Annotated in this window: 55 protein-coding genes and 1 pseudogene (1 of these 56 running past the window's edge); 37 read left to right on the forward strand and 19 right to left on the reverse strand. The window is 62.7% G+C overall.

What is annotated here, in order from left to right; all coding sequences use genetic code 11:
- The 3 genes from M1L53_RS08045 to M1L53_RS08055 form a co-directional block, all read left to right on the forward strand.
- Positions 1-794, forward strand: a 794-nt coding sequence (locus tag M1L53_RS08045; protein ID WP_261949215.1) for a hypothetical protein, incomplete at its 5' end; no start/stop codon positions are given.
- Positions 795-797: 3 nt separating this feature from the next.
- On the forward strand, positions 798-1298 hold the full coding sequence (locus M1L53_RS08050; RefSeq protein WP_003946241.1) for an ImmA/IrrE family metallo-endopeptidase: 501 nt from the start codon (positions 798-800) through the stop codon (positions 1296-1298).
- Positions 1295-2296: a hypothetical protein gene (locus tag M1L53_RS08055; protein ID WP_003946245.1), complete on the forward strand. Its 1002-nt coding sequence runs from the start codon at positions 1295-1297 to the stop codon at positions 2294-2296. Before M1L53_RS08050 ends, M1L53_RS08055 begins: the two co-directional genes overlap by 4 nt.
- A 60-nt stretch (positions 2297-2356) precedes the next feature.
- Here the strand turns inward: M1L53_RS08055 and M1L53_RS08060 are convergent, their stop codons facing one another.
- Positions 2357-2773: a helix-turn-helix domain-containing protein gene (locus M1L53_RS08060; RefSeq protein ID WP_003946231.1), complete on the reverse strand. Its 417-nt coding sequence runs from the start codon at positions 2771-2773 to the stop codon at positions 2357-2359.
- Between the two features lie 479 nt (positions 2774-3252).
- On the opposite strand from M1L53_RS08060, the gene M1L53_RS08065 reads away from it, so the two are divergent.
- From M1L53_RS08065 to M1L53_RS08075, 3 genes are all read left to right on the forward strand, one after another.
- Positions 3253-3408 carry a hypothetical protein gene (locus M1L53_RS08065; RefSeq protein WP_003946253.1) on the forward strand — a complete coding sequence of 52 codons (156 nt, stop codon included), beginning with the start codon at positions 3253-3255 and terminating at the stop codon, positions 3406-3408.
- 145 nt (positions 3409-3553) lie between these two features.
- Positions 3554-4399, forward strand: a complete 846-nt coding sequence (locus M1L53_RS08070; RefSeq protein WP_054188805.1) for an SDR family oxidoreductase — start codon at positions 3554-3556, stop codon at positions 4397-4399.
- Between the two features lie 48 nt (positions 4400-4447).
- Entirely contained in the window at positions 4448-4930 is a 483-nt protein-coding gene (locus M1L53_RS08075) for a DUF2505 domain-containing protein (protein WP_030536322.1), read from the forward strand.
- Here M1L53_RS08075 and soxR read toward each other — a convergent pair.
- A complete protein-coding gene (gene soxR, locus M1L53_RS08080; RefSeq protein ID WP_050654499.1) occupies positions 4916-5395 on the reverse strand; it encodes a redox-sensitive transcriptional activator SoxR in 480 nt (159 codons plus the stop codon). The two genes, M1L53_RS08075 and soxR, sit on opposite strands and share 15 nt — an antisense overlap.
- 5 nt (positions 5396-5400) lie before the next feature.
- Positions 5401-5889, reverse strand: a complete 489-nt coding sequence (locus M1L53_RS08085) for an FABP family protein (protein WP_003946270.1) — start codon at positions 5887-5889, stop codon at positions 5401-5403.
- A 99-nt stretch (positions 5890-5988) separates the two neighbouring features.
- Between M1L53_RS08085 and arcA the strand changes: the two genes are divergently transcribed.
- Positions 5989-7206 carry an arginine deiminase gene (arcA, locus tag M1L53_RS08090; RefSeq protein WP_003946210.1) on the forward strand — a complete coding sequence of 406 codons (1218 nt, stop codon included), beginning with the start codon at positions 5989-5991 and terminating at the stop codon, positions 7204-7206.
- A gap of 13 nt (positions 7207-7219) precedes the next feature.
- Here arcA and arsC read toward each other — a convergent pair whose 3' ends face one another.
- The gene (gene arsC, locus M1L53_RS08095) at positions 7220-7573 is read right to left on the reverse strand and encodes an arsenate reductase (glutaredoxin) (RefSeq protein ID WP_054188804.1); all 354 of its coding nucleotides are present in this window, start codon (positions 7571-7573) and stop codon (positions 7220-7222) included.
- Positions 7574-7667: 94 nt separating this feature from the next.
- On the opposite strand from arsC, the gene M1L53_RS08100 reads away from it, so the two are divergent.
- From M1L53_RS08100 to M1L53_RS08115, 4 genes are all read left to right on the forward strand, one after another.
- On the forward strand, positions 7668-8351 hold the full coding sequence (locus M1L53_RS08100; protein WP_050654500.1) for an SDR family oxidoreductase: 684 nt from the start codon (positions 7668-7670) through the stop codon (positions 8349-8351).
- A gap of 42 nt (positions 8352-8393) precedes the next feature.
- Positions 8394-8753 (forward strand): GntR family transcriptional regulator, encoded by a 360-nt coding sequence (locus M1L53_RS08105; RefSeq protein ID WP_003946225.1) that lies wholly within the window; start codon positions 8394-8396, stop codon positions 8751-8753.
- Positions 8754-8801: 48 nt separating this feature from the next.
- On the forward strand, positions 8802-9233 hold the full coding sequence (locus M1L53_RS08110; RefSeq protein ID WP_003946228.1) for a DoxX family protein: 432 nt from the start codon (positions 8802-8804) through the stop codon (positions 9231-9233).
- Between the two features lie 84 nt (positions 9234-9317).
- Positions 9318-10952: a BCCT family transporter gene (locus M1L53_RS08115; protein ID WP_054188803.1), complete on the forward strand. Its 1635-nt coding sequence runs from the start codon at positions 9318-9320 to the stop codon at positions 10950-10952.
- A gap of 72 nt (positions 10953-11024) precedes the next feature.
- Here the strand turns inward: M1L53_RS08115 and M1L53_RS08120 are convergent, their stop codons facing one another.
- A complete protein-coding gene (locus M1L53_RS08120) occupies positions 11025-12533 on the reverse strand; it encodes a dolichyl-phosphate-mannose--protein mannosyltransferase (RefSeq protein WP_054188802.1) in 1509 nt (502 codons plus the stop codon).
- Between the two features lie 74 nt (positions 12534-12607).
- Here M1L53_RS08120 and rsmI point away from each other — a divergent pair, with 74 nt between their 5' ends.
- Complete coding sequence (rsmI, locus tag M1L53_RS08125) at positions 12608-13438, forward strand: 16S rRNA (cytidine(1402)-2'-O)-methyltransferase (RefSeq protein ID WP_003946264.1); 831 nt, start codon at positions 12608-12610, stop codon at positions 13436-13438.
- Here rsmI and M1L53_RS08130 read toward each other — a convergent pair.
- Positions 13435-14682 (reverse strand): DUF2786 domain-containing protein, encoded by a 1248-nt coding sequence (locus tag M1L53_RS08130; protein ID WP_202425863.1) that lies wholly within the window; start codon positions 14680-14682, stop codon positions 13435-13437. The two genes, rsmI and M1L53_RS08130, sit on opposite strands and share 4 nt — an antisense overlap.
- Before the next feature lie 81 nt (positions 14683-14763).
- Positions 14764-16362, reverse strand: coding sequence for a methionine--tRNA ligase (gene metG, locus M1L53_RS08135; protein WP_003946248.1), 1599 nt, complete (start codon positions 16360-16362; stop codon positions 14764-14766).
- A gap of 21 nt (positions 16363-16383) precedes the next feature.
- Here metG and M1L53_RS08140 point away from each other — a divergent pair, with 21 nt between their 5' ends.
- From M1L53_RS08140 to M1L53_RS08150, 3 genes are all read left to right on the forward strand, one after another.
- Entirely contained in the window at positions 16384-17211 is an 828-nt protein-coding gene (locus M1L53_RS08140; RefSeq protein WP_054188801.1) for a TatD family hydrolase, read from the forward strand.
- A 76-nt stretch (positions 17212-17287) separates the two neighbouring features.
- Positions 17288-17671, forward strand: coding sequence for a DUF6578 domain-containing protein (locus tag M1L53_RS08145; RefSeq protein ID WP_042921287.1), 384 nt, complete (start codon positions 17288-17290; stop codon positions 17669-17671).
- Positions 17668-18093, forward strand: coding sequence for a DUF6578 domain-containing protein (locus tag M1L53_RS08150; RefSeq protein WP_042448984.1), 426 nt, complete (start codon positions 17668-17670; stop codon positions 18091-18093). The genes M1L53_RS08145 and M1L53_RS08150 overlap by 4 nt, the downstream gene beginning before the upstream one ends.
- 36 nt (positions 18094-18129) lie before the next feature.
- Here the strand turns inward: M1L53_RS08150 and M1L53_RS08155 are convergent, their stop codons facing one another.
- Complete coding sequence (locus M1L53_RS08155) at positions 18130-18897, reverse strand: amino acid ABC transporter ATP-binding protein (RefSeq protein WP_003946239.1); 768 nt, start codon at positions 18895-18897, stop codon at positions 18130-18132.
- Complete coding sequence (locus M1L53_RS08160) at positions 18894-20342, reverse strand: amino acid ABC transporter substrate-binding protein/permease (RefSeq protein WP_003946214.1); 1449 nt, start codon at positions 20340-20342, stop codon at positions 18894-18896. The genes M1L53_RS08155 and M1L53_RS08160 overlap by 4 nt, the downstream gene beginning before the upstream one ends.
- 236 nt (positions 20343-20578) lie before the next feature.
- Between M1L53_RS08160 and M1L53_RS08165 the strand changes: the two genes are divergently transcribed.
- Genes M1L53_RS08165 through rsmA form a run of 3 tightly spaced genes read left to right on the forward strand, consistent with a single transcriptional unit; the run spans position 20579 to position 23771 of the window.
- Positions 20579-21703: a resuscitation-promoting factor gene (locus M1L53_RS08165; protein WP_042921286.1), complete on the forward strand. Its 1125-nt coding sequence runs from the start codon at positions 20579-20581 to the stop codon at positions 21701-21703.
- Positions 21704-21734: 31 nt separating this feature from the next.
- A complete protein-coding gene (locus M1L53_RS08170) occupies positions 21735-22862 on the forward strand; it encodes a resuscitation-promoting factor (RefSeq protein ID WP_007729017.1) in 1128 nt (375 codons plus the stop codon).
- A gap of 9 nt (positions 22863-22871) precedes the next feature.
- Entirely contained in the window at positions 22872-23771 is a 900-nt protein-coding gene (gene rsmA, locus M1L53_RS08175) for a 16S rRNA (adenine(1518)-N(6)/adenine(1519)-N(6))-dimethyltransferase RsmA (protein WP_003946263.1), read from the forward strand.
- A 58-nt stretch (positions 23772-23829) separates the two neighbouring features.
- Here the strand turns inward: rsmA and M1L53_RS08180 are convergent, their stop codons facing one another.
- Genes M1L53_RS08180 through M1L53_RS08190 form a run of 3 tightly spaced genes read right to left on the reverse strand, consistent with a single transcriptional unit; the run spans position 23830 to position 27222 of the window.
- Positions 23830-26091 carry a cation-translocating P-type ATPase gene (locus tag M1L53_RS08180; protein WP_054188800.1) on the reverse strand — a complete coding sequence of 754 codons (2262 nt, stop codon included), beginning with the start codon at positions 26089-26091 and terminating at the stop codon, positions 23830-23832.
- Positions 26091-27005 (reverse strand): hypothetical protein, encoded by a 915-nt coding sequence (locus M1L53_RS08185; RefSeq protein ID WP_054188799.1) that lies wholly within the window; start codon positions 27003-27005, stop codon positions 26091-26093. Before M1L53_RS08185 ends, M1L53_RS08180 begins: the two co-directional genes overlap by 1 nt.
- 7 nt (positions 27006-27012) lie before the next feature.
- Positions 27013-27222 carry a heavy-metal-associated domain-containing protein gene (locus tag M1L53_RS08190; RefSeq protein ID WP_003946267.1) on the reverse strand — a complete coding sequence of 70 codons (210 nt, stop codon included), beginning with the start codon at positions 27220-27222 and terminating at the stop codon, positions 27013-27015.
- Positions 27223-27536: 314 nt separating this feature from the next.
- On the opposite strand from M1L53_RS08190, the gene M1L53_RS08195 reads away from it, so the two are divergent.
- Entirely contained in the window at positions 27537-27740 is a 204-nt protein-coding gene (locus tag M1L53_RS08195) for a cold-shock protein (RefSeq protein ID WP_003946232.1), read from the forward strand.
- A gap of 96 nt (positions 27741-27836) precedes the next feature.
- Here M1L53_RS08195 and M1L53_RS08200 read toward each other — a convergent pair whose 3' ends face one another.
- Positions 27837-28805: a YafY family protein gene (locus tag M1L53_RS08200; RefSeq protein WP_003946249.1), complete on the reverse strand. Its 969-nt coding sequence runs from the start codon at positions 28803-28805 to the stop codon at positions 27837-27839.
- Between the two features lie 96 nt (positions 28806-28901).
- On the opposite strand from M1L53_RS08200, the gene M1L53_RS08205 reads away from it, so the two are divergent.
- From M1L53_RS08205 to M1L53_RS08220, 4 genes are all read left to right on the forward strand, one after another.
- Positions 28902-29897, forward strand: a complete 996-nt coding sequence (locus M1L53_RS08205; protein WP_007729013.1) for an ABC transporter ATP-binding protein — start codon at positions 28902-28904, stop codon at positions 29895-29897.
- Positions 29898-29934: 37 nt separating this feature from the next.
- Positions 29935-30711, forward strand: a complete 777-nt coding sequence (locus M1L53_RS08210) for an ABC transporter permease (RefSeq protein ID WP_007729012.1) — start codon at positions 29935-29937, stop codon at positions 30709-30711.
- An 81-nt stretch (positions 30712-30792) separates the two neighbouring features.
- Positions 30793-31728, forward strand: coding sequence for a 4-(cytidine 5'-diphospho)-2-C-methyl-D-erythritol kinase (locus M1L53_RS08215; RefSeq protein ID WP_042921272.1), 936 nt, complete (start codon positions 30793-30795; stop codon positions 31726-31728).
- The gene (locus M1L53_RS08220) at positions 31728-33536 is read left to right on the forward strand and encodes an ABC-F family ATP-binding cassette domain-containing protein (protein ID WP_003946255.1); all 1809 of its coding nucleotides are present in this window, start codon (positions 31728-31730) and stop codon (positions 33534-33536) included. Before M1L53_RS08215 ends, M1L53_RS08220 begins: the two co-directional genes overlap by 1 nt.
- Here M1L53_RS08220 and M1L53_RS08225 read toward each other — a convergent pair.
- Positions 33533-33952: a TetR/AcrR family transcriptional regulator gene (locus tag M1L53_RS08225; RefSeq protein WP_080726600.1), complete on the reverse strand. Its 420-nt coding sequence runs from the start codon at positions 33950-33952 to the stop codon at positions 33533-33535. The genes M1L53_RS08220 and M1L53_RS08225 overlap by 4 nt on opposite strands.
- 218 nt (positions 33953-34170) lie before the next feature.
- Here M1L53_RS08225 and M1L53_RS08230 point away from each other — a divergent pair, with 218 nt between their 5' ends.
- Positions 34171-35409 carry an HNH endonuclease signature motif containing protein gene (locus M1L53_RS08230; RefSeq protein ID WP_054188798.1) on the forward strand — a complete coding sequence of 413 codons (1239 nt, stop codon included), beginning with the start codon at positions 34171-34173 and terminating at the stop codon, positions 35407-35409.
- 80 nt (positions 35410-35489) lie between these two features.
- On the opposite strand, the gene M1L53_RS08235 is transcribed toward M1L53_RS08230, so the two are convergent.
- Positions 35490-36980 carry an acetyl-CoA acetyltransferase gene (locus M1L53_RS08235; RefSeq protein ID WP_050654510.1) on the reverse strand — a complete coding sequence of 497 codons (1491 nt, stop codon included), beginning with the start codon at positions 36978-36980 and terminating at the stop codon, positions 35490-35492.
- 139 nt (positions 36981-37119) lie between these two features.
- Here M1L53_RS08235 and M1L53_RS08240 point away from each other — a divergent pair, with 139 nt between their 5' ends.
- On the forward strand, positions 37120-37944 hold the full coding sequence (locus M1L53_RS08240) for an AraC family transcriptional regulator (RefSeq protein WP_003946247.1): 825 nt from the start codon (positions 37120-37122) through the stop codon (positions 37942-37944).
- 43 nt (positions 37945-37987) lie between these two features.
- Here M1L53_RS08240 and M1L53_RS08245 read toward each other — a convergent pair whose 3' ends face one another.
- Positions 37988-39745, reverse strand: coding sequence for an ABC transporter ATP-binding protein (locus M1L53_RS08245; RefSeq protein WP_054188797.1), 1758 nt, complete (start codon positions 39743-39745; stop codon positions 37988-37990).
- The gene (locus tag M1L53_RS08250; protein ID WP_232319113.1) at positions 39742-41400 is read right to left on the reverse strand and encodes an ABC transporter ATP-binding protein; all 1659 of its coding nucleotides are present in this window, start codon (positions 41398-41400) and stop codon (positions 39742-39744) included. The genes M1L53_RS08245 and M1L53_RS08250 overlap by 4 nt, the downstream gene beginning before the upstream one ends.
- 257 nt (positions 41401-41657) lie before the next feature.
- Here M1L53_RS08250 and M1L53_RS08255 point away from each other — a divergent pair, with 257 nt between their 5' ends.
- The 5 genes and pseudogenes from M1L53_RS08255 (at position 41658) to M1L53_RS08275 (ending at position 46626) form a co-directional block, all read left to right on the forward strand.
- A complete protein-coding gene (locus M1L53_RS08255; protein ID WP_232319112.1) occupies positions 41658-42545 on the forward strand; it encodes a siderophore-interacting protein in 888 nt (295 codons plus the stop codon).
- Positions 42542-43669, forward strand: a complete 1128-nt coding sequence (locus M1L53_RS08260) for a Fe(3+)-siderophore ABC transporter permease (protein ID WP_003946222.1) — start codon at positions 42542-42544, stop codon at positions 43667-43669. Before M1L53_RS08255 ends, M1L53_RS08260 begins: the two co-directional genes overlap by 4 nt.
- On the forward strand, positions 43666-44715 hold the full coding sequence (gene fepG / locus M1L53_RS08265; RefSeq protein ID WP_003946259.1) for an iron-enterobactin ABC transporter permease: 1050 nt from the start codon (positions 43666-43668) through the stop codon (positions 44713-44715). The genes M1L53_RS08260 and fepG overlap by 4 nt, the downstream gene beginning before the upstream one ends.
- A 50-nt stretch (positions 44716-44765) precedes the next feature.
- Positions 44766-45589: pseudogene (locus M1L53_RS08270) on the forward strand (ABC transporter ATP-binding protein).
- Positions 45586-46626, forward strand: a complete 1041-nt coding sequence (locus tag M1L53_RS08275) for an ABC transporter substrate-binding protein (protein WP_050654511.1) — start codon at positions 45586-45588, stop codon at positions 46624-46626. Before M1L53_RS08270 ends, M1L53_RS08275 begins: the two are co-directional and overlap by 4 nt.
- 1 nt (position 46627) lies before the next feature.
- Here M1L53_RS08275 and M1L53_RS08280 read toward each other — a convergent pair whose 3' ends face one another.
- Together M1L53_RS08280 and M1L53_RS08285 are read right to left on the reverse strand one after the other, a co-directional pair.
- Entirely contained in the window at positions 46628-47602 is a 975-nt protein-coding gene (locus tag M1L53_RS08280) for an ABC transporter substrate-binding protein (protein ID WP_054188794.1), read from the reverse strand.
- Between the two features lie 71 nt (positions 47603-47673).
- Positions 47674-48312 carry a TetR/AcrR family transcriptional regulator gene (locus tag M1L53_RS08285; RefSeq protein WP_030536301.1) on the reverse strand — a complete coding sequence of 213 codons (639 nt, stop codon included), beginning with the start codon at positions 48310-48312 and terminating at the stop codon, positions 47674-47676.
- 84 nt (positions 48313-48396) lie between these two features.
- On the opposite strand from M1L53_RS08285, the gene M1L53_RS08290 reads away from it, so the two are divergent.
- The 7 genes from M1L53_RS08290 to M1L53_RS08320 form a co-directional block, all read left to right on the forward strand.
- Positions 48397-49779, forward strand: a complete 1383-nt coding sequence (locus tag M1L53_RS08290; RefSeq protein ID WP_054188953.1) for an MFS transporter — start codon at positions 48397-48399, stop codon at positions 49777-49779.
- Positions 49780-49834: 55 nt separating this feature from the next.
- Positions 49835-50827 carry an ABC transporter substrate-binding protein gene (locus M1L53_RS08295; RefSeq protein ID WP_054188793.1) on the forward strand — a complete coding sequence of 331 codons (993 nt, stop codon included), beginning with the start codon at positions 49835-49837 and terminating at the stop codon, positions 50825-50827.
- Positions 50824-52725 carry an ABC transporter ATP-binding protein gene (locus tag M1L53_RS08300; protein WP_232319111.1) on the forward strand — a complete coding sequence of 634 codons (1902 nt, stop codon included), beginning with the start codon at positions 50824-50826 and terminating at the stop codon, positions 52723-52725. The genes M1L53_RS08295 and M1L53_RS08300 overlap by 4 nt, the downstream gene beginning before the upstream one ends.
- Positions 52722-54458 carry an ABC transporter ATP-binding protein gene (locus tag M1L53_RS08305; RefSeq protein WP_054188791.1) on the forward strand — a complete coding sequence of 579 codons (1737 nt, stop codon included), beginning with the start codon at positions 52722-52724 and terminating at the stop codon, positions 54456-54458. Before M1L53_RS08300 ends, M1L53_RS08305 begins: the two co-directional genes overlap by 4 nt.
- A gap of 5 nt (positions 54459-54463) precedes the next feature.
- On the forward strand, positions 54464-55105 hold the full coding sequence (locus tag M1L53_RS08310) for a TetR/AcrR family transcriptional regulator (RefSeq protein WP_231782412.1): 642 nt from the start codon (positions 54464-54466) through the stop codon (positions 55103-55105).
- A gap of 97 nt (positions 55106-55202) precedes the next feature.
- Positions 55203-55703, forward strand: a complete 501-nt coding sequence (locus M1L53_RS08315) for a nuclear transport factor 2 family protein (RefSeq protein WP_003946235.1) — start codon at positions 55203-55205, stop codon at positions 55701-55703.
- 25 nt (positions 55704-55728) lie between these two features.
- Positions 55729-55917, forward strand: the beginning of a protein-coding gene (locus tag M1L53_RS08320; protein ID WP_054188789.1) for a pyridoxal 5'-phosphate synthase. The gene runs 486 nt beyond the window's last position; only the first 189 of its 675 coding nucleotides appear in the window; the start codon lies at positions 55729-55731; the stop codon falls past the right edge of the window.

The raw sequence follows: 55917 nt of genomic DNA on the forward strand, positions 1-55917 counted from the left end.
CGACGACTGAGCCGACCACGACGACTGAGCCGACCACGACGACTGAGCCGACGACCACGACTGAGCCCACGACGACTGAGCCGACGACCACGACTGAGCCCACGACGACTGAGCCCACGACCACGACTGAGCCCACGACGACTGAGCCGACCACGACTGAGCCCACGACGACTGATCCCACGACCACGACTGAGCCCACGACCAACCCTTCGGCGTCGCAACGTCCGAGCAGCAGCGCTTCCCCCGCGACCAACGCAACTTCTGCGACCAACGCAACTTCGCAGACCGAGAGTCCTTCGAGCCAAGCACCCTCCGAGACACAGTCTCCTTCCGAATCGCAGCCGAGTTCCGAGCAGTCGTCCGCGGTAGCGGCTCCGCCGGCTGGACCGTCTGATCCGCAGGGACCGTCAGCGGGCGGCGGAGCGCCTGCACCCTCTGCCGGTGGACCGCCTGCACCCTCTGCCGGTGGACCGGCAAACGCTGCGCCGGGCGCAGTCGCAGCCCCTTCCGCACCCGAGGTTCTGGCCGCACCCGCACCCGTAGCTCCGCAGGTACCGTCGAACGTTCCGAACGTCGCGGCTCCGACTGACAACCCGCAGGCATTTCCGACGGCGTTCACTCAAGGGCTTCCGCCGATTCTCAACGCCGCCGCCGTCGCCGGCGGTGTAGGCGGAATGGCAGTGGTAGCGGCCGGTGCGGGAGCACTGACTTTCCGCGGAGCATCGCTGCAGAAGGCGCGATTGGCTGCCGCGCGTGCCGAATTCCTGGCACCCGGATCACAGGGAGGTGCGTGAGTCGTGCCGGACAGACGTTCACATCGCCGCGTTCTGGCCGCGGTGGATGCCGTATGCGACGCAGCAGCGTCGTCGGAGGCTGTGTCACTGCTGACGGTAGTGCAGACAGTCGCCCGCGAGCGTGGGCGCCCGATCGAGATCGATCTGGAAACCCCGCTCGCCACCGGAGTGTGCGGTCAGCGCCGAGCCTACGACGACCACGACGTCATTGTCTTGGCCCCCGGACTTCCCAATGTCGAGCGAACTCTGGCACATGAGTTGGGGCACATAGTGTTTCGGCACGAGGGTGCCGAGATCGCCGAGGCGACGCTCGAGGTCAGTGACGATTTGATCGCCTACATGTTGAGTCAACGTTCTCTGCGGCGCAACGAACCCGTGCCGATGGATGACATCGCGGAGTGGGAAGCCGAGACGTTCGCGTCGATGTTGATCATGCGTCTGCGAACGATGAGTGGCCGTGGGACACCGCTGTCGGTGTTGCGGTACGACGAGGCGATCGGATGATCTTTTGGGCTGTGGCCCTTCTCGTCTGGGTTGCAGCCGGCGCGAGACTGGGTCGAGTTGTCGCGCGCACCGCGACGCCGTTGCGAATGTCGATGGTCTTTGCAGGCTTCTCGGTCGCATTGTCGTCGACGGTCATGGTGCCGGCGGTATGGGACATCGTCGATCGCATTGCGCCGGAGCAGCATGCCGCCGCGATGATCGTCATCGTCTTGTGGACAGCGTTGTCTGCGGCCAGTGCAGTCGGCGCCGTGTCTGCCTGGCCTGTGATGTCACGTCCGGCTATGCGCGGCCTCGCCACCGTGCTGTACTCGGTGGGGCTCCTGGTGGCGATCGCGGTTCTCTTCGGCTACCCGGCGCCGGCTCTGATCTTTATCATCGTCGCTCTGTCCCTTGTCATTTCGACGGGGCTACGGCACGTTGCGTGGGCGCCGTTGGGGCGCGGAATCGCGTTGATCGTGACCGGTTCGTCGATCCTGCTCGTCGTGGTCGTCGTGATGCTTGTCGAATCGATCGGTGGCACCGGCGCACTCGAATCGGATATCTGGACGGGCGCAGGGGTGTGGTTCATCGCTGCCTCGAGTGTTCTGATTGCGCTGGGCATCACGTGGGTGCTTCTCGAGACCTGGTTACGTGCGCGACGAGATCTGTACCGGCTGCGGCGGATGCACGCGCTTCTCGTCAAGCGATTCCCCGAGGTAGTCGACGCGGACAGCGCCGGGAGTACGTCTGTGCTGCGGGCATCGGACATGATCGCGCAGATCATGGATGCGATGTACATCCAGTCCGGCGCCGGGATGTTCGACGTCGGTGGTCAGGAACCGCCGCGGGCCGTCACTGCACACGCGGGGATTTTGGCGGGGTGGATCGCCGATCCCTTGGCCTCGGATGTGTTGGACACCAGGTGGATTGCGCCTCCTGAGAAGATGTCGGCGCGCCGATGGGTGTTGTTGTTGGCGAAAGAACTCGATGAAACGACAAAAGTAGGTCGACGTTCGTAGTCGACCTACTCCATGTCATTGCAGTGCTCGAGATCGAGTCAGTGCTTCAGCACGTTCACATCAGCGTGACGCGTCAGGCGGAACCTCTGGCAAACCTTCACTCGCGCGGAGCTTTTCAGCCATCGTGGTGAGTAGATTCTGCGATTCTTCCGAGAGGTCGAATGCACGGCTCGAGAGGCGGCGAAGCCCGTAGCCTTGGAGCTGTGAGAGCAGTTCGAGATCGTGATCGATCTTGGCTGCGTAGATGTCGTTGAAGAAGTAGTCGGGCTTCACCTTGAAGAACCGGGCGAAGGCTGCGACTGTCTCGTCTGAGGGGTTGGTGCGCTGTCCCGAGCGGAGCTGCGAGATGTACGGCTTGGAGATCTGATGGCCGTCTTCGATGAGCGCTGCCGCAACCTCGGCGTTGGTATGGGGTTTGCGCCCCGGAGGATGAACACTGTCGAACAGTTTGTTCAATCGTTCTGCAAAGTCAGCCATTGTGAACCGCCCCGTAATCCTCTCTAGCTAGCAATTGTCCGTTCAGTGAATCCTACGGTATCACGCGGATAACCGATCGGTAGCTCACCGTAGTCTGTTTAGTGGACTAGTTGTCAAATGTGTCCGAGATTCGATTCGTCCGGCCAATGAGTGCTCAGCTATGTCTCAGCGCACATTGAGTTTCCGCCACACGGAAATGTGCAGCTACGACTGCGCTATTCGAACCTTCCAGTACTTGGCCAATCTGCCCAATATCAAACCTTTTACCCGTTTTGGCGATATTAGCTATGCGTTAGCCTGGTTTTTCACAACTATTTCGATTGAAAAACTGCAGTTCAAGCGATGTTTGAAGGTTTGGGGTCGCGATCAGGGTGGCTGGTTGCGATGTCATGCGGATCACCTCGAGGTTGAACCCTGAACGGTTTGCCGGATTGCGATCTGTGCTAGCTAAACCCTCCGAGTGGGTGCAGAATTGTGACATGAAACACACGATGAGCGATGATGAATTGCGCCGCGCAATCCGTGAAATTCAGGATCGAGCCCACGACGCACGCAAGCGTGGGGACGATGTAGCGGCGGAAGAACTCGACCGTACGGTCAAGGGCTATCAAGAGCAGATGATGCAGCGTCTCTAGTGCTCGCTGCGGTCGTCTCTGTGCGGTGTTTGCGCGGAGTACGGCCGTGCCCCGCAGGTCGTCTTGCGTGTTTCAGGGCGGCCGCACCGTGCGTGCGTAGACTTTCCCGCATGTCCACAGTACGAGTGCGGGGGAGTGTTCATCCATGTCTGTAAGGTCGCTCGACGGCAAGAAATGCCTGATCACCGGCGCCGGTAGTGGAATTGGACGTGCAACTGCGCTGCGTGCATCAGAGGTCGGCGCCGAATTGTTTCTCACCGATATCAACAGCGTCGGATTGGAAGAGACGGTCGCGATGGTCGGCGCCGGCGGCGGCACGGTCAGCATGGCGAAGGCACTCGATATCTCGGACTACGACGAGGTCGTGAAATTCGGTACCGAGATTCACACTCAATTTTCTTCGATGGATGTCGTCATGAATATCGCCGGCATTTCAGCGTGGGGAACTATCGAGAACCTCGAACATCGGCATTGGAAGTCCATGGTGGACGTCAACCTGATGGGGCCGATCCATGTCATGGAGACGTTTGTTCCACCCATGATTCGTGTCGGCAAGGGTGGACACCTGGTCAACGTGTCTTCGGCTGCCGGACTTTTGGCCCTGCCGTGGCACGCCGCCTACAGTGCGAGCAAGTTCGGCCTTCGCGGGGTGTCCGAGGTGCTGCGATTCGATCTGAAGCGGCACGGAATCGGGGTCAGTCTGGTTGTGCCGGGTGGGGTGAAGACGCCATTGGTGGGAACCGTGGAAATAGCGGGTATCGACAGGAACGACCCGCGGGTCGAAAAACTCACGCACCGGTTCGAGGCGCGTGCTGTCTCCCCGGAGAAGGTGGCGTCGTGCATTCTGCGGGGAATCGAGAAGAATACGTACCTCGTATATACGTCCAATGACATCCGATTCGGATACTGGTGGGCGCGCAAATTCGCCCTGCCTTACGAGTTCGTGATGCAAAAAGCGAACGACCAGTTCAGTAAATTGCTCAAGCGATGAGCGTTAACTCCGCCGGGACTTTTATCTAGTCGAATAGGGACCAAAGTCATGCCGAAGAGTTTTCACTTCGATATCGAATTCAAATATCCGATCGACGACGTGCATCGAACTTTGACCGACCCGAATTATTGGAAAGGCAGACTCGGAGACCTTTATGCCACCTCGGACATCGAAGTTCGAGACGGATCGATCGAAGTATCCGTGTCCGAGGAAATCGACTCCGCCTCCCTCCCGAGCCTGGTCGCCAAGGTTGCGCCGAGTCGGCTCGGTCTGAAACGGGTCGATCGGTGGGGACCTCTGTCGGACGGGCGTGCAGCAGGGTCGGTCACCGGAATCGCGCGGGGACTGCCGATCCGAATCGAGACGACGCTCGATCTCACCGCCGCCGAGTCCTGCACGCGGTTGGTCGTCGACGGAACGGCTGAGGTGAAGATGCCGATCATCGGCGGCCAGATCGAGAAGTTGCTGAAGAAGACCGTCGAGGACTTGTTGGGGCGCGATCGGGACGCCGTCGAGTCATTTCTCGCCTGAGTCTGCACCGAAATCTACTTCCAGAACGCGCGCACCCGGGCCGGCGGATGCGAGTTGATCGTGCGGGTTGGCGAGGGCGCACCCCTCCAACGAGAGGCACCCGCAACCGATGCAACCGGTGAGGTTGTCCCGTAGACGTTCCAGTTGCTCGATGCGTAGATCGAGGTGGCGCCGCCACCCGGTCGACAATCTTTCCCAATCTGCGCGGTTCGGGGTACGGCCTTCAGGAAGTGTGCCGAGGGCCTCTCTGATTTCCGACAGCGGAATGCCGACGCGTTGCGAGATTCTGATGAAGGCGACGCGTCGAAGCGTGTCTCGTTGGTATCGGCGCTGGTTTCCGCTGGTCCGGCGACTGACGATGAGGCCTTCTCGTTCGTAGAAATGCAGGGCAGAGACGGCGACACCGCTGCGCTCGGAGAGCTGGCCGGGCGTGAGTTCCTTTGCCTTCCACGACGGCATCTCCATGGCGACTACCGGTCCGTCGCGCGGTGGAGGGTGGCGTGGAGATGATGCGTCAGCGGGGTGTCGCCGTGCGCCATCCACAGGTCGTATGTCAGCGTGTCGCCCTGAACGCGCATGACTCGCCGAACGTCGTGAACCGGTTTTGCGTCGGGTGATGCTGCGAGCGTGAGACGGGTCAAGGCGAGAGTGCCTTCGGAGTCGAGGGTGCCGCGATGGATCTCGACGAATCCGGTGGGCTGGCTGACCAGCAATTCGAGCTCACCACCCGGTGTTGGGCGCAGGTATCCCGATTCCATGTGAAGCGGTCGTCCGTCGGGGAGCCCACGAGTGCGCGACGAGTAGGTGAGAAACGGTTTCGGGGTGGGCGCGAACTCGATCTCCTCGGAGTACTCGAAGTCGTCGATGGTGGGGAAATGTCCGGCTCCAGCGCCGACCCAGCGCCCGGTGAACCTCTCGATTCCGGCGCCGTTCAGCGCCGCCTGATCCGTACTACTCATTGCCTGGTCCTCTCGCCTGCGTCGGATCAGACGTTACGCGGGCCGGTACGACAGCTGCTTATCCCTGCTGGGTGGGGCCTACGGGATTAGTGTTCACTCATGAACGCTTCTGGCTCCGTCCCCCTCGGTGTCGATTCCGAGGTGGGCCGATTGCGATCGGTCATTCTTCATCGTCCTGGCGACGAGTTGAAACGATTGACTCCGCGCAACAACGACGAGCTGCTGTTCGACGCGTTGCCGTGGGTGGACCGCGCGCAGGAAGAACACGATCAGTTTGCGACCGTCCTTCGTGAGCGCGGCGTCGAGGTACTGCTTTTGTCCGATCTCCTCACCGAGGCGCTCGAGGTCAGTGGCGCAGCGAGGATCCAGGGAATCGCGGCCGCCGTCGACGCACGCAAGATCGGCCACGCGCTCGGGCAACACCTGGCCGCCTACCTGCGAAAGGTGGAGCCGAAGGAGCTTTCGTCGATCCTTACTGCAGGAATGACGTTCGACGAATTGCCGATCGATGCCGACTCGACCTCGTTGGTGCGCAGGATGCATCACGGCGGTGACTTCGTGATCGACCCGTTGCCCAACTTGCTCTTCACCCGTGATTCGTCGTTCTGGGTCGGGCCACGGGTCATCATCACGTCCTTGGCGTTGTCAGCGCGAGCTCGCGAATCCTCGATAACGGATCTCGTCTACGCGCATCACCCTCGATTCAAAGGCGTGCGCCGCGCGTACGAGTCGCACACGGCTCCTGTCGAGGGAGGTGACGTGCTGCTTCTCGCGCCGGGGGTGATCGCAATCGGTGTCGGTGAACGTACGTCACCCGCCGGAGCAGAAGCATTGGCGCGTAGCGTGTTCGACGACGGCCTCGCCCACACGGTGTTGGTTGTTCCGATCGAGCAACGCCGAGCGTCGATGCATCTCGACACGGTCTGCACCATGGTCGAGGCCGACGCGGTCGTCATGTATCCGGCCATTCAGGACACCCTGGCGGCGTTCACTCTGCGCAAGGAAGACGACGGGGTGAGTATTCGCGGTGCGACGCCGTTCCTCGAAGCGGCGGCCGACGCCATGGGAATCGGAAAACTGCGTGTGATCGACACCGGACTCGACACGGTGACTGCCGAGCGTGAGCAGTGGGACGACGGAAACAACACCCTCGCCGTCGAGCCTGGCGTCGTCGTCGCTTACGAGCGCAACGTCGAAACGAACGCCAGGCTGGAGGCCTCGGGTATCGAGGTTTTGCGAATCGCGGGTTCGGAACTGGGGTCCGGCCGAGGTGGTCCTCGGTGCATGTCCTGCCCGATCGCCCGCGATCCGCTGTAAGCCGTCGACGCTGTCAGAGAATTTCTTCCACCTTGGCTGCAGGCCGCGCGAGGACGGTGCCTTTGTCGGTGACCACGAACGGGCGGTCGATCAGAATTGGGTGCTCGATCATCGCGTCGAGGATCTCGGATTCGGATGCATCGGCGAGCCCGAGTTCCTTGTACTGCGTTTCGCGCTTGCGAACGGCTTGGCTGGGCTCGAGGCCGGCGTCGGCGAGGAGTTTTTCCAGCTCGGATCGGGTAGGCGGAGTATCGAGGTACTTCACAATGGTCGGTTCGATGCCGGCGTCGCGGATAAGTCCGAGAACAGTCCGCGACGTGTTGCACCGTTGATTGTGGAAGATGGTTGCAGATGCCATGTCCGTCATTCTGCCTCTGTGTCCGAACTCGTGGGACAAACAGGGGAACAACGGACACCTCCGGCGCGCTGCACTTGAAGTACCGACTTGTGAGGAGAAAACGATGACGGAACATCGAAGTGTGGACGAACGGCGCGTGGTCATTGCCGGTGGGCACGGCAAGATCGCGCAGCACCTGACGTACCTGCTGGCAGGACATGGTGATCGGCCGGTAGCGCTGATCCGCAACTCCGCGCACGAGGGTGCGGTCCGCACACTCGGCGCGTTCCCCGTGGTGATCGATCTGGAATCCTCCACGGTCGAGGAAGTTGCGAAGGTACTCGACGGTGCCGACGTCGCGGTCTTCGCCGCGGGCGCCGGACCTGGTAGCTCGATCGAGCGGAAGGACTCCGTAGACCGAGCTGCGGCGGTGCTGTTGGCCGATGCCGCCGAGAAAGCGGGAGTGCGTCGGTTCATACAGATCAGCGCCATGGGTGCTGGTGACGAAATACCGGAGAACACCGACGAGATTTTTGCCGCCTACCTGCGGGCGAAGACGGCAGCGGAGGAAGACCTGAAGACAAGGACTTCGCTGGATTGGACGATTCTTCGGCCAGGACTTCTGACAGACGACGACCCCACCGGTGAAGTCCTTCTTGCAGAGCCACCCGTCGATCGAGGCTCTGTGCCTCGTGCAGATGTCGCCGCAGTGATCGAAGCGCTCATCGACGCGCCGTCCAGTGTCGGCAAGATATTGGTTCTGACCTCCGGCCCGCATACGATCCGCGAAGCGATCGAGGGTTTGTGAGAGAGAAGATGCTGTGACCGAGAAGATACGACGAGGGTGACGATGAAGATCGCGATCGAACACGATTCCTCCACAGCTCCGTACGACCAACTGCGGCAACAGATTATCGAGCAGGTTCACGGCGGCGGATTGATTGCGGGAACCAAGATCCCGACGGTGCGTGCATTGGCCTCGGAGCTGGGATTGGCGGCCAACACCGTCGCGAAGGCTTATCGCGCGCTCAGCGATCAGGGCGTGATCGAGACGAGGGGAAAGCAAGGGACGTTCATCGCTTCGGGGACCGATCCGGTGCAGGCGCAGGCGGAGCAGGCGGCGACCGCGTTTGCGCATAAGGTCCGCTCGCTCGGGTACTCCGACACTGAGATCGTCGCCATGGTGGAGTCGGCATTGAGAGGTGCGTGACACATTGATTAAGTTGACGCTTCAACTTAAAGCTGTCAGTCTTGGCTCATGAATTCGTCGATTGCTCGTGACCTCGGACTCCTCATCGCCCGTGTCGGCCTCGGGATCATCTTCATCGCCCACGGTTGGCAGAAGTTCTTCACCTACAAGATCGCCGGAACGCAGGCCGCATTCGAAGGGATGGGCGCCCCGCTCCCCAAGATTTCTGCAGTTCTGGCAGCATCCATCGAACTCGGTGGCGGCATCCTGCTCATCGCGGGTCTGCTGACCCCGCTCGTCGGCGCACTGCTGTTCCTCGACATGGTCGGCGCGTTCTTCATCGTGCACGCCGACAAGGGCGTCTTCATAGACAACGGCGGCTATGAACTCGTCGTCGCACTCGGTGTCGGTTCGCTCTTGATCGCTGTTATCGGCGCAGGACGCATCAGCATCGACGGATTGATCGGCAAGGGCAACGGTTGGGTTAAAACCCCAGCTTGATCGGGGTGAGAAGGCGGGTTCAACGGCTGTTGAGCCCGCCTTCCAGCTTGCTTTTGGCCCACAAAGTGACGAACGTAGTCATCTATGGTGACGAAATCTGATCGATCCGAACAAGATTCCGGGGCCAACGAAGAGCGCCCGGAGACGGGCTTTACTCGGGTAGGCGTTCGGACCGACTACGTGGTGTTTTCCGTGGCGGCCGCAGCGGTGCTGGCTATTGTCGTGTGGGGTCTCGTAGCTCCCGACAACCTGAACTCGGTAACCGGAAGTGTTCTCGGCTGGTTGGTGACGAACATCGGCTGGCTCTTCGTACTCGCAGCTTCGGCTTTCGTGCTGTTTTCCATCTACCTCGCTGTCAGTCGATTCGGCGACATTCCGCTGGGCAAAGACGGTGAGAAGCCCGAGTTCCGAACCGTCAGCTGGATCGCCATGATGTTCAGCGCCGGCATGGGCATCGGCCTGATGTTCTTCGGTGTCGCGGAACCGCTTGCGCACTACGTGACTCCGCCTCCCGGTACCGACGGTGGCGTCGGAACTGCCATGGCTACCACCATGTTTCACTGGGGTCTTCATCCTTGGGCGATGTATGCCGTTGTGGGCCTTGCCATTGCGTACGGGTCGTATCGCCGAGGACGCAAGCAACTGTTCAGTTCGGCCTTCATCCCGTTGCTCGGTCGCAAAGCCGAAGGGCCGATCGGCAAGGTCATCGACATCCTGGCAATCTTTGCGACACTTTTCGGCACCGCAGCATCTTTGGGGCTCGGCGCACTTCAGATCGGCTCCGGTTTCGAGGTAGTCGGCTGGATGGAAGAGGCCGGCGTATTCCTGCTCGTGGCCATCGTTGCGGTGCTGACCCTGGCGTTCGTCGCTTCGGCAGTTTCCGGTGTGGCCAAGGGAATTCAGTGGCTCTCCAACATCAACATGGTGCTAGCGCTGATCTTGGCCCTGTTCGTGTTCGTTCTCGGGCCGACCGTGCTGATTCTCAATCTGCTCCCGACGACCATTGGTGCATACGTTTCCGACCTCGCCCAGATGTCGGCCCGCACGGGTGCATCGTCGAATCCTGAAACCGGCGCGTGGCTTTCGTCGTGGACGATCTTCTACTGGGCATGGTGGGTGTCCTGGACGCCGTTCGTCGGCATGTTCCTGGCCCGCATCAGCCGCGGCCGCACGATCCGCCAGTTCATCGTCGGCGTCATCGCCGTTCCCACGACTGTCAGCTTGCTCTGGTTCGCGATCTTCGGCGGCGCGGGCATCGGCGAGGAACGCGACGGAATCGGCTTGTCCGGCCGAGGCTCGGAAGAGGCTCAACTGTTCGGCATGCTCGACAATCTGCCGTTGGCCGGAGTGACGACTGTCCTGGTCATGCTGCTCGTCGCAGTGTTCTTCGTCTCCGGCGCCGACGCTGCGTCGATGGTGATGGGGACGCTCTCGCAGCGCGGAACGCTCGAACCGAGTCGCTGGGTCGTGGTGTTCTGGGGCATGTTGACCGGTGGCGTCGCGGCGCTTCTGCTGTGGACCGGTGGTTCCGAAGCGCTCGACGGCTTGCAGACCATGACGATCATCGCTGCGGCGCCGTTCGTGCTGGTCATGATCGGACTGTGCTTCTCGCTGTACAAGGATCTTTCGCACGACCCGATCATCATTGCGGCGAAGGAGCAGAAACGTGCTCTCCTACGCCCGCGCCGAGGACGCCGTGTGGATAAGTCAGTGGAGTAGGACTTGAGCGGAGTAGGACTTGAACCGTGAAGGGGCACCGAACTGCGGTTCGGTGCCCCTTTTGTCGTCCGGTTATTTCCAGCTGGGCAACCACAGATGGTTCTGCCACGATTCCGGCGTGATCGGCATGGCGGTGAGTATCGGCCAGAGGTAGACGAAGTTGGCCACGACCAGACCGATGTACAGACTGACTGCCAGAAGTCCGGTGGTACGACGCTCGACGGACGCGCTCGCCTTGCCCAGTACATCGCCGAGGACCAGCGCAAATCCCATGACCATGAACGGGGCGAGTGCAACTGCGTAGAAGTAGTACATCTGGCGGTCGAGCGTCGCGAACCACGGGAGGTAAGCGGCACCGTAGCCCGTCAGGACCACGGCGTATCGCCAGTCCCTGCGCACGAACGTCTGCCAGATCGCCCACGCCAACATCGGTAGGGCCAGCCACCACATCGCCGGTGTGCCGATCAGCATCACGGCCTTGACGCAGCTGGCGGCCCCGCAACCGGTGACCTGCTCGCCGTCGGCGTAGTAGTAGAGCATCGGTCGTAGCCCCATCGGCCACGTCCACGGTTTCGACTCCCACGGGTGGTGGTTTCCGGCGGAGTTGGTCAGACCGGCGTGGAACTGGAGAACGTTTCCGCTGTAGTACCAGAGTGAGCGCAGCGCGGAGGGAATGAAGCTCCACGTGCCGCCCTCACCGATCTCGTTACCGACGGCGTGACGGTCGACGCCGGTCTCGCTGGTGAACCAGGCCCAGTAGCTCGCGAGGTACACACCGAGCGGAATGATCACCAACGCATACAGAGCAGGCCCGATGTCGCGAACTGCGGTGCCGACCCATGGGCGCTGCACGCGGTAGGCGCGGCGCGCTGACAGGTCGAAGGCAACACTGAGCAATCCGAAGAACGGAATGAAGTACATGCCGGACCACTTGGTTCCGCAGGCCAGGCCGAGCAGGATGCCGGCGCCGAACCTCCACCACCGGAAACCCAGCCGCGGACCCCAGGCAGAGTCGCCGATTCGGCCCTCTTCGTATACCTTCGCCATCCGTTCGCGGACTTGGTCGCGATCGACCACCAGGCATCCGAGGGCGGCGAGAACGAAGAAAGCCAGGAAGATGTCGAGCATTCCCAGGCGTGAGGAGACGAAGGTGACGCCGTCGACGATGAGCAGGATTCCGGCAATCGCGCCGATCAGCGTGGACCGCGTCATGCGGCGCACGATCCGGATGATCAGCAAGACCATCAGTGTCCCGACCAGGGCCGACGAGAATCGCCACCCCCAACCGTTGTAACCGAAGAGTGCTTCGCCGATCGCGATCATCTGCTTACCGATCGGCGGGTGTACCACCAATCCGTAACCGGGATTGTCTTCGATGCCGCCACCGGTCAGAACTTGCCAGCCCTGCGGAACGTAGTGCTTCTCGTCGAAGACAGGTGTGCCGGCGTCGGTCGGGTAGGCGAGCATCGTGAAGCGTGTGATCGCCGCGATAGCGGTGACGAAAGCGGTGACAATCCAGCCGCGCAATCTGTCGGTCGGGCCGAAATCAGGATCCGGTACCAGCGGGCCGGGACTACGCATTACCCGATCGCTCGTGGCGGGCGTTGGCCGCTCGTCCGTCTGCACAGTCACCTGGCAATCGTAGGCTGTCAGGTATGACTGGTCGCTTGGTACTCGCCGCAACACCCATGGGAGATGTCGGTGACGCGTCTCCGCGTCTTCGGTCTGCTCTCGCAACCGCCGACGTCGTTGCTGCGGAGGACACACGACGCACCAAGTCTCTGGCGTCCGCGCTCGAGGTAACCATCACCGGGAAGATCGTCAGTTTCTACGATCAGGTCGAGATTTCCCGGCTGCCCGCGCTGGTCGCCGACGTCGCCGAAGGCAAGACCGTCCTGCTGGTCACGGACGCGGGCATGCCGTCGGTCAGCGATCCCGGATATCGCCTTGTCGCCGCCTGCGTAGCCGAGAACCTCGCCGTCACGTGCTTGCCCGGTCCGTCGGCGGTGACGACGGCGCTGGCACTCTCCGGATTGCCCGTCGAGCGGTTCTGCTTCGACGGGTTCCCGCCGCGTAAGCAGGGGCAGCGCAAGACGTGGCTCTCTGCCTTGGCAACCGAGCAGCGAGCGTGTGTGTTCTTCGAAGCGCCTCATCGCCTTGCCGACTGCCTCGCAGATGCGGTGGAAGTGCTCGGGCCGAATCGCCGCGCGGCCGTGTGCCGGGAATTGACCAAGACCTACGAGGAAGTGAAGCGCGGCACTCTCGGGGAGTTAGCTGCTTGGGCCGCCGAGGGCGTTCGCGGTGAGATCACGGTGGTGCTCGAAGGCGCAGTGCTGGTGGCATCTGATCCTGCCGATCTGGTCGACGAGGTGGAAAGGCTGGTCGAGGGGGGAGCACGATTGAAGGACGCGTGTGCTCTGGTCGCAACGGCCGGAGTCTCCAAGCGTGAGTTGTACGAGACGGTCCTGGCCGCTCGAAAGGACTAGCGGGAGCGGTTCACGGCGGGTGCGCCGGGACGCAGGTTGGCGTCGTCGGCTGCAGCCTGGCCGGCGTGCCAGCCTTCGGCGTCCACGGACCGTCCGCGAGTCTTGCGGGTTGTCGGGAACAATCGATCGAATTCGGCGTCGACGGCCTCGGATGTGGTGGCGAGGATCGGCAGAAGATCCGCGACGTCCATCGATGCCGCGTCGGCCGCTTCGGCGGTGGCTTTGGTGCCGGCGTCACGCAGGCGGTGTCCGATGCGGCTGGCGAACCCGGCCAGGAATCCCTTGCGGAACGAGGTGGTGCGTGAGCCGCCACGATTGCTCGAGTCGGCGAATTGCATTGCACGGGTTGCCTGTACGAGCAGGGAAGTGAACAGCATGTCGACTTGCTGAAGGTCGACCGGAGTGCCGACGACGGTCGCGAGTGCAATGTCGCTGAACCAGACAGTCCTGACACGATTCGATTCGCCGATCTCGGTCAGGAGGTGAACCTTTTCCTTCACGTACGGGTTCTCGATGTGAATGCGTCGGGCATTGACGGATGTGTCGGTGACCCCGGCGCGACTGTGGAGCAGTGCGGAGTCGATGGCGTACCGGGTCATCAACTCCTGGGCCTTCGCGGTGAAAATCTCGGCTTCTTCCGCGAAGTTGGTTGCTTCCGCTTTGGCGAGTAGTCCACGAATTCGCTTGAGTACCTTGGCGTCGACCTCGGTATCGCCGACGCCGGCATAGCTGGTATCGGTGCGTTGCGACGGCCAGGTGGATGGTGGCGCGAGCAACACCGTCCACTGAGGTAGGCGCATCCACGATCGCGCGACGTCGACGATCTGCGAAACGAGGAAGTAGGGATCCTGGAACAGAAGGCCGGCCGCGAGGGAGCGAAAAACGTCGTCGTCCACGGTGATTCGAGAAGCGATGTGCCGAGACTTCGGATACTGCTCGCCGATTGTCTGCAACTGCCCCACCCATTCGAGCGGAGCGCGATCGGAGGCGCGCGACGCCTTCGCGTCGAACAGGATGGTGGTGGCGGCGAGATCGGCGTCGGACGCTTCTTTGCTTCGACGCGCCAGATGAATCAGATCCGCCGGCTGCCATCCGCGGTCGTACGCCGCGGACAGTTCGGAAACGAGATCTCGCACCGCGGAAACGGATTGAGGGCTGACCTCCTGAGTGGACACCCGCGCTCCGTTCCATGGCAGTGTCTGCGCCGAAGCGCTGGTTCGAATGTATGTTCTATTCGTCGTCATGGCTGGAGTGTGCACGTGGGGTCCGACACATCCGCCTGTAACCGGATATCTCGGACCCCACGTGCGGCACTCTCGCTTAGCTCATTCCTCGACGAAGCGGGGGAAAACTGGCGCCGGAGCAGGCAGTTTCCGGTTCGCGTCGATGCGAACCGCAATGTCGGCGAACTGCCGGTTCTCTTCGCTCTGGCCAAGCAGATCGAGGATGCGTGACGCCGCGTCGGGCATCACCGGCTGAACGAGAAGCCCGACGATACGGACCACTTCGAGCGTCACGTACAGAACCGTCGCCATGCGTGCCGGATCCGTCTTGCGCAGAACCCACGGTTCCTGCTTGGAGAAGTACCGGTTGGTCTCGCCGAGAACGCCCCAGATGGCTTCCAGTGCGAGATGCAGCGCCTGCACGTCGAACTCGCTGCGGCACTTGGCAAGCAGGGCATCCGCCGACGCCAGCATCGCCAGGTCGTCCTCGGTGAACTCGCCGGGGGTCGGTACCTGGGCATCGCAGTTCTTCGCGACCATCGTCAGTGAACGCTGCGCGAGGTTGCCCAGTTCATTGGACAGGTCTGCATTCATACGCGTCACGATTGCTTCGTGGCTGTAGCTGCCGTCCTGGCCGTACGAGATCTCGCGGAGCAGGAAGAAGCGGACCGCGTCGAGGCCGTACTGATCGACCATCGCGATGGGGTCGACGACGTTGCCGACCGACTTCGACATCTTCTCGCCCTTGTTGTACAAGAACCCGTGGACGAAGACCCGCTCCGGCAGTTCGATGCCGGCAGACATGAGGAACGCCGGCCAGTACACGGTATGGAAACGCGTGATGTCCTTGCCGATGATGTGCAGGCTCGCGGGCCAGAACTTCTCGAACTCCGCCGAGTCGACGTTCGGGTAACCCACGCCGGTCAGGTAGTTGGTGAGGGCGTCGACCCAGACGTACATGACGTGGTCGGGGTCTCCGGGAACCTCGACGCCCCAGTCGAACGTGGTGCGCGAGATCGACAGGTCCTTGAGGCCGCCCTTGACGAAGCTGACGATCTCGTTGCGACGAGTCGCGGGTGCGATGAACTCGGGATGCTCTTCGTACAGAGCAAGCAAACGGTCCTCGTAGGCCGAGAGACGGAAAGTGTAGTTGGACTCCTCGGTCCACTCCACCGGAGTGCCGGTCTCCGTCGACTGACGGGTGCCGTCGTCCAGGAGCGTGGTCTCGGCTTCGGTGTAGAAGGCCTCGTCACGAACCGAATACCACCCCGAGTAGGTGTCGAGGTAGATGTCGCCCGATGCGGCCATCTTTTCCCAGATCGCCTTGCTGGCGACCTGATGGTCGGCGTCGGTGGTGCGGATGAACCGGTCGTACGAGATGTTCAGGACCTTGTCGAGGTTCTGGAACACGTCGGAGTTCCGAGCCGCGAGTTCGCGGACGTCGATGCCCTCTTTGATCGCTGTCTGCTGCATCTTCAGACCGTGCTCGTCGGTGCCGGTCATGAAGAACACTTCATGACCGTCCAACCGCTTGAAACGGGCGAGCGCGTCCGAGGAGATGTACTCGTACGCGTGGCCGATGTGCGGAGCGCCGTTGGGATACGCGATCGCTGTCGTGATGTAGAACGGCGATCGTTCCGCGCCTTCCGGGGCAGCGGAGTCCGGGCGCGGGGTCTGGGAGGGTGAGGCAGGCACAGTCATGGTGGGCTTACTCTATCGGGCGTGAGCAAAGACCGTCCCGCCCCCGATGCCCCTGAGCCCTTGTCGCCTCTGATCGACGCACATACGCACCTCGACGCCTGTGGTGCGCACGACGCTGCGACCGTGGCCGAAATTGTCGATCGGGCCGAAGCCGTCGGCGTCGGACGGGTCGTCACGGTGGCCGACGACCTTGATGCCGCACGCTTTGCCGTCGACGCTGCGAACTGGGATTCGAGGGTTTACGCAGCCGTCGCAATCCATCCGACCAGGGCGAACGTCCTCGATGTCGACACCAGAGCCGAGATAGAACGGTTGGCGTCCGATCCGCGGGTCGTCGCGGTGGGGGAGACCGGGCTGGATCTCTACTGGCCAGGCAAGCTCGAAGGGTGCGCCACCATCGAGGAGCAGGTCGACGGTTTCCGGTGGCACATCGACCTCGCGAAGCGTCTCGGTAAGACGCTGATGATTCACAATCGCGAAGCCGATCAGGACCTGCTGCGGGTGCTGCACGAGGAAGGCGCGCCGGAGACCGTGGTGTTCCATTGCTTCTCCTCGGATTCGGAGATGGCCCGTGCGTGCATCGACGCGGGCTACGTGTTGAGTTTCTCGGGAACCGTGAGTTTCAAGAATGCGAAGGCGCTGCGTGAGGCCGCGCTGTTGGTGCCCTCGGATCAGCTGATCGTCGAGACGGATGCGCCGTTCTTGACGCCGCACCCGTTCCGCGGTGCGCCCAACGAGTCGTACTGCCTGCCGTACACGGTGCGCGCACTCGCAGAGATCCGCAGCGAGGATCCGCAGGCGCTGGCAGCAGCGTCCACGGCGACAGCGGAGCGCGTCTACAAGCTCTGACGCTATGGTGGTCTGACAGGTAACTCCGCGCCCGGGACGGTCGTGTCCCGGTTCGTCTACTGCGCGGAGTATTCAGATGAATGACTACAACGTGGTCACAGTCCGCATCGAAACGTGGGAATTCGAGTGCTGTGCACCGTTGCCGGTGGTCGGCGAAAAATCTGCGTGGGCTTTGCACCCCACACGTGAGTCGCTGTGGTTCGACGGGACGGTTCATGGAGGAATCTATCCCGACGACGTGGAACCTACGGCCGGGATCGTTCTCTCGATCCGACTCGAGCGCGGCGAGTTTGTCGAACAAGAACCCAGGCACTGGGTATTGGTACCTGGGAGCACCGATCACGTTCGAGTCGAGAAGGTCCCACGGTCTTTTCGCGGCATGTCGTCGCTGGTTGCCGGTCGTCGTGGCTGGATGGAGACGGCCGTTGTCGTCGAGCTTGCTCTTCCCGCGAGGGGATGAGGGCGCACAGCTTCACTGAGCCGACGCCGGTCGACTCTTCGGTCCGGATCGTCAGCGTTCATGTCGACGCGGTCGAAGTCGAGTGCTGCGGACCGTTTCCGGTGGTCGGTGAACCATGCTCGTGGACATTGACACCGCGATCGCAGGACGACGATTTCGACGGTTGGGTTCACGGCGGGATGCCGGCGTCTGGAGTCGTGACCACCGGTGTGGTGCTCGGGATTCTCGTGGTCACGACGACGTACGAGGAAGTCGGAAGTCCACGCATGTGGTTGCCCGTCGAAGGTAGCGAGACCTATCGAAGGGTCGAGGCCAGTCCTCGGTGGTTCCGAAGGTTCGGCGACTTCGACTTCGAGCCGCAGAATCGGATCGAGACCGGGCTGGTCGTCGAATTGGCCACCACCCGTGCGCCTTTCCGGTAGTCCCCACTACCAAAAAGGCGCACAGGGGGCTTGCCCCTAGAGAACCTTCGCCAGGAAGTCCTGGGTGCGCTGCTGCTGGGGGTTGCCGAACAGACTCTCCGGCTTACCTTCTTCGACGATGTATCCGTCGGCCATGAAGATGACTCGGTCGGAAACCTCACGGGCGAAGCCCATCTCGTGGGTCACGACGACCATGGTCATGCCCTGCTTGGCGAGGTCGCGCAGCACCTGCAGAACCTCACCCACCATTTCGGGGTCGAGGGCGCTGGTGGCCTCGTCGAAGAGCATGATGTCCGGACTCATCGCGAGTGCGCGGGCGATGGCAACGCGCTGCTTCTGCCCACCGGACAGGCTGGCGGGCTTGGCATCTGCCTTCTCCGCGAGACCGACCTGGCCGAGCAGTTTGACGGCGATCTCGCGAGCTTGCTCCTTGGTCGATCGCCCGGTCTGCACCGGAGCGAGCATCACGTTTTCGACGACGCTCATGTGGGGGAACAGGTTGAAGTGCTGGAACACCATCCCGATGTGCTGGCGCACCTTGTCGATGTCGACATCCTTGTTCGTGAGGTCGAACTGGTCGACGCGCACGGATCCGGCGGTGATGTCTTCGAGGCGGTTGAGGCAACGCAGGAAGGTCGACTTGCCGGAACCGGAAGGCCCGATGACGCAGACCACTTCACCGCTCTTGATGTCGACGTCCAGGCCCTTGAGGACCTCGTTGTCGCCGAACGACTTCTTCAGTCCCTTGACCGAAATCTTGACCTCGGTGGCGGACTTGCCCATGTTGACGGCTGTTTCGGTCACTTGTTGATCCTCTTCTCGAGGCGGTTCGACAGCTTGGTGAGCGCCATGATGATGATGAAGTACATGACGCCGATGATCAGCCACATGTTGAACGACTGGAAGTTGCGCGCGATGATGATGCGCCCTGTCTGAGTGAGCTCGGCGAGTCCGATGACCGACAGGATCGACGTGTCCTTGAGGGTGATCACGAACTGGTTGATGTACGACGGGATCATCGTGCGAATTGCCTGCGGCATGATGACTTTTCGCATCGACTTCATGTAGCTGATGCCCAGGCTTCGTGACGCCTCCATCTGTCCCTTGTCGACGGACAGGATGCCGCCGCGGACGATTTCAGCCATGTACGCGCCGGCGTTGAGCGAGAGCGTGATGATGCCTGCGGTGAAGGCGGACATCTGGAAATGCAGGGCTGCCGGGATGCCGAAGTAGATGAAGAATGCCTGCACCAACAGCGGTGTGCCGCGGAAGATGTCGACGTAGGTTGTGCCTATACCTCGGACGAACATGTTGGTGGACACGCGGCAGAGACCGAAGATCGCGCCTAGGACCAGAGCGATCGCGATCGAGACGACGGAGAGAACGATCGTCAACCACAGGCCCTTGAGAAGCTGCGGGTAGGTGCTCTTGATCAAGCCGATGATGGAGTTGTCCGACGTCGACGCGCCCTGACCGAGGTAGGTCGAGACGATTTCGTCGTACTGGCCGTCGTCGCGCAGGTTCTGCAGTCCGGCGTTGAACATCTGGAGCAGTTCGGCGTTCTGGCCCTTGTTGACTGCGAAGCCGTAGCTCGCGCCCACCTCTTTTTCGGTGACCGTCTTGAGGCCGTTGCCCTGTGTGATGCCGTAGGCGAGGACGGGGTAGTCGTCGAAGACTGCGACGGAGTTCCCGGTGCGGACCTCGTCGTACATGCTGGCGGAGTCGGCGAAATAGACTGTGGTGAAGCCGTATTGGTCCTTGATGGACTCGGCGAAGCTGGCGCCCTCGGTGCCGTTCTTGACGGCGACGCGCTTGCCCCTCAGATCCTCGTACGACTTCACGTCGTTGTCGGTCTCGAGGACCGCCATCTGCACGCCCGACTCGAAGTACGGGTCGGAGAAGTCGAACACCTGCTTGCGGGCGTCGGTGATGGACATGCCCGCGATGACGCCGTCCGCCTGGCCGGCCTGCACGGCCTGAAGGGCCGCGTCGAAGCCGAGCTGCTTGATGTCGACCTTGAAGCCTTGGTCCTCGGCGATCGCATTGAGCAGGTCGATGTCGATGCCGACGAGTTTGCCGTCTTCGTTCTCGAATTCGAACGGGGCGAATGTCAGATCGGTGGCGATCGTGTAGGTGCGGCCGGGTTGCGCGCTCGCGATTCCGGGGGCGAACAGCGCTGCGATCAGCGCCAGCAGGATGGCCAGGATCGGCCACCTGGCATTACGTGGTCTGTCGAATCTTCTTCGCACTATCGCCCAGCTTTCTTCTGTCGCGCCCGGGATCGCCGGACTGCTTTGAACCAGACGAGAACATACTGCGCCCAGAGCTGAATCGATACACGGGTATCGGAGCCGGAAAGTGCAGAACACACGACACGCCGTTGCCGTTCCGTGACAAAAGTCGCATTTCGTTGTGATTTGGTTGCCGATACAACGCTCGGTCGTTACCGTATTGTGATCGAACGTCGTCTGCCTTGGGATTTCCTGTGTCGCCTTTTGCCAAGATCAACTCCACGAAGTCACCACTTCTCTATTCAGTGGTGGGTGCGTTGCTTCTGACGCTCATCGTCGGGGGTGCGCTCGCCGTGGTTCGGCACAAGACGATCACCCTCGACGTCGACGGCGACATGATTTCGCTGTCCACGATGTCGAGCAGTGTCGGTACCGCTCTCGAGGACGCCGGATACCCGGTCGATCCCAAGGACGCGCTCGCACCCAGTGCCGATTCCTCCCTGTCCGATGGCGATACCGTCGTACTGCGCCGTGCCCGTGAGTTGGCTCTGACCGTCGACGGTCAGCCGACCACCATCTGGACCACCGCATTGACGGTCGACGAGGCATTGAAGCAGGTAGATGTTTCCGACGACTTCGCAGTCTCAGCTTCGCGCTCGCATCGTCTGCCGCTCGAACGGACCGAGCTCGACGTCGTCAGCCCGAAGACCGTCAGCGTCAGCGACGGTGGTGCTCCGGCGGCGGAGGTCAAGCTCGCCGCCGTGACCGTCGGCGATCTTCTCGCGGCCAAGAATGCGCCGCTCGAGCAGGCCGACTCGGTGGTTCCCACCGCCGACACACCCGTTACCAACGGCCTGACCATCCAGGTCACTCGCGACCGCACGGACACTCGCGTCGAGACGCAGCCGATCGCGCCGCCGGAGAACAAGGTCGAGGATCCCGAGCTGGAGAAGGACAAGACCGTCGTCGAGAACCCGGGTGTTCCGGGTGAGCGCACGGCCACCGTCGAGGTCAAGACCGTCAACGGCGTCGAGGCCGGACGAACCGAACTGTCCGCGACCGTGATCAAGGAACCGGTCGCAGCAGTGGTGAAGGTCGGTACCAAGCAGGCTTCCGCTCCCGCTGTGTCCAACGCGTCGACGTGGGATGCCATTGCTCAGTGCGAGGCGACCGGAAACTGGGCCATCAACACCGGCAACGGTTTCTACGGAGGACTTCAGTTCACCCAGAGCACCTGGGAAGCATTCGGCGGCGGTCAGTACGCAGCTCGCGCCGACCTCGCATCACGTGAACAGCAGATCGCGATCGGCGAGAAAGTCCGCGCCGGTCAGGGCTGGGGTGCTTGGCCGTCCTGCACCAGCAAATTGGGCCTGCGCTGACGCGCTCACACCTCACAGAACACAGGAACCGATGTCACCGTTCGCCAAGATCAACTCGACCAGGTCGCCGTTGTTGTACTCGGCGATCGCCGCTCTTCTCCTGACGGTTCTCGTGGGTGGTGTTCTGGCCGTCGTCCGGCACAAGACCATCACTCTCGATGTCGACGGTGAGCAGATTCGCCTGAGCACCATGTCGACCAACGTCGACGGCGCTCTCGAGGACGCGGGTTACCCGATCGGTGACAAGGATGCAGTTGCTCCCGCGGCCGACGCTTCGCTGTCCGACGGCGACACCGTGGTGCTCCGTCGTGCCCGTGAGATCACGCTGACGGTCGACGGTCAGCCGCAGAAGCTCTGGACCACAGCCTTGACCGTCGACGACGCGTTGAAGCAGTTGGACGTCGCGGCGGATGTGCACGTGTCGGCTTCGCGCTCGCAGCGTCTTCCGCTGGACGGCGCCGCGCTCGACGTGCTGACACCGGTCGTCGCAAAACTGGTCGACGGCGCAAACGCGGCAGCAGACGTGCGTATCGCGGCGCCGACGGTCGGGGAGTTCCTTACCGCCAACGGCACTCCGCTCGAGCAGTCGGACACGGTGGTTCCCGCCGCCGACGCTCCACTGACCGAGGGCCTGGAGGTCACGGTGACGCGCAACCGCACCGAGAACAAAGTCGAGACTTTGCCGCTCGATCCGCCGGATCAGCGCATCGAGGATCCGACGATGAACCAGAGCCGCACGATCGTCGAGAACCCGGGCGTGCCCGGCGTGCGTGACGTGACGTTCGCCGTGAATCTCGTCAACGGTGTCGAAGCCGGACGTACCCAGGTCTCGGAGACGATCACCACACCGGCGCAGCCGAAGGTCGTGCGTGTCGGAACGAAGCCGGGCACCGAGGTGCCGCCCGTGGAGAACGGTTCGACGTGGGATGCGCTCGCACAGTGCGAGGCCACCGGTAACTGGGCCATCAACACCGGCAACGGTTTCTACGGCGGCGTGCAGTTCGACCAGAACACCTGGGAACGACAGGGCGGGTTGAAGTATGCGCCCCGCGCCGACCTCGCCACCCGTGAAGAACAGATCGCGATTGCGACACAGACCCAGCGCACTCAGGGCTGGGGCGCATGGCCGTCGTGCTCGGGTCGCCTCGGACTGGGATAAGTTCTACTGGTGTCAGACGCCGAACAATCGAACGAACCCATCGCTACTCCGCGCGGGCAGGCAGCCCTGCTCGGTCCGGTCGAGGTGCGCGCTCTTGCCGAGGAATTCGGTGTCCGGCCCACGAAACAGTTGGGGCAGAACTTCGTTCACGACGCCAATACCGTGAGGCGCATCGTCACCACGGCAGGCGTGACACGTGACGACGTCGTTCTCGAGGTAGGGCCTGGTCTCGGTTCGCTGACGATGGCGCTGATGGACGTGGTCGATCGGGTCATCGCGGTCGAGATCGATCCCAACCTCGCGGCTCGCCTGCCGAAGACGGTGGCCGAGCGAGCGCCGGAACTGGCCGATCGCCTGACCGTCGTCGAAGCCGACGCGATGCGTGTGCTGCCTTCGCAGATTCCCGGCGAGCCGACCGCGCTTGTCGCGAACCTGCCGTACAACGTCGCGGTGCCGGTGCTGTTGCACCTGTTCGCGTCGCTTCCGAGTCTGCGGACCGCACTCGTGATGGTGCAAGCCGAGGTTGCCGATCGCCTGGCGGCTGATCCGGGAAGCAAGATCTACGGCGTTCCCAGCGTCAAGGCCAACTTCTTCGGCGAGGTTCGCCGCGCCGGTGCCGTCGGACGCAACGTGTTCTGGCCGGTGCCGAAGGTCGAATCAGGACTGGTTCGTATCGATCGGTACGCGGAGCCGCCGTGGCCGATGGACGAGAAGCACCGCAAGCAGGTTTTTGCGGCGATCGACGCCGCGTTCGCACAGCGCCGCAAGACTTTGCGTGCCGCTCTCAGCGGTTGGGCAGGTTCGCCTGCCGAGGCCGAACGACGGCTCCTCGCTGCCGGCATCGAGCCACAGACGCGTGGTGAGATGCTCGACGCAGCAGCCTTCGTTCGGCTTGCTGGAGGCGAATAGCCCCGTGCGCGGTTAAGGAGTGCAGGGACTCCCTAACCGCGCACAGGGGCTTGCCCCCTTATTTGAACCGCCGCAACCTCAGGCTGTTGCTCACCACGAACACACTGCTGAATGCCATTGCGGCACCGGCGAGCATCGGGTTGAGCAGGCCGGCCGCAGCCAGCGGGATCGCAGCCGTGTTGTAGGCGAATGCCCAGAACAGGTTGCCCTTGATGGTCTTGAGCGTCTTGCGGGACAGTCGAATTGCATCGGCCGCCGACCGCAGGTCACCTCGCACCAGAGTGATGTCGCTGGCCTCGATCGCAACGTCGGTACCCGTGCCCATCGCCAGGCCGAGATCGGCCTGAGCCAGGGCTGCCGCGTCGTTCACGCCGTCGCCGACCATGGCCACGACGCGTCCTTCCGCCTGCAGTTTCTTGACGGCGTCGACCTTGTCCGCAGGCATGACCTCGGCGAAGACGGTGCTGATCCCGACCTGATCCGCGACAGTGCGAGCAACGGTGGCGTTGTCACCGGTCAGCAGAACCGGTTCGAGGCCGAGTGCTTTCAACTGCGCGATTGCTTCGGCGCTCGTGTCCTTGACCGCGTCGGCGATCACGAGGATGCCGTGCGCCTTGCCGTCCCAGCCCACCGCGATTGCGGTGCGCCCGGCCTTCTCTGCTGCAGCCTTCGCCTCGCGGAGATTTTCCGGCAACGGCATCGACCAGTCGGCGAGCAGCGCGTCTCGGCCCGCGACGACGGCGTGACCGTCGACCATTCCCTGCACGCCGCGCCCGGCGACGTTCACGAAATCCTCGACCGTAGGCAATTCGCCCACAGCTTCGGTCGCACCCTTCGCGATCGCTGCGGCGATGGGGTGCTCGGAGCGATGTTCGAGTGCGCCGGCCAGCCGAAGGACCTCGTCGACGGTTGTTCCTTCGCCCACCACGGTGTCCAGCAATGTCATCTGACCGGTGGTGACGGTTCCCGTCTTGTCGAGCACGACGGTGTCGACTGCGCGCGTCGATTCGAGCACCTCGGGTCCCTTGATGAGGATTCCCATCTGGGCTCCGCGGCCCGTGCCCACCAACAGAGCTGTGGGCGTTGCCAATCCGAGAGCACAGGGGCACGCGATGATCAGCACGGCGACCGCAGCGGTGAACGCCATCTCGATGGGGTTGCCGGTACCGAGCCAGTAGCCCAGTGTCGCAACGGCAATCGCGATGACGACCGGCACGAAGATACCGGCGATCCGATCGGCGAGGCGCTGAACTTCGGCCTTGCCGTTCTGTGCGTCTTCGACCAGTGCCGCCATCTGGGCGAGTTGGGTGTCGCTCCCGACCCGGGTGGCCTCGACGGTCAAGGTTCCACCGACGTTAACGGTGGCGCCGACGACAGTGTCCCCGACACCGACTTCCTCCGGCACGGATTCGCCGGTCAACATGCTCATGTCGACGGCTGAGCGGCCCTCGGTGATGATGCCGTCGGTGGCGATCTTCTCGCCGGGCCGGACGATGAAGGAGTCGCCCGCTGCCAGTTCTTCGGCGGGGATTCGTACTTCGACGCCGTTGCGCAATACCGCGACGTCTTTCGCACCGAGTTCCATGAGTGCGCGTAGTGCGGCGCCGGACGTGCGCTTGGACTTGTGCTCGAAGTAGCGTCCGGCCAGCACGAACGTGATGACGCCCGCGGCAACTTCGAGGTAGATGTTGGCGCTGCCGTCCATCCGGTCGACCGTCAGCCGGAAGGCGTGCTTCATACCGGCTTCGCCCGCAGTGCCGAAGAACAGTGCGTAGAGCGACCAGACGAAGGCCGAGATGGTGCCCAGCGAGATGAGCGTGTCCATCGTGGCCGCGCCGTGACGCAGGTTCACCCAGGCAGCCCGGTGGAAGGGGAGGGCCGCCCACACGATGACCGGTGCGGCCAGTGTGAGGGAGAGCCATTGCCAGTTGTCGAACTGCAGCGCAGGAATCATCGCCATAGCGATGACCGGCACGGAGAGAAGAGTCGAGATGATCAGGCGGGTACGGAGCTCGCGCAGATCACGATCCTGCGGGGTTTCCGCATCCGGGTCGACGGTGTCCGCCGCGCTGGGCGGCTTGGGGAGCGCGGCGGAATAACCGGCGTTCTCGACGGCAGTGACCAGATCTTCGACGGGTACCCCGTCCGGGAAGGTGACCTTGGCCTTCTCCGTCGCGTAGTTGACGGTGGCTGTGACGCCGTCGATCTTGTTGAGCTTCTTCTCGATTCGTGACGCGCAGGAGGCGCAGGTCATCCCGGTGATCGCGAGTTCGACGCTGCTCGAGTTGGCAGCATTGTCGACCGCAGTCGGTGACGTCATCAGTGCCCTCCCTCGTGATTGTCTGGAACTGAAGCTGTGGAAATGCCTGCATCAACAGTGAATTCGGCGGTCCGAACCACGCCCTCGTGCTGGAAGTCGAGGAACAGCCGGTATGTGCCTTCGCTCGGTGCCTGTGCGTGGAAGGAAATGTCCGGACCAGGAGCTGTGACGCCGTCGCCTGGCTCGCCTTCGGGGTGCACGTGCAGGTAGGCGAGGTCGCCGGTGCGCAGGGCAACGAGGTGACCGAAGGCACCGAGGTACGGATCGAGATCGGTGACCGGGGCTCCGTCGCGAGCAACGCTCAGCGTGATCGGGCCGCCGGCAGTGGTCAGATCACCGTCGAGAGTCACGGTGTATCCGTCGACGGTTGCGGTCGCGCTCTTCGCAGGTAGCGGCGCAGGAGTGAATTCGCCTGCCACGTCGAAGTTTCGGCCGAGTGTCAGTTGGGTGCCGTCGGTGGGATCGAAGTCCGCGAAGACTCGGTAGGTGCCGGCGGCGGGCCAGGCCCAGTCGATCGACCAGGTGCCGTCTGCAGCGAGGGACGGATGTACGTGGCGGAATTCGCTGGTGTCGTTTCGGACGACAATGAGGTGGAGTTTCTTCTCGTGCAGGAGGTCGAAATCGACGACGGGCGTGTTGGTGTCGTCGAGAATCCGGAAGGTCAAGGTTCCCGGCTCCCCAGCTCGACCGGGTGCGGTCACATCGGTGAGTGTGTATCCGCCGGAGGAGACTTCGAGACCTGCAGGTGTTGCCGAATCCATGCCTGGCATCGATTCGGTGGTTGATTCGTGGGTGCTGTGCTGGGTGGTGGACATGTCTATCGGGCTTCCGATTGCGGCCCCCACGCCGAGGGCGGCGCCGAAGACGGCGACCAGCCCTACGGCGTAGGCGGCAAGTGTTGTCGAGGTGCGCACGGCTGACTCAGCTTGGTACGACTGCGTAGCCGGCTTCGTCGACTGCTGCGACGACGTCGGCTGCGGAGACGGGAGCATCGCTGGTGACAACGACGCGTCCGCTCGCCAGTTCGACATCCACCGCGGTTACTCCCGCGATGTTGCCGATCTCTTCCTTGACGGATCCGACGCAGTGTCCGCAGGTCATTCCGGAAACGGTGTATTCGGCGGTGGTCATCGCAGATCCCTTCGGTTGTGGAAAGCTTATTTTACGGATACCCGGTGTAGGTATCGCTCTGCAATCGAAGGTACCCCCAGGGGGTATGCCTGTCAACGGGCTGGGCAGTGATGAAGGCCTCAAGGAAGACAACACGGCGGATGTGTGGTCTACTTGTGTTGGTCGTAAGTGTTTGTGTTTGTGTTTCCACGCTCGCAAATGGTTAGGTTGCGAGCGTTTGGACATCCTCCACGGATTTGTCTCAGAACGGTCGTAGTAAGTGACCCGGGCGGTCGAAGCGACTGCCTGTTGACACTGTGTTAGAGGAGATTTACATGGCAGAGGGCATCGTGAAGTGGTTCAACTCCGAGAAGGGGTTCGGCTTCATCGCTCCCGAAGACGGCAGTGCTGACGTCTTCGTTCACTACTCCGAGATCCAGAGTGGCGGCTTCCGCACTCTCGAGGAGAACCAGCGCGTGGCGTTCGAGATCGGTCAGGGCAACAAGGGCCCGCAGGCCACCGGCGTTACCATCGTCTAAGACGTCCATGTGAGTCGGGCAACCGACGCATGACGTACTGATAAGACCCCAACTCTTCGGAGTTGGGGTCTTGTTGTATTTGGGTGAAAAACGCTGTCATGCATCGAGATACCGCTGAGTGGCGACTGCCGTTTCCGCCGCGATCGTGCGGCATTCCTCGCGGAGTTCAGGTGGATTCACAACGGTGAAATCGACGTCGAAAGCTCTGAGCCAGTGTGCGATCGATCGCAGAGAAGTGCCCGAAAGCACTATGACGCAACGCCCTTCGTCGGTGGACTCCACCGATCCCCACTGTTCGTTGACCATGGGTGCTATCTGCTCGATGGGTGCATGCAGTAGAACTGTTGCGCGCGTGGAGGAATAGGCCCGAGCGACACCGCGGGACACGAAGTCTGCTGCACCACCGGCGGGTAGTTCCCGCGGCACGAATCGTGGGCCGGTGGGGATCTTGGGTTCCATCCGGTCGACGCGGAACGACCGCCAGTCTTCGCGAGACAGATCCCAAGCCACCAGATACCACCGAACACCCGACCGCACGAGCCTGTACGGTTCCACCTCGCGTCGGCTCTGGGTGCCGTCGTGAGTGCTGTAGTCGAATCTCAATCGCTCGTGGTTGTGGCATACGGATGCGATGGCGGACAGTACCGACGCATCGACTGCGCTCGCGGCGGGCTCGCGTGGCACGACGTCGATCGACAGCGACTCCAGACGGTGTCGCAGCCTCGACGGCATGATCTGCCGCAGCTTCGCCAGCGCGCGCATCGAGGCCTCGCCGATGCCGACCACCGAGCCGGTCGCTCCGGACTGCAGTGAAAGTGCCACCGCGAGCACTTCTTCGTCATCGAGCTGTAGCGGGGGCATCTCCGCGCCCGCTCCCAGGCGATATCCGCCACCGACTCCGACTGTCGCGTCGACCGGGTAGCCGAGATCGCGGAGGCGGTCCACGTCACGTCTGACTGTGCGCGGGGTGATCGCGAGTTTGTCTGCGAGTTCGGCACCGGACCAGTCTCGACGCGTCTGGAGCAGTGACAGCAACCGCAGTAGGCGAGCCGATGTCTCCTTCATGGCCAGAAGTCTGCCAAACATTTAGGACCCAATGCGTCCTCAATTGAATTTAGGTTGGTCCACATCCGATCAGTCGAGAAGAAATTGGGGCACATCATGAGTCGCATCAACGACGGCAGACCGATGATCGAGACGAAGGCGCTCACCAAGCACTTCGCCCAGGGCAAGAAGCTCGTGGAAGCAGTCAAGGGAGTCACTCTCGACGTAGCGGAGGGCGAGTTGGTTGCCTTGCTTGGGCCGAACGGTGCCGGAAAATCGACGACGTTGCGCATGCTGACCACCTTGCTCGAGCCCACTTCCGGTACTGCGCGGATCGCGGGATTCGACATCGCTGCGGCACGAAACGAGGTGCGATCGAGCCTCGGATACGTCGGACAGGGGAACGGAGCCGGCCACAACCAGCGGGTTCGCGACGAGTTGGTGACGCAGGGGTTGTGCTACGGAATGCCCAAGGGCGACTCGCAGGTCCGGGCCGACGAATTGCTGCGTGATCTCGAACTCACCGAGTTGGGTACTCGAAAGGTCAGTACGCTGTCCGGCGGGCAGCGACGGCGGCTCGATATCGCTCTGGGCCTGGTCCATCGCCCACCGCTCCTGTTCCTCGACGAGCCGACCACGGGCATGGACCCGCAGAGTCGGGCCAACCTCTGGGACCACATCCTCCGGCTGCGGCGCGAGATGGGCACCACGATCGTGCTGACCACGCACTACCTCGAAGAAGCGGATTCGATGGCGGAGCGGGTCATCGTCATCGACGAGGGCACTGTCATCGCGGACAACACCGCTGCCGCACTCAAAGCGGATCTCGCGGGGGATCATCTTCTGCTCACCTTCGACAGTGCCGAAGCGGCCGCCGTCGCAGCGTCGGTGGCCGAGCAACTTGTCACTGTGCGTGACGTCACGGTCGAGGCAAACTCGGTGAGTATCCGTGCCGGCGAGGGTGATTCGACGCTCCCGGTATTGCTGCGTGAAGCCGATACCCGCGGCGCCCGCGCAGTTACTGCCGACATCACCAGGCCGACTCTCGACGACGTTTTCCTCACTCTCACCGGCCGCAGCCTGCGCGAGAGCGCCGCCGCGGTCGCTTCCTAGAACTACGACGAAGAACTACGACGAACAGGAACCCGCCATGACAATCACACTCGATACCCCACGTAGCGCGCACGGCAACATCGTTCGAGACAGCGCGATCGTGATGGGTCGTGAACTGCGACCGATGTTGCGTGACCCGGTCAGCGTCATCTTCAGCCTCATCCAGCCGCTGATCCTGTTGGCGTTGTTCGGGCCTCTGCTCAAAGGGGTTCCGGGTACCGGTGACGGCGTATGGAATTGGTTCATTCCCGGTGTGTTGGTGATGATCGCGATCTTCGGAACGACGATGACCGGGTCCAACCTCCTGATGGAGATGCAGCAGGGATCGCACGAGCGAATGTTGGTGACTCCGCTCCGACGCTCGTCCTTGTTGATCGGGCGAGCGTGCAAGGAGATGGTTCCGCTTGCCGCGCAGGCGATTCTGATCATTCTGGTCGCACTTCCGCTCGGATTGGACGTCAATGCAGCGGGAGCCGCGCTCGGGATAGTCCTGCTGGGAGTGTTCGGCGTCGGACTCGGTGCGCTCTCGTACGCTCTCGCTCTGGCTGTGCGGGAGCAGGATTGGATGTTCTGGGTCGTTCAGCAGACGCTGATGTTCCCGCTCCTGATCCTGTCGGGAACCATGCTTCCACTCGAGGACGCACCAGGTTGGATGAAGGTCCTCGTGAACATCAATCCGCTCGGCTACGTCGTAGACGCCGAGCGGGCACTCTTTGCCGGAGACTTCGCGTCGAGCAGCGTTCTGGCAGGAATCGTCGCCGCCTTGGGCGTGGCGGTGGTCGGTCTGGGCGTAGGTGTGCGCGCGGTGAAATAGCGTGGGTGTGCTGGCTGTCGGACGGGCTGCTGCGGTCGCAGGTTTTCGCCCAGGTGTTCGCAGCGCCTATTGTTGTTCCTTGTGCTCTCCGTCGTTCCACGCCCCGTAGTCGTCCGGGCCCCGTCCAAGGTGAATCTCCACCTTGCCGTCGGGGACCTGCGAGACGACGGCTATCACGAGCTGACGACGGTTTTTCAGGCATTGTCGCTGGCAGACACCCTCACGGTGGCGCCTGCGGACACCTTGACCGTGCGGGTGATCGGCGACGACGCCGCGGCCGTGCCGACCGATCGCACCAACCTCGTGTGGCGTGCCGCCGAGATGCTCGCCGTCGAGGGTGGCGTGGCCCCGAACGTCGAGATAGTCATCGAGAAAGGCATCCCCGTCGCAGGCGGAATGGCCGGCGGGAGTGCCGACGCAGCCGCCGCTTTGGTTGCGCTCAACGCTTTGTGGAAGCTCGACTTCTCGCGGCCTGATCTCGACGCTTTTGCGGCACGCCTCGGGAGTGACGTTCCGTTCTCACTGCACGGTGGCACTGCCCTCGGAACCGGCCGCGGCGAACAACTTGTCCCCGTCTTGACCCGCCACACTTTTCACTGGGTGTTGGCGCTGGCCAAGGGCGGCTTGAGCACACCGGTCGTGTTCCGCGAGCTGGACAAGCTGCGGGCAGAGGGCTCCCCGAAACGGGTGGGGAGCGCCGATGCGTTGATCCAGGCACTGACCACGGGTGACGCTCATCTGCTTGCGTCGCTGCTCGGCAACGATCTGCAGGCGGCGGCACTCTCACTCAACCCGGATCTACGACGGACGCTTCGAGCGGGCGTCGAAGCCGGAGCTTTGGCCGGCATCGTCTCCGGCTCCGGACCGACATGCGCCTTTCTCTGCGCCGACGCACAGTCCGCGGTGGAAGTGAGCGCAGAACTTGCGGGAGCGGGGGTGTGCCGCACCGTTCGCGTGGCGAGCGGACCCGTTCCCGGAGCACGAATACTCGACAATGCGGCAAAGGGACAGCACTGATGGCGAATCTGATCAATCTGGAAAACGTGTCGAAGTCTTTCGGCGTCAAGCCGTTGCTCGACGGGGTCTCCCTGGGCGTCGAGGAGGGCGAGCGCATCGGCGTCGTCGGTCTCAACGGTGGCGGTAAGACGACCATGCTCGAAGTCCTCGCGGGTGTGGAGCAGCCGGATTCGGGACGCGTCAGCCGCGTCGGCGGATTGCGTATGGCCGTCGTGACGCAGCGCGGTGTGCTGCCTCCCGGCTCCACTGTCGGTGAAGTGGTCCTGGGGCCGCTCGGAGTGGCGCAACACGAATGGGCCGGCGACGCGCGCATCCGTTCGGTGCTCTCGGGTATCGGCATCGACAACTTGGGCGCCGGTGGCGAGCGGTCCGCATTGGACGCCAAGGTCGACGGCCTGTCCGGCGGTGAGCGTCGCCGCGTGGCTCTCGCTGCGGCTCTGGTTCAGGACCTCGACCTGCTGGTGCTCGACGAGCCCACCAACCACCTCGACGTCGAAGGTGTTCAGTGGTTGGCCGAGCACCTCGTCTCGCGTCGCAGCGCGCTTGTCGTCGTGACCCACGATCGCTGGTTCCTCGACACCGTCGCCACCCGCACCTGGGAGGTTGTCGGCGGCGGCGTCGAAAGCTACGAGGGTGGCTACAACGACTGGGTGTTCGCTCGCGCCGAGCGCTCGCGTCAGGCTGACGCTTCCGAAGAGCGTCGACGCAACCTTGCACGCAAGGAACTCGCATGGCTGCGCCGCGGTGCGCCGGCCCGTACGTCCAAGCCGAAGTACCGCATCGAGGCCGCAGAGGCCCTGATCGCCGACGTTCCGGCACCTCGTGACGCGGTCGCTCTTGCGTCGTTCGCGCAGCGTCGGCTCGGCAAGGTTGTCATCGAACTCGAAGACGCGCGTCTGGAGACTCCGGACGGTCGTGTACTCGTCGAGGATCTGACCTGGCGTCTCGCTCCAGGTGAGCGTGTAGGCCTGGTCGGTGTCAACGGCTCGGGCAAGACGACTCTGCTGCGGACTCTGGCCGGCGAACTCGAGCCTGCCGCCGGAAAGCGCATTCAGGGGCAGACCGTCCACATCGGTTGGCTCAAGCAGGAACTCGACGATCTACCGACCGACATGCGCGTACTTGACGCGGTCAAGGATGTAGCCGAGCGAATCACGCTGGGAGACAAGGAAGTATCGGCGGGTCAGCTGGCTGAGCGGTTGGGCTTCACACCGGCGCGTCAGCGCACCCCAGTCGGTGATCTCTCCGGTGGTGAGCGCCGACGTCTGCAGTTGACGCGTGTCCTCATGGCCGAGCCCAACGTCCTGCTTCTCGACGAGCCGACCAACGATCTCGACATCGACACGCTTCAGCAACTCGAAGATCTGCTCGACGGCTGGGCGGGCACCATGGTGGTCATCTCGCACGACCGGTACCTGATCGAGCGCATCTGTGACACCACCTGGGCGCTCTTCGGTGACCGCAAGCTCACCAACCTGCCCGGTGGTATCGAGGACTACCTGCGTCGGCGCGCAGCAATGGGGGATGGCGACAACCCGTCGGTGGCCTCGACGGCGAGTGGTGCGTCGAAGAGCAAGCAGGTCCGTGACGGCGCCGCGGATCGCGCTGCACGCAAGGAACTTTCGAAGCTCGAGCGGTCCATTGCGAAGTTCGACGACCGAGAGAAGAAGCTGCACGCTTCCCTCGCCGACGCGGCCACCGACCCGGACAAGCTGCAGAAACTCGGCGCAGAACTCAAGCAGGTCATCGCCGACAAGGAAGCCGCCGAAGAGCAGTGGATGGAGCTCTTCGCCGAGCTGGACGGCTAGGGGAACTTCGCTGCGAACCTCTTGAAGATTCGCTCTGGATCCAGGGTTTCCGGAGCATGCCTGCGCAGCAGTGCGTCCAGAACGAGCCCGTCCAGTGCTGCGACCAATTCCGCTGCATCGGACGAGGTCATGCCGCGTTCGATCAAGATGTCGACAAACCGATCCCGACCACGCACCAGTTCCACTGCGAGGTCGGGATCGTGGAATGCCGCGATGATCAGTTCGTAGCGAGCACGAGTGCGACCGGACTCCGGCCCCAGCCACCGGGCCACCTGTTGCTTCGGCGTCTCGCCCGGGCGAGGAAGATCGCCGTCCAGAAGATGCCGCACCACCTCGACTATCAGTCCACGTTGGTTTGCGAAGTAGTGCCGTGCGCTGCCGTGTGGCACGCCCGCCTCGTCTTCGACGCCTCTCATCGACCAGGCTCGAAACCCAACCCGGCCCGTCTTTTTCGACATCCTGCTCGTGCTGTGCGTTGTTGCGATTGTGTGTTTCGCGGGATACATCCTCTATCGCGTCGTCTTTGACGGCTAGCTGAATGGTGATGTACTTCAACAGGTCTCGAGTCTTCATGTTCCCGAAGTTGTCCGTTTTGTCTCTGGTTATCGAAAGTATGTTCGATTAAACTCTGAGCATGGACAGTCGGGAAGCATGGCAACTGGATAGCGAGGACCTCAAGAGCGAGGTTCTCGATCTGGTGCGCGCCCGACACGAGTTGCAGTCGCGGATGGTGTTGCTGATCGTGGAGATGTTTTCCCGGGAGACTGTGGTCGGGAAGGGTTTTCGGGCGATCGCACAGTGGTTGCATGGTTCGACGAATCTGGAGATCGGTGAGTGCAGCCTGTTGGTCAGTCTGGCGCGGTTGCTTCTGCTCGAGCCTGTTGTGGGCGATGCGTTTCATCGTGGTGACGTGGATGCGTTGAAAGCCCGTCAGGTGGCGTCGTTCTGTCAGCATCCGCCCAAGAACATGACGCCGGCGGACGTGGACAAGGCCCGCGGGATCCTGTTGGGTTTGGCGTCGCAGAACATTGCCGATTGTGATGCGGTGCGGGCGGCGATCCGGCGGATCGAGAAGCAGTACGGAAAACGCGAAGACGGCGTCCCGGTCGGCGAGGATTCCGAACGTAACGAGTTCTACGCCTCGAAAGGCTTGTACGGGCGGGTCACTGTGAAGGGTGACTTGGATGCGATCAACGGGGCCCGTCTGATCACGTTGCTGTCGAGCCTGTCTGCGCCGACGCCGGAGAAAGACGGCGTCAAGGACACCCGTACGCCGGCGCTGCGGCGCGCGGACGGGTTCTGCGAACTACTGCGCCGGTACGAGCGGGCGGGGCTGGGTCCGATCGAGGGCGGAGTGAAACCGCACATCACAGTCACCGCCAGTGCAAAAGACATGACCGACCTCAAAGCCTTGAAGGATCTACTGCCGTCGACTCAGGAACTGGGTTTCGCGTGGGCGGATTGGGTGGGCCCGATCAGCATCGACACCGCCCGGATGTTGGCGTGCGACTGCACAGTCACCCGGATCCTCCTGGATGAGAGTGGTGTTCCGCTCGACTGCGGTAAGGAAGCGAGAACGGCGACCGTTCCGCAGCGGCGGGCTCTTGCGGTTCGGGATGGTGGGTGTGCGTTTCCGGGGTGCGGGACTCCGTCGGGGTGGTGCGATGCCCATCATATTGTTCACTGGAACGATGGTGGCCCAACAGATCTCGACAACCTGATCTTGTTGTGCGGTCATCACCACCGGACGATGCACCACACGGAATGGCGGGTGGAGATCGGACCGGATGGGAAGACGGTGTTCTATCCACCGATGTCTGTTGATCCGTATCAGCAGCCGATCGGCGGGAGCAGCCCACCCACCGCGGCGTGAATCGCGACAACTGAAGACGTGAGCACCGGGGCATCACCATGCCCCGGTGCTGACGGCTGTCTACTGTCAGAACGCTACTGTCAGAACGTGAGCGTGAGTCGCCCGTTCTCGTCGCTGATGTGAACAGTTCGCCCGATCGACGGAGGGTTGTCACCGCGAAGCTGGGTCAGTTCGGAGGCATTCTCGGGACCGGTGTGACCGGCGACGCGGCGGCCGTCCGGCGTTGCCGCGATCACGAACCCGATCTCAGGCTCCCCGGTGCGACCGTATTCGACAGAGGTAGTGACAATTTCTGCAGTGCCCTGGTAATCGGTGATCAGTTCCGGAGCCTCCGGGGTCAAAGCGCGTGCGTCGGGATCACCGACGTACCCGTCGGCATGAGCGGCGGACGACAGCAGTACGCAGTGCTGGTAGGTGAGGAATCCACCGTTGCCGTGGACGAGGGCAAGGTTCGCGCCGTCGCGAATTCGCCTGGTGACTTCAGCGACGGAATGCAGGGTGTAGCTGTTGAGCGGTCCGCCGAAGAACGAGTGTCCTCCGGTGACGCTTGGGATCGCGGTATCGGGAAGTCCGAGTTCGCGGATCAACAGCTTGGGCACGATCGGGAAGCAGCTGTAGGCATCGACGATGTCGAGTGCGTCGGCGCCGACTCCGGCACCGTCGAGTGTGCGATGTACGGCGTCATGCATCGCGGCCGAGCTGTCGAAGCTGTTGCGGCTGAGTATGTCCAACGGATCACTCGCACCTGCGCCGCCCCAGAGGTACACCAGCTTGTTTTCATCGATCCCGAACTCGCGGGCCGTCGACAACGAGCAGACGACAACGGCCGCAGCCTGATTGACGAAAGGCATGGCGTTGAGCATCAGCGGGTACGGCTCGGAGACCATCCGATTGCCGGGGCCGACGGTGCCGATCTCGTCTGCCGATCGGATCTCCGACGTCCAGGAGGCGGGATTCTTCGAAGCCAGTTCCGAGAACGCGGCGTACATCCGCGCGGACCAGTCGAGCGATTCACGGGCGTCGTGGCCCTCGGCAGCACTGAAACAGTTCTCGAAGAGCGGGTAGACACGAGTCGGCACGATGAAACCGGCGCGCTGCATTTCGGGGCTTCCCAGGTCGGTCGGATCGAATCCGGGAGGCCCACCGGGCGCGGCTGTCCACCCGATCGAGTCGGGGGCGACTCCGGACTTTCGCAGCGCGGTGCTGCTGGCGTGCGATTCGCCGCCCACGAGCAGAGCAGCCGAGGATTCACCGCGAGCGATGGCCGCGCCGATCCGATCGAGGAGCGCCGCGGGCCAGTGGCCACCGATCGGCGAGGTAGAGGTGACCGTGGGGGTCGCGCCTAATCGTGAGGCAAGCAGCCCGGGGAGATCGTCGTACGACCAGCTGACTGTCTTGATCGCGAACACGGAATCGATCTGTGTTCCCAGTTCAGCGTGTCCACTGTCGTTCAACGCGCCGACGGTGGCGTCGTGAATCAGATCGAGGGGTTCGCGGTGCCCGTCGGCAGGATTCCAGCGCAGATCGCCGACGCCGACGATGACCGGGATTCGTGATGCGTCAACCATCATGTACCTCTCGTTGCCGACCCGTAGCCGGGAGTTGCAGTCACGATATCGGGGACCCTGGTATGTGTAACTCTGGGGTCACAGTCAACAATTTCCGGGTTCCTATTTAGGTATGCCTAACGAAAGTCCTATACTCGTCTTCATGACAGCTGTGGCAGAGAGAATTTCGGTGCCCGTGGGGCCGCGTTCCATCGATCACCCCTACTCGATGACAACGGTGACTCTGAAGCTCTCTCATCAGCGGCAGTGGGCCCCGCATCGTCATCCTGAACATGAGCTGATCTGGGGAAACTCCGGTGGAATGCTCACGGTTGTCGCTGACGGCATCACCTGGGAGGTTCCGCCTTCGGCCGGACTGTGGCTGCCTGCCGGGGCGTTGCATGCCGTGAAGGCAGGTCCGGGTACGGAGTTCTTCTGCACCTACTTCCGGCCCGAGGCTCACGCCGCGCCGTCGGGTGTTCCGGGCTTGTTCGGTGTCAGCGCTCTCCTGCGTGAGGTACTCCTGCACATGCATCGGCGGAACATGCCCGACGAGGCGCGCAGTCGCGCCGAGCGGGTGGCCTTCGACATGTTGCAGCCGCTCGAAGTTGCTGCGGTGGAGGTTCCGATGCCGACCGATCCGCGAGCGTTGTTCGTCGCCGAAGCATTGGTCGCCAATCCGGCAGACCAGCGGTCGCTGTCCGAATGGGCGCTGACGGCTGGCGGTAGCGTCCGTACGCTGACGCGTGTGTTCGCGCAGGGCACTGGAATGACTTTTGCGCAGTGGCGAATTCAGGTACGTGTCCGCGCAGCATTGACGTATTTAGCTGCTGGAGTGCCGGTTTCGGTTGTCAGTAGGCGGGTCGGATACGAAACTCCGAGTGCCTTTGTCGCAGTGTTCCGCCGGGTCACCGGCCGCACACCCGGCAGCATGATGAACAAGGGGAGTGTGGCGCCCGAATCGGTGCCGTACCTTCTGCACGCATGAGTTGGGTTGCACCGGGCGGAAGTGCTCGGTGCAACCGTCGCGGTCAACTCCGCGGAGCGGACCACGCTTCCCACAGCTCCGCGTACCGACCCCCGAGGTTGACCAACTCGTCGTGAGAGCCGTGCTCGACGACGCGGCCGTCGTCCATCACCAGGATCTGATCGGCGTCGACGGCCTGTGAGAGTCGGTGTGCCACTGTGACAGCAGTGCGACCTCGGGTCAGGGCGAGCGCGGCGTCGTCGAGGACCCTGGCTCCAGCGCTGCCCGCTTCGGCGGTCGCCTCGTCGAGAATCAGCAGCGGCGGATCCAGTAATTCGATTCTTGCCAACGCAAGTTGTTGGGCCTGTGTTGCGGTCAGCCGGTGTCCACCGTCTCCGACCACGGTTTCCAGTCCGTCCGGGAGAGCCCGCAGCCAATCCGACGCGCCGACGGTATCGAGCGCCGCGGTGATGTCGTTGTCGGTTGCCGACGGGTCGGCCAGCCGCAGATCCTCGGCCAACGTGCCGGCGAAGACGTGGACCTCCTGAGTCACGAGGGCCACCGCGCTCCGAGATGTCGACGGTGGCAGTTCGTTCCGGGGCACCGTCCCGATCTTCACGACGCCTTCGGTCGGTTCGTAGGTTCCCGCGATCAGCTTTGCGACTGTAGATTTTCCGGCTCCGGTAGCGCCCACCAGTGCGGTGACGGTTCCTGCCGGAATGGTGATGTCGATGTCTCGCAGAACAGGAGCGTCGCCGCTTCGGTACGAGAATGTGACGCGTTCCAAAGAAGCTGAGCTGTCGACAGGTTCCTGCGGATCGGTCGGTGCGGATGGCACGGGCGCAAGCGTGACTCCGACCAGGCGAGCCAACGCGATTGTGCCTTCCTGCAATTCGTCGAACACGCTGAGAACCGCGCCCACCGGATCGAAGAGGCGGTGGAAGAACAGGGCTGCGGCGGTGGCGGCACCGATGCTGATCTGACCGTCCTTCACCAGCCAGAAGCCGGTGATCAGCACAGCGGAGAGGCCGATGAACTCCGCGATGTTGAGCCGGCCGAAGAACCTGGTGCGTAGACGCGTGGTCAACAAGCTCAGCCGGACGGCCGTCATCGATCGAGATTCGATCTGTTCGAGATGCGGCTGGGCCAGGCGAAGCGATCCGACGGTGTCGGAGTTGCTCAGCGAGTCCAGGAGCTGTTGCGCACGTGCACCTTCTGCCTCCCGCTCCTCCCGGTAGACCGGTGCCGACCTCGAGAGGTACCAGCGCAGCGCCTGGATCTGGATGGGTGCCGCGATCACCGCGGCGACGGCGAATCTCCAATCGAGGCTACCCAATCCGATCAGGGTCAACACGATGGTCAGTGCCGCGGTGGCAAAAACCGGAAGTGCTTCGGATACGGCCCGGGTCACCAACCGCACGTCGCCGGTGATGCGGGAGACGAGATCTCCGCGCCCGGCCCGTTCGACGTCGCTCTGCGGAAGGGCGAGAACCCGGACGACGACTTCTTCGCGAAGGTCGGCGACAACGCGCTCGCCGACGCCGGCGAGTAGGTAGTTGCTCATTCCGACGAGAAGTGACGAGGCAACCGCGATGCCGACCAACGCGAGAGTCAGTGTGCCGATGCGAGAGACAGCGTCGCCGTCTGCGTCGGTCACGGCGTCGACCATGGCGCCGAGGACCAGCGGTGTGAGCAGACCGATCGCGGTCGCGGCGGTCAGGGCGACGACTGCTGCGATCGCGGAAATTCGGTGGGGTCCCATCAACCGAAGTGCCGCGCGGCGCGCTTGTTTCGGTGTTGCGGTGGGGAGTAGTTCGTTCACAGCTCGATCACCCGATCGCAGATATCGAGCAGCACTGGGCTGCTGGTCAGAAGTATTGTGGCGTGTGCCCCGCGTACCTCGGCGATCCCGCGAGCAATGCGCGCTTCGGTGACGGAGTCGACGGCAGTGGTGGGATCGTGCAGGACCAGGACGGGAGCTTCGCTCGCCAGTGCCCTCGCCAACGCGATGCGCTGACGCTGACCGCCGGACAAAGAATTCCCTTGCTCGGTGACTCGGGTTGCGAGGCCGAGCGGCAGTGCCGAGATCACTTGATCTGCCGCAGCAGCGGCGATGGCCTCGTCGTTGCGGCTGCCGATCGGTGCGACGGCGTCGATGTTGTCGCCGACTGTGCCGATGAACAGTGCCGCGTCGTGCGGTGCTGCCAGAACGTGAGTGCGAAGTTCGTCGATGTGCAGCTCGTGAATGGCGTTGTCGCCGAGATGAATTGTTCCGCTCGAAGGCTCGATTCGACGCGCCAGTGCGTCGACCAACGCATCCGCCCAGGCGGCATTCTCGGTGACGATGCCGATGATCTCGCCGCGTTTGACGTCGAGATCGACTGGTGACGCTCCGGCCAACACGACGTCGCGCAGCGTCAGGAACTCGGAGTGATTCAGGGACACAGGTTCACCCGCGGGAGTCACAGCCTCGGTGGTCCCGAGAAGTGCTGCGACGCGGTTGGCGGAAGCACGCGCCCGTGCCAGACCGGCGCCGAAGTAGATGATGTCGATCAACGGACCCCGAAGGAACTGTGCCAGACCAACCACGGCAACGAATTCACCGACCGAGATGCTCCCGGACGCTGCCATCCGTCCGCCCACGTACGCGATGACGGCGAGGAAAGCGCCGGCGATCGCAACGTTGGCGGCGGAGTACATCGCTTGGTATCTCTGTGCGCGAAGGGTTGCTCCCAACGAAGTCCGGCTGGCTCCCCGATACCGCTGCGCTGCAGCATCTCCGGCGCCGATTCCGGAGAGGATTCGGAGTCCGGAGAGTAGATCCGCGGCTAGCGCGCCGGCCTTGGCGCCCTGCCACTGATCGGTTTCGGCTCGGCGTTCGAGCGGCCGACTGACCACCTGCATGAGAGCCAGCACCGGGGGAGTGCCGAGGATGACGAGCAGGCCGAGTGGCACCGAGATCACCAGTAGCGAAATCGCGGCGGTCAGCACTCCGCAGGCGGCCGCAAGTTTGGTGCTCAGCGTGTGCGTGAATCCGGCCACCGAACCCGCGTCGGATGTTGCAATCGAGTAGACCTCGCCCGGCATACGCCGCGGCGACATGCCGTGCGGATCGAGGCCTCGGCGCGCGATGTCCATCCGCAAGCGATGTGCTCCGTGCTCGGTGACGGAATCGGAGATGCGCGCCGCGAAGCGCCAACTGAGCAACAAGCCGGTGAAGAGAATTCCGAGAACGAGGATCCACTTTCCGAGTGCGGCGGCATCGCTGGTCGCCACAGCACGGTCGATGACCGCACCGATCACCACCGGCACCAACGCTTCCGCGACCTGGTGGCCGGTGAAGCCGACGGACGCGGCCGCCAGCTTGGCTCCGCGACCTTCGGAAGCGATCGCGCGTGTGATTACCTGACGCGGCGTGATCGCCGGGCTGGTTGGGGGACCGTTTGTCTCGGCCGAAAGAAGTGGTGTCGAAGGCACTGGGTCCACGCTAGGGATCGTGGGCGGTAGTCAGAAGTCACACCGGTGCCAATACTTGTCGTGAACAGGCCATACGTATTGCGTTGGCCGAATTGCGATAGTAGTTGGCCCCGTTGCAGCGGAGAAGGCATCGACTCATCGACGACACTGCAATAAATTAAGGTCTACCTTACTTAGCGCGGGTTAACTATGTCCGGAAGTCGGATAGATCCTCGTGTTCGGGTCCGGTTCATGTTCCATCGATGTTGGAGATTGTTGTGAGTCTTGTGTTCGGCGAGGTACTTCACAAGGAGTACGTGACCCCGGGAATGGTTCGTATCGTGTTCGGTGGGGAGGAGCTGACCGCCTTCGAAACCACCGGTACCGGTGACGAATACCTGCGCCTCCACTTCCCGGTCCCGGCTACAGGCAAGTTCGTTCTACCGGCGGAAGATCCGGATGCACCGCGCGGTTGGCGATACCCGGAGGGAGAGGAACCGTCCCCGTGCCAGCCGTACACCGTGCGACGGTTCGATTCCGAAACCAGCTGCATGACGATCGACTTCGTCGTTCACGAGGGTGGTATCGCCAGCGACTGGGCACAGAAGGCCGAGATCGGTGACAAGTTGGCGATCGGCGAGTCTCGTGGCCTCTACGAGCCCCCGGCCGACGCACGCTGGCAGGTGTTCGTCGCCGACGCGACTGGACTCCCCGCACTCGGGCGCTTGATCGAACAGTTGCCCGCCGGGATGTCGGCCAAGGCGATCGTCGAGGTGGTGGACGAGTCTCACAAGCAGCAGATCACCTCGGACGCCGACGCCGAGTTCATCTGGCTGGTCGGCAGTGGCAACGGTGTTGCACCGTCGAAGTTGCCGGACGCGGTTCGCGCGATGAACCTGCCCACCGAACTCGGATACGTGTGGGTTGCAGGCGAGAGCACGATGCTCCGTGACATCCGCAAGTACCTTCGCCACGAACTGAAGTTGCCGGGTGAGCAGTACAAGGTCATCGGCTACTGGACGTACAAAGCCGAGGTGTGGAACGCGAAGTACGAGGCCCTCGACGAAAGTGTCCGCGCGGCACTCGATGCGGCCTGGGAATCGGACCGCGACGAGGAAGAGATCCGCGACGAGGTCGAGAAGACTCTAGAGAGCGCCGGCTTGTGACCGTTGGATTCGACAAGAGTGCTGTCGACAGCGGTGCGGCGGACAAGAGCGCAGTCGACAAACACACCGAAGAACTGATCGACGAGTCGCTGCACGAGAAGCAGAAGCAACCGGACGGGCTGGTATCGACCAACTCTCGTCGTATGGCGGGTCTTCTGGTGTGCCTGGTGGTGCTCGCCGCCGTGCTCCTTCTGAGTATCGCGGTGGGATCGAAGACCATTCCGTTCGGCACCGTGATCGACGCGCTGGTGAACTACGACGATTCCAATGATCACGTGATCATCCGTGACCTGCGACTACCGCGTACTCTGCTCGGTCTGATAGTCGGTATGGCACTGGGTGTGGCCGGTGGCCTCATCCAGGCGATGACACGAAATCCCTTGGCTGATCCCGGAATTCTCGGTGTCAATGCCGGCGCGGGCTTCGCGATGGTCGTTGCCGTCGCGGTCTTCGGCTTGACCAGCATCTGGTCGTACATATGGTTCGCTTTCCTCGGAGCGGTGATAGCCACGGCGATCGTCTACACGCTGGGCTCGATCGGTCGAGGTGGTGCGACGCCCATTCGGCTGACGCTTGCCGGTGTTGCCATCGGCTCCGTGCTCGGCGGTATTTCGTCCGGGATCACCTTGCTCAACCCGACCGCCTTCGACCAGATGCGCCAGTGGAATGCCGGCTCACTCAGCGGGCGTTCGTTGGAAATCGTTCTCGCCGTCGCACCGTTCATTCTCATCGGGCTCTTCCTGGCGCTCGCGTTGGCGCGCCAACTCAACGCGGTGGCCCTGGGTGACGATCTGGCACGTTCGCTCGGTGCCAACATCACTCGTACTCGCATCCTCGGTGTCATCGCGGTGACATTGCTGTGTGGCGCGGCGACAGCTGCGGCCGGGCCGATCGGATTCGTCGGATTGATGGTTCCGCACGTCGCGAGATGGTTCGTCGGACCGGATCAGCGATGGATTCTCCCGTACACGTTGGTGTGCTCGCCGATTCTTCTTCTCTTCTCCGACGTCGTCGGCCGAATCGTGCTGCGCCCGGGTGAACTTCAGGTCGGCATCGTCACGGCCTTCATCGGCGCTCCGGTGCTGATCATGCTGGTGCGTCGAAGCAAGGTGAGCGGTCTGTGAGCATCGATTTCGGGCGCGCCACCACGGTGGTGCGCTCACCCAAAGAAGGCTGGTCCGCGCGGATCGACGTCCGCACGGTCACAGTCTGCCTCGTCCTCGTTGCGCTTGCATTGGCCATCGGTGTCATCGCGCTCGGTAGTGGTGACTACCAAGTGCCGATCGGGGACGTCCTCGGTGCACTGTTCGGCGAAGCCCCCGCGCGTATCCACATGGTCGTCGTGGAATGGCGTCTGCCCCGAGTTCTGTTGGCGCTGATGCTCGGTGCGGCGCTCGGCATGAGCGGTGCGATCTTCCAATCGCTGACCAGGAACCCGTTGGGTAGCCCGGACATCATCGGCTTCAACTCCGGTGCGTACACGGGCGCTTTGGTGGTCATCCTCCTCATCGGTGGTACTTACTACGAGATCGCAGTCGGTGCTCTGGTGGGCGGAATCGCCACCGCAGCAGTTGTTTATCTCCTTGCGTACAAGCGAGGTGTGCAGGGATTCCGGTTGATCATCGTCGGTATCGCCATCAGCGCGATGTTGGGCTCGGTCAACACCTGGATGATCCTCAAGGCGAAACTTGACGACGCCATGGCTGCCGCAGTGTGGGGTGCCGGTTCGTTGAACGGACTCGGCTGGACTCAGGTGTGGCCGGTGGTCGTCGTGCTGGCCATCCTCGTTCCGCTGATCCTGGTGTTGGGCAGGCGGATGCAGATGCTCGAGATGGGCGACGACGCCGCCAAGGCGCTCGGCGTCCGGGCCGAACCCACGCGGCTATCCCTGGTTGTTCTCGGCGTCGCCCTGACGGCCATGGTGACAGCAGCGGCCGGTCCCATCGGGTTCGTCTCGCTGGCGGCTCCGCAGTTGGTGAGGCGATTGACCGGTAGTGCCGGAGTGACCCTGCTGCCGTCGGCAGCAATGGGTGGCGCGTTGCTGATGGTCAGCGACTGGGTGGCGCAGCGAGCTTTCGCGCCGACACAGTTGCCGGTCGGCGTCGTCACCGTCTCCATCGGTGGCATCTATTTCGTATGGCTTCTCGCGCGAGAGGCACGTAAGCAGTGATCGGTGAAGGAACGAGGAACAGCGTGAACGAGACAAGTACGGCCGCCGTCGTGGTCGAAAGGACGAATCGGCTTCGCGCCGAGGACGTCACGATCGGTTACGACAAGCGCGTCATCTCGGAACACCTCGACGTCGAAATCCCCGACGGTGGCTTCACCGTCATCGTCGGTCCCAATGCCTGCGGCAAGTCGACGCTTCTGCGTGCGCTGTCCCGGTTGCTCAAGCCGACCACCGGCAAGGTCCTTCTCGACGGTAAGGCGATCACGTCGTACCCGGCAAAGGAAGTTGCGAGGCGACTCGGGCTTCTGCCGCAGACGTCGATCGCGCCGGACGGAATCAAAGTCGCCGATCTGGTTGCGCGAGGGCGTTATCCGCACCAGAAGCTGATCCGCCAGTGGTCCCGAGATGACGAGGCCGCCGTCATCAAGGCGATGGAAGCAACCAAGGTCACGGATCTGTCGGCAGGCCGGTCGACGAACTGTCCGGTGGTCAGCGCCAACGTGTCTGGGTAGCTATGGTTCTCGCGCAGCAGACTCCGTTGGTGCTACTGGACGAGCCGACGACGTTCCTCGACATCGCGCACCAGATCGAGCTGCTGGAACTCTGCCGCGATCTGAACGAGAACGACGGACACACGCTGGTGGCGGTGCTTCACGATCTCAATCACGCGTGCCGCTACGGAACTCACATCATCGCGATGAAGGACGGCGCGGTGGTCGCCGAGGGCCCGCCCGCGGAGATCATCACCGAAGAACTGGTGCAGGAGGTGTTCGGCATGGCGTGCCGCATCATCGACGATCCGGTTTCCCACACACCGCTGGTCATTCCGCTGGGACGCGAGCGTCAGCGAAACATCGAAGGAGCAAAGGTATGACACTCGTCCTGGATGCGCAGGTTACCGACACGGAGTGGGCTCAGATCGTCGACCGCATTTCGCGACGCCGATTCTTCGGTGGCGCAGCTGGTGTGGCTGCAGCATTGGCGCTGAGCGCCTGCGGAAGCTCCGATGGCGAATCCGACTCTGCCAGTGACACTCTCCCGTACACGTGGGCCGAGTTCAGCGGCGACGTTCCGCGCGACCCGAAGCGTGTGGTGGTGCTCGACGGCCGCGTCGACCTCGAATTCGCGATGATGATGGACTACCCGATCGTCGGATCGGGCAACTTCTGGTTCCCCGACGCCAAGGCAGGATTCCAGTTTCCCGGCCGCACCATCGAGGACGCGAGCTTCGTCAACGTCGCCGGCGACTTCTCCACCAACTTCGAGGCTCTGCTCGCTCTCGAGCCCGATCTGATCGTCATCACTGCGATCGGATACACCAGTGACTGGTACGGCACCGAGCGCTTGTCTTCCATCGCGCCGCTGTTGGTCGTCGGCGACGACGTCGAACCGATTGCCGGGCACCCGGTCGACTGGCGAGGTGCTCTGATGGCGCAGGCGAGCCAGCTCGACCGGGTGACGATCGCCGAGGCTTCCATTGCGGAGTACGACGACAAGCTCGCGAGACTGCGACCGATGTTGCAGGAGAAGCTGGGCGGAAAGAAGATCGTGTTCGGCGTTCAGACGCCGACGGGCTTCCTTGTGCATCAGCGGAATCTGCGAATCAGTGTTGCACTCGATGCCGGCCTGGACGTGCTTTTCCGTGACGACGACAATGCAGAGAACTCGTTCGAGTTGTCGTTCGAGCAACTCGACACCTTGGCTCCGGCGGATGTGATCATCGCCCAAGCACGCGATCAGGAAGCGCTCGACGCGATCAAGTCGCAGCCGACGTGGCAGCGGTTGCCTGCAGTTCAAGCGGGCAACGTGTTGACCAGCGACGCGCGATACAACCAAGGATTTGCGCTCACCGCGGCCATCTTCCTCGACGTTCTCGAGGAAGCGGCCGGACGAATCACTACTGGGCAGTAATTCAGGCGACGTTGCGGGCCTGGTCGAGTAGTTGTGCAACCTGCTCGAACCAGGCGCCGTAATTGGCGTAGGTGTTGGGACGCTTGTCGTCGAAGTCGATCACCTGGTTCGCGGTCACCGCGGGCAGCTTGACGAACACGGGTGATGCCGCGAATGCCTCTGCCGACTTCGCGAACTGGAACACGATGTCCGCCGGATAGTCCGGTACCTGTTCCCAGCTGAGATCGGCCCAGCCCTTGTCACCTCCCGGACCGGTGAACTTCACGCCCAGTTCCTTCAGGTAACCGAACTGAGCGAGCGCCGTTGTGCCTGCGTACAACTCGGAGCTGTCACCGTTCAGGGCGAGGACTTCGATGTCTTCGACCTTGGCCGCAGCAGTTCGGATGCGCTCTGCACCGGATTCGAATGCTTCCTTGCCCTCGCGTGCTGCGGCTGTGTCGGTGTTCCCGCCGAGTGCTTCGGCGAGTGAGGCGTACTCGTTCAACACGTCCGGTGTCGAGGCTCCGGAGAACTTGACGCCGACAAACGGTGCAACATTGTTGACGGTCTTGCCCATCGGCTCGTCCCACCAAGTCCATCGTGTCGGGTCGTCGCTGTTGCCGTACCCGATGACCAGGTCTGGGTCCAGCGCCGCAAGAGCTTCCGCGCTGAGTTCACCTTCACGGCCGACGACGGTCATCGTCGACTCGTCAGCGCGATCGGTGACGTCTGGATTGCCGACGCCGTAACCGAAGATGCCGACCGGCCGAATGCCGTAGTCCCACAGAGCCGCAGCGGAGTACGCGTCGACGACGATCCGCTCCGGGGCGTGGTCGAGGGTGATCGTGTTTCCGTATCCCGTTGTGTAACTCCAGGACTGGTCGGCAGACCTGGTCTCGGTAGAGGGCGCTGCGTCGCTACTTCCGCAACCGGCGAGTAGGAGCGTGGCGACGGCGGGTAGAGCGGCGAAGCCGGCGAGCCGGCGATTGATTTTCATGAGAACCTTCCGAACATGGCGAACTAAGCTAGGTAAGCCTAACCTGACATGTCATTCGGGTGTTCTCGGGGTCAGTTGCCCTGCCACATCTGAAGCCATTCGCTCCAGGACGGGGGAGTGATCGTTGGTCGGGGTGTTCCGCCACGAAGTCCGTCGAGCATGAAGTCGAGATAGCGCGTGTGTATTTCGGTGGCTCGATCACCCTCGATCGGCAGAGTCGGCCGCAGATGCACTGTCATGAGCATGACGTCCGCAGCAGTGAAGTCGGGCGGGACTTCGCGAGCGTCGATGCAGACGTCGACCATCGATTGCAGTGCGGCCTCCAATTCTTCGGCGGCACGAGTGACTTCGGCGTGTTCAGGTAACTTGCCGCCGAGGACCGGAATGAGCGGTCCCACTGATTCGGTGAGATATCGCGAGAAGAACGTCTTCAATACGGCTTCATCGGTTTTCGCGGTGCTCATGCACTCTCGGGCGAGTGTGGCGAGGTGGTCGATCGCCCAGACGCGCAGGGATTGCGCCAGTTCCTCCTTGCCTCGGTATCGGCGATAGATGCTGCCTACTCCCACTCCGGCCCGGGTGGCAATTGCCGATACCGGTGCATTCCAACCCTGTTCGGCAAAAATCTCGCGCGCTGCTCGCAGTACGGTGACGTCGTTGTCTGCGGCTTCTCGGGCGCGTCCGGGGAGGCTCGCATTCTCTTTCGCCATTCCCACAGGCTAGCAATGCATGGTTTACTCAATCGGAACGGAGTGTTCCGTTCCGATTCGATTCATGATTGGAGGAAGGTGTCGATGACAACCTTGGCGGAGGCGCCCACGCGATCCGGGAGCCGGGTGATCGCCGCGCTTGCGGGGGCGGTACTCGTCTACTCGCTCATGCAGACCATGCTGGTACCGGCGTTGCCGGTGTTGGGTGAGCATTTCGACACGTCCGTGGCGGTGACCGGCTGGATCCTGACGGCGTACCTGTTGGCGGCCGCGGTGATGGCTCCGATAGTCGGCGCGATGGGTGACCGATTCGGCGACAAGCGAGTCCTGGTGATCGTCCTGATCATCTTCGCTCTCGCGACATTTGCCGCGGCAGCCGCCCCGAATATCGGGGTGCTGCTTGTCGTTCGAGCTGTCCAGGGAGTGAGCATGGCGAGCTTCCCGCTTGCGATGGCAGTACTGCGGAGAACGGTAGTAGGTCCCGAGTTGTCTTCAGGGATAGGTTGGCTCGCTGGGACTTTGGGAATCGGTGCCGGAAGTGCACTGGTGATCGGCGGTGTCATCCTCGAGTATCTCAGTTGGCAGTGGTTGTTCGTGATCACCGGGATCTTGATCGTGCTCGCATTGGTCGCAGTGGTGGCCGTGGTTCCGGGCTCGCATCGCCGCCCGGGTATGCCGACGGACTGGGCCGGTGCCGGCGCTCTGGCGTTCGGATTGGTGAGCCTGCTCTTGGCGATCACGAAAGCCTCCGACTGGGGAGTTTTGTCGCTCGGATTCTGGGGTCTGGTGGTAGTCGCGTTCGTTTCGTTCGCGACACTGATTGCCGTCGATTCCCGCCACGACGCGCCGATCGTCGACATGCGAGTTTTTCGGGACAAGCCGATGATGATCACCAGCGCACTCACCCTGGTGTTCGGGTTCGTGCCGTACATTTTCTATATCTGTCTGCCGCGGATCCTCCAGGCGCCGGAAACGTCCACGTATGGAAGCGGATTCACCGTTGTGCAGACCGGCTTGGCGCTCTTGCCCGCCGCTGTCCTCGTCTTTCTCGGTGGCCGCTTGACGCCGGCTCTCGCGCGGCGATTCGGGCCGCGGGTGCCCGCTGTCATAGCGCTGGCCCTCATGGCGGCGGGCGCAGTCGGACTCGCGATCTGGCCGAGTTCGGTGGTTGCGATCGTGGCGTTCTTTTCCCTCGTCGGATTGGGGAACGGCGTGGGGTTCGCGGTCTGTGCTCTGTTGGTTGCCTCGATCGTCCCGCCATCGGAAATGGCAGCAGCCAGTGGAGTCAACAGTGTGATCAGAACCGTCGGTTCGGCGGTGGGCGCCCCGGTGACCACAGCGGTCCTGGCGATCGGCATTTCCGGCGACTCGTTCGCGCTGGCGTTCGTGATGGGTGCCGCCATCAGTGTTGTCGCCTGTCTGCCGGCGATTGCACTTCCAGCGACGAGGACTGCACAAAAGGCGTGACTTATTGTAGGCTCCCCTAATCGAGACAGTGTGTAACTAAAGCGGGGAGAGAAGGATGCGGCAGCAGTGGGGCCTGCGAGCAACGGCACTCGCAGCGACAGCAACGGCGCTTGTCGGTTGCTCCGTGGGCGGCGATGACGCAGACGCATCGGAAACAGGCGAGTCGTCGGCCGTACCTGCACCTCAGAAACTGCTCGCACTGGACGAGTTCGCAGCGCTCAACGCACTCACGCTCGGGGTCAAGCCCGATACGGTCTTCGCCACGCTGCAGTCGCAGGCGGCGAAGGAGATATTGCAGAGTGAGGGGATCGAGGTCGTCGACAAACCGACGTTCTTCCAATCACCAGATGTGGAGCAGATCGCGGCCGTTCATCCTGACCGAATCCTGCTCAGTGATGTCGGCTCGTTGACGTCGATCACCGCGCAGGCCAACGAGATTGCCCCGACGACGGTGCTCGCCTATGCGGCGCCGTGGCGCGAAGTTCTGAATACCGCGGCGACGGCACTGGGTCGAGAGTCCGAAGCTCGCGAAATCGTGTCGAGGCTCGAGACCAAATTTGCCGAAGTATCCGGAACGGTCGAGGCGCAACCGCAGACGCTGTCAGTGCTGGTGGGATTCTCCGGCGGCATTTACACCGTCATCCCACAGTCGCCGATGTCCTCGATCATCGAGGAAGCCGGTTTCGGGCGCCCGCAAGCCGAACTCGACGCGAAGATCGGCCCCAACACAGGTGTTGCCACGTCTTCGGTGTCAGGCGAGGAGGTCGGACAGCACGCGGCGGACGCGATGGTCGTGACCTCGGGCAACATCTACGACGGCGCTCTAGTTCACGCAAATCCACTGTTCAACGAGATCTCCGCAGTGAAGGCCGGACGCACAGTAGACGTGAGCGGTGAACTTTGGTTCGGCAGTTATCCTTTCGCGGTCTACTGGATCCTCGAAGACCTCGAGGCTCTTGCCGATCTCACTCTCACCGGCGCGGAACTCCAAGGCCGCATCGCATCCGACGCCGACGCAGTAACCCGATGGAAGGCGTTCTCGAAATGACGACGACACAGGCTACGAAAGCAGACATTTCATCTGAAGAGGCCGACGCATCACAAGGAGCGACGGCCGAAGCCTCGCAAGCCAAAGCTGAAGCGGCGGCGCACAAGAGCGCGCTTCGCGAACTCCTTGCGCCAGTTCGTACACGGACCACCATCGCGATGGTGATGCAGGTGATCGCCGCGGTCGCGGCCATCGTGCCGTACGTGGCCATCGCCGAGTTGGGTAAGACGCTGATCGTGGGCGGCGACATCGACTCGTCTCGCGTCTGGACGATCGTGTGGGTGGTCGTCTTCGGTCTGGGTATGCGTGCGTTCTTCGGAGGCGGTGCATTGATCGTGACGCACTTCGCCGATGTCAATCTTCAAGCTGTGCTTCGGCGTCGAATCGCAGCAACACTCGGTCGACTTCCACTGGGCTGGTTCACCTCCCACTCGTCCGGAACCGTACGCAAAGCCGCGCAGAACGACATCTCCGATCTCCACTACCTGGTTGCGCACAGCGCCGTCGAGACCACCGGCGCCATCGCGGTGCCGCTCGTCGGGCTCGGCTACGTGATCTCGATCGACTGGCGTCTGGGACTGGTCGCGATTGCCACCCTCCCGATCTACATGATCGCCTACGCGATGATGACCAAGGACATGGCCGTCAAGATGAGCCGGATGAATGAGGGCATCGCGGCCATCAGCAACACCATCGTCGAGTTCGTCACCGGCATCGCAGTGGTCAAGACCTTCGGTCAGGACAAGCAGTCACATTCTCGATACCGCGACGCTGCCAAGGCGTTTGCCGTCTCGTACGAGGGCTGGGTTCGCCCGATGCTCCGGACCGAGGCACTGGCCTCGATTGCGTTGAGCGCACCGGTTGTGCTGGTGGTCAACATTGGCCTCGGCTCGTGGTTCGTTCACTCCGGATGGGTGTCACCCGTCGATGTGCTGACCAGTTCTCTTGTCGCGATGGTGATTCCGGTGTCGGTGACGACCATCGGTTTCGGTATGCAGGCACGCCGTGAGGCAGCCGCCGCTGCGGCGCGACTGATCGCGCTGTTCGCAACCGACGCTCTGCCGGAAACCGATCATCCGAAAAAGCCTGTGGGGAACGAAGTTCGATTCTCCGGAGTTTCCTTTGCATACGACGACGGCGCCGACGTTCTGACCGACATTGATCTGACGCTGCCGGAGGGCACGGTGACGGCGCTGGTCGGACCGTCGGGTTCGGGTAAGTCGACGCTGGCGACGTTGGTTCCGAGGTTCCACGACGTGCGTGCCGGATCCGTGGCCATCGGTGGTGTCGACGTCAGGGAAGTCGCTACCGACGAGCTGTACCGCCACGTCGGATTCGTTCTGCAGGACGTGCAGCTGGTCGAAGCGACCGTGCTCGACAACATTCGGCTTGCCCGACCGCAGGCGACTTCGGCCGAGGTGAAGGCCGCTGCCGCAGCCGCGCAGATCGACACCCGAATCGAAGCGCTCCCGAGGGGGTACGACTCGGTGGTCGGGGTCGACGCCAGATTCTCGGGTGGTGAAGCCCAAAGAGTCTCCATCGCGCGTGCGATTCTCGCGGACACTCCTGTTCTCGTGCTCGACGAGGCAACCGCGTTCGCCGACCCGGAGTCCGAAGCCGATATCCAAGAAGCGCTGTCGCGCTTGACGGTCGGCCGCACGGTGCTGGTGATCGCGCACCGGTTGGCTTCGATCGTGAGTGCCGATCAGATCGTGGTCCTCGACGCCGGACGGATCGTGGAGAAGGGCACGCACGATCAGCTCGTGGCGAGTGGTTCAACCTATGCGCGGATGTGGGCGAGTCACAGTCGGGCCGACTCGATTGAACACAGTCGGGCCGACTCGATTGAACGCAACACCGCAGGTAAGTCTGACGCAGCAGGAAAGGCCAACTCATGATTCGCGACCTCTTCCGGATACTCGGCCCGCAGAATCAGGGCCGATATCGCGAGTTCCTGGTGTGGGCAGTGTTGTACGGCGTGATGCAGGGTTTGGCAGTGGCGCTTCTGGTCCCTGCGGTGCAGGCACTGTTCGATCAGAACTGGGGCAGTTTCGTTCGGTGGCTCGCCGCCATGGCCGTATGCGCTGTGATCAGTTCGATTGCGCACTACCTGCAGGCGATGAAGGGCTTCGAGTCGGCCCTCACTCTGCTGCGGACGATGCATCTGCGCCTGGGAGATCATCTCGTCACTCTGCCGCTCGGCTGGTTCGGCGCCGGCCGACTCGGGCAGGTATCGCAGGTTGCCAGCAAGGGCACCATCTCGGTGATGGGGGCCACTGCGCACCTGATGACACCGATCATCTCCGGAATTGCCAGCCCGGCAACCATTGTCGTGTGCATGTTGTTCTTCGACTGGCGGCTCGGGTTGGCGCTGGTGGTCAGCGTTCCGATTCTGTTCGCGGCAGCCAGATTTGCCTCGACGATGACTGCCAAGGCCGACGATCGGGCACATGCCGCAGCCGTCGAATCGAACAATCGAGTGCTCGAATACGCGCGTTGCCAACCGGTCCTGCGTGCTTTCGGACGCACCCACGGGGTGTACGAACCGCTCGACGACGCGATCGAAGCGCAACACACTGCGGGTCGTTCACAACTGTGGTTCGTGGTGATCGGGTCCGTGGTCAACGGGATCGCCCTGCAATTCGTGTTCTCTGCCGTGATCATCTTGGGCGCGTTCCTCGCGCTCGGCGGCGACATCGATCCGGTCACGTTGATCGCGCTACTCGGACTGACCGCACGGTTCATCCAGCCGCTGGGTGAGATCGGCGAGTTCGACGGTGCAATCAGAATGGCACGCAATGAAATCCGGCGAATGTCCGAGATCCTCGAAGTTGAACCAATGGTCGAACCCGATACCAGCGGGACGGCGACGGGGGAGACGGCAGTGCAGTTCGACGCCGTCGACTTCGGATACGCGGACGGTGGGCAGGTTCTGCGAAACATCTCCTTCGACGTGCCACGGAAGTCGTTGACGGCGTTGGTCGGTCCGTCAGGGTCCGGCAAAACCACCGTCACCCGGTTGATCTCGCGCTTCTACGACGTCGACTCCGGTGTGGTGCGTGTCGGCGGCGTCGACGTGCGGGACCTCACGAGTGCCGATCTGATGTCGCAGCTGTCTCTGGTCTTCCAGGACGTGTACCTCTTCGACGACACGTTGATCGCGAACATCCGCCTCGGCCGCCCCGAAGCCACGGACGAAGAAGTCTTCGACGTGGCTCGGATCGCGGGCGTCGCGGAAATCGTCGAGCGGCTTCCTCGGGGTTGGGACACCCGTGTCGGTGAGGGCGGGACGGCACTGTCCGGTGGAGAGCGGCAGCGGGTCTCCATTGCACGCGCACTCCTCAAACGCGCACCTGTCGTTCTGCTCGACGAGGCGACTGCCGCGCTCGATCCCGAGAACGAGGCACACGTTCAACGTGCGATGCAAGAACTCGCCAGGGAAAGCACACTGCTCGTGATCGCTCACAAACTGTCGACCGTCGTGGCCGCAGATCAGATCATCGTGCTCGGTGACGACGGTTCGATAGTCGAAGTGGGCACCCACGAAGTCCTGCTCGCAGCCGGTGGGAACTACGCCGCGTTCTGGAATCAGCGCCACCGTGCGTCGGGATGGCGGTTGGTGGCAAGCTGAGCAGAATGCAGACCGGAAAGAAGACGGGGCGGCCGCCGACGTTGTCGACAGTGGACATCGTCGAGGCCGCCCTCGCCGGTGATCTGAGTGAACTGACCATGCCGAGCGTGGCAAAGCGGCTGGGCGTCAGTCATTCTGCACTTTATCGCTACTTCGCAGACCGCGAAGCGCTGCTGCGTGCCTGCTCGGATCATGTTGTGCGTCAGACTGTATGGCCCGATACGAATCGTCCGTGGCGCGAATTCCTGAGGGATTTCTGCGACGTTCTGTGGTCCTCGTTCGAGCGCTATCCAGGTCTGGCCCAGGTCGGTCTCGCAGTTCCGGGCACGCCGCCGGCGATAATCGACATCGTGGAGAAACTGGTCGGTTCGTTGACTGCGCAAGGCTTCACACCCCACGATGCGATATTGGCGGTGGACTTCATCTCCGAGGTGACGATGACGCAGTTCGCAATGATGGCGGCGATGGACAAGACCGTCAGCTCCGCCGATTCACGTTCCGCGCGACAGGCGTATCAGGAAAGTTGGAATGCATCGGAGTCGTTGATCGAGGGTATCGGCGACGAATCGACGTGGCACGGGCGAGGTTGGTTGGACGAGAAGATCACGATCATGCTCGACGGCCTGGAAAAGCGTGTTATCGGCTGACATTTCTACTAGCTTTGAGAGTAATGCCCGTTTCGGCGTGATACAGGCTAATGTGCACACATAGGACGGGTGGTTGCTGCACCGGGAGGCGGGGATCATGGATCTCGAAGCGATTGTTCTCATCCAAAGACTCAAGTACCGATACGCACGCGCCTTGGACACCAAATCGTGGGTCGAATTCGCCGACACTCTGACCGTCGACGCCACCGCGATCTACGGAGAACAACTCAGTTTCGATTCCCGAGATTCGTTCGTCTCCTTCCTCGAGAACACTCTCGGATCACACATCATCACCGAACATCAGTGCGGGCAACCCGAGATCGACGTCGACGGAGACACCGCAACCGGGATCTGGTGCCTCGCGGACACAGTGGTCATCCCCGAAGATGGCATGCTGCTTCGCGGATCGGCCTTCTATCACGACAGATACACCCGCTGCAGCGACGGTGAATGGCGAATCTCCCACACGAGCTACGAGCGGACCTGGGAATCGGTGGTGGCGCTCGCCGACATGCCGAGTTTCCGATTGACGTCCAACAAGTGGGCGCTGCTGCAGCAACCGTCGTTCGGCGACTCGGTAGTTCGCAACGTCTCCTGAGGTCGCCCGCGATTAGAGTCGGCTCATGGTTGATGCAGATTTTTCGCTGCCTGACGTACGGACGTGGATTCGCGGTATCCCCGCGCTGACCGGAACTCCGCCGCCCGCGCCCGAGTGTTTTCCGGAAAAGCCGGGGGAGTTGTTCCTCGACTGGCTCCGTGCGGCCGTGGCCTTCGGCGTCGTCGAGCCACACGTGTGTGCGCTCTCGACCGTG

The sequence above is a fragment of the Rhodococcus sp. T9N genome (assembly GCF_024436645.1).
GTDB classification, from domain to species: domain Bacteria; phylum Actinomycetota; class Actinomycetes; order Mycobacteriales; family Mycobacteriaceae; genus Rhodococcus_F; species Rhodococcus_F qingshengii.

Excerpts from the sequence above, each read along its gene's own strand:
- M1L53_RS08055 (WP_003946245.1), top strand. The coding sequence starts at position 1,295 with ATGATCTTTTGGGCTGTGGCCCTTCTCGTCTGGGTTGCAGCCGGCGCG.
- M1L53_RS08060 (WP_003946231.1), bottom strand. The coding sequence starts at position 2,773 with ATGGCTGACTTTGCAGAACGATTGAACAAACTGTTCGACAGTGTTCAT.
- M1L53_RS08065 (WP_003946253.1), top strand. The coding sequence starts at position 3,253 with ATGAAACACACGATGAGCGATGATGAATTGCGCCGCGCAATCCGTGAA.
- M1L53_RS08070 (WP_054188805.1), top strand. The coding sequence starts at position 3,554 with ATGTCTGTAAGGTCGCTCGACGGCAAGAAATGCCTGATCACCGGCGCC.
- M1L53_RS08075 (WP_030536322.1), top strand. The coding sequence starts at position 4,448 with ATGCCGAAGAGTTTTCACTTCGATATCGAATTCAAATATCCGATCGAC.
- soxR (WP_050654499.1), bottom strand. The coding sequence starts at position 5,395 with ATGGAGATGCCGTCGTGGAAGGCAAAGGAACTCACGCCCGGCCAGCTC.
- M1L53_RS08085 (WP_003946270.1), bottom strand. The coding sequence starts at position 5,889 with ATGAGTAGTACGGATCAGGCGGCGCTGAACGGCGCCGGAATCGAGAGG.
- arcA (WP_003946210.1), top strand. The coding sequence starts at position 5,989 with ATGAACGCTTCTGGCTCCGTCCCCCTCGGTGTCGATTCCGAGGTGGGC.
- arsC (WP_054188804.1), bottom strand. The coding sequence starts at position 7,573 with ATGACGGACATGGCATCTGCAACCATCTTCCACAATCAACGGTGCAAC.
- M1L53_RS08100 (WP_050654500.1), top strand. The coding sequence starts at position 7,668 with ATGACGGAACATCGAAGTGTGGACGAACGGCGCGTGGTCATTGCCGGT.
- M1L53_RS08105 (WP_003946225.1), top strand. The coding sequence starts at position 8,394 with ATGAAGATCGCGATCGAACACGATTCCTCCACAGCTCCGTACGACCAA.
- M1L53_RS08110 (WP_003946228.1), top strand. The coding sequence starts at position 8,802 with ATGAATTCGTCGATTGCTCGTGACCTCGGACTCCTCATCGCCCGTGTC.
- M1L53_RS08115 (WP_054188803.1), top strand. The coding sequence starts at position 9,318 with ATGGTGACGAAATCTGATCGATCCGAACAAGATTCCGGGGCCAACGAA.
- M1L53_RS08120 (WP_054188802.1), bottom strand. The coding sequence starts at position 12,533 with ATGCGTAGTCCCGGCCCGCTGGTACCGGATCCTGATTTCGGCCCGACC.
- rsmI (WP_003946264.1), top strand. The coding sequence starts at position 12,608 with ATGACTGGTCGCTTGGTACTCGCCGCAACACCCATGGGAGATGTCGGT.
- M1L53_RS08130 (WP_202425863.1), bottom strand. The coding sequence starts at position 14,682 with ATGACGACGAATAGAACATACATTCGAACCAGCGCTTCGGCGCAGACA.
- metG (WP_003946248.1), bottom strand. The coding sequence starts at position 16,362 with ATGACTGTGCCTGCCTCACCCTCCCAGACCCCGCGCCCGGACTCCGCT.
- M1L53_RS08145 (WP_042921287.1), top strand. The coding sequence starts at position 17,288 with ATGAATGACTACAACGTGGTCACAGTCCGCATCGAAACGTGGGAATTC.
- M1L53_RS08150 (WP_042448984.1), top strand. The coding sequence starts at position 17,668 with ATGAGGGCGCACAGCTTCACTGAGCCGACGCCGGTCGACTCTTCGGTC.
- M1L53_RS08170 (WP_007729017.1), top strand. The coding sequence starts at position 21,735 with ATGTCACCGTTCGCCAAGATCAACTCGACCAGGTCGCCGTTGTTGTAC.
- M1L53_RS08180 (WP_054188800.1), bottom strand. The coding sequence starts at position 26,091 with ATGACGTCACCGACTGCGGTCGACAATGCTGCCAACTCGAGCAGCGTC.
- M1L53_RS08190 (WP_003946267.1), bottom strand. The coding sequence starts at position 27,222 with ATGACCACCGCCGAATACACCGTTTCCGGAATGACCTGCGGACACTGC.
- M1L53_RS08195 (WP_003946232.1), top strand. The coding sequence starts at position 27,537 with ATGGCAGAGGGCATCGTGAAGTGGTTCAACTCCGAGAAGGGGTTCGGC.
- M1L53_RS08200 (WP_003946249.1), bottom strand. The coding sequence starts at position 28,805 with ATGAAGGAGACATCGGCTCGCCTACTGCGGTTGCTGTCACTGCTCCAG.
- M1L53_RS08205 (WP_007729013.1), top strand. The coding sequence starts at position 28,902 with ATGAGTCGCATCAACGACGGCAGACCGATGATCGAGACGAAGGCGCTC.
- M1L53_RS08210 (WP_007729012.1), top strand. The coding sequence starts at position 29,935 with ATGACAATCACACTCGATACCCCACGTAGCGCGCACGGCAACATCGTT.
- M1L53_RS08220 (WP_003946255.1), top strand. The coding sequence starts at position 31,728 with ATGGCGAATCTGATCAATCTGGAAAACGTGTCGAAGTCTTTCGGCGTC.
- M1L53_RS08225 (WP_080726600.1), bottom strand. The coding sequence starts at position 33,952 with ATGAGAGGCGTCGAAGACGAGGCGGGCGTGCCACACGGCAGCGCACGG.
- M1L53_RS08230 (WP_054188798.1), top strand. The coding sequence starts at position 34,171 with ATGGACAGTCGGGAAGCATGGCAACTGGATAGCGAGGACCTCAAGAGC.
- M1L53_RS08235 (WP_050654510.1), bottom strand. The coding sequence starts at position 36,980 with ATGATGGTTGACGCATCACGAATCCCGGTCATCGTCGGCGTCGGCGAT.
- M1L53_RS08240 (WP_003946247.1), top strand. The coding sequence starts at position 37,120 with ATGACAGCTGTGGCAGAGAGAATTTCGGTGCCCGTGGGGCCGCGTTCC.
- M1L53_RS08275 (WP_050654511.1), top strand. The coding sequence starts at position 45,586 with ATGACACTCGTCCTGGATGCGCAGGTTACCGACACGGAGTGGGCTCAG.
- M1L53_RS08280 (WP_054188794.1), bottom strand. The coding sequence starts at position 47,602 with ATGAAAATCAATCGCCGGCTCGCCGGCTTCGCCGCTCTACCCGCCGTC.
- M1L53_RS08285 (WP_030536301.1), bottom strand. The coding sequence starts at position 48,312 with ATGGCGAAAGAGAATGCGAGCCTCCCCGGACGCGCCCGAGAAGCCGCA.
- M1L53_RS08290 (WP_054188953.1), top strand. The coding sequence starts at position 48,397 with ATGACAACCTTGGCGGAGGCGCCCACGCGATCCGGGAGCCGGGTGATC.
- M1L53_RS08295 (WP_054188793.1), top strand. The coding sequence starts at position 49,835 with ATGCGGCAGCAGTGGGGCCTGCGAGCAACGGCACTCGCAGCGACAGCA.
- M1L53_RS08300 (WP_232319111.1), top strand. The coding sequence starts at position 50,824 with ATGACGACGACACAGGCTACGAAAGCAGACATTTCATCTGAAGAGGCC.
- M1L53_RS08305 (WP_054188791.1), top strand. The coding sequence starts at position 52,722 with ATGATTCGCGACCTCTTCCGGATACTCGGCCCGCAGAATCAGGGCCGA.
- M1L53_RS08310 (WP_231782412.1), top strand. The coding sequence starts at position 54,464 with ATGCAGACCGGAAAGAAGACGGGGCGGCCGCCGACGTTGTCGACAGTG.
- M1L53_RS08315 (WP_003946235.1), top strand. The coding sequence starts at position 55,203 with ATGGATCTCGAAGCGATTGTTCTCATCCAAAGACTCAAGTACCGATAC.